This is a genomic window from Methylobacterium sp. Gmos3 (assembly GCF_056430985.1).
On record NZ_JBWJYL010000002.1, the window covers coordinates 55,686 to 110,102 of the forward strand.

At 67.9% G+C, this 54,417-nt stretch carries 57 protein-coding genes, 1 tRNA gene and 1 pseudogene (2 of these 59 running past the window's edge); 31 read left to right on the forward strand and 28 right to left on the reverse strand.

Going from position 1 to position 54,417, the window contains the following annotated elements; all coding sequences use genetic code 11:
- The 3 genes in view from ACS5Q7_RS03680 to ACS5Q7_RS03690 are tightly spaced (each overlapping or abutting the next) and all read right to left on the reverse strand, a layout consistent with a single transcriptional unit that may run on beyond the window.
- Positions 1-489, reverse strand: partial view of an amino acid--[acyl-carrier-protein] ligase gene (locus ACS5Q7_RS03680; RefSeq protein WP_478338076.1) — the 5' portion only. Its footprint begins 480 nt before the window's first position; the window shows 489 of its 969 coding nt (coding positions 1-489); the start codon lies at positions 487-489; its stop codon lies off the left edge, out of view.
- Positions 489-1,652 carry an acyl-CoA dehydrogenase family protein gene (locus tag ACS5Q7_RS03685; protein ID WP_478338077.1) on the reverse strand — a complete coding sequence of 388 codons (1,164 nt, stop codon included), beginning with the start codon at positions 1,650-1,652 and terminating at the stop codon, positions 489-491. Before ACS5Q7_RS03685 ends, ACS5Q7_RS03680 begins: the two co-directional genes overlap by 1 nt.
- The gene (locus ACS5Q7_RS03690) at positions 1,649-1,903 is read right to left on the reverse strand and encodes an acyl carrier protein (RefSeq protein WP_478338078.1); all 255 of its coding nucleotides are present in this window, start codon (positions 1,901-1,903) and stop codon (positions 1,649-1,651) included. The genes ACS5Q7_RS03685 and ACS5Q7_RS03690 overlap by 4 nt, the downstream gene beginning before the upstream one ends.
- Before the next feature lie 472 nt (positions 1,904-2,375).
- On the opposite strand from ACS5Q7_RS03690, the gene ACS5Q7_RS03695 reads away from it, so the two are divergent.
- Genes ACS5Q7_RS03695 through ACS5Q7_RS03705 form a run of 3 tightly spaced genes read left to right on the forward strand, consistent with a single transcriptional unit; the run spans position 2,376 to position 8,030 of the window.
- Positions 2,376-3,029: an ImuA family protein gene (locus ACS5Q7_RS03695; protein WP_478338079.1), complete on the forward strand. Its 654-nt coding sequence runs from the start codon at positions 2,376-2,378 to the stop codon at positions 3,027-3,029.
- Positions 2,995-4,746, forward strand: coding sequence for a DUF6504 family protein (locus tag ACS5Q7_RS03700; protein ID WP_478338080.1), 1,752 nt, complete (start codon positions 2,995-2,997; stop codon positions 4,744-4,746). Before ACS5Q7_RS03695 ends, ACS5Q7_RS03700 begins: the two co-directional genes overlap by 35 nt.
- A complete protein-coding gene (locus ACS5Q7_RS03705; protein ID WP_478338081.1) occupies positions 4,719-8,030 on the forward strand; it encodes an error-prone DNA polymerase in 3,312 nt (1,103 codons plus the stop codon). Before ACS5Q7_RS03700 ends, ACS5Q7_RS03705 begins: the two co-directional genes overlap by 28 nt.
- Before the next feature lie 3 nt (positions 8,031-8,033).
- Here the strand turns inward: ACS5Q7_RS03705 and ACS5Q7_RS03710 are convergent, their stop codons facing one another.
- The gene (locus ACS5Q7_RS03710) at positions 8,034-8,210 is read right to left on the reverse strand and encodes a hypothetical protein (protein ID WP_238248866.1); all 177 of its coding nucleotides are present in this window, start codon (positions 8,208-8,210) and stop codon (positions 8,034-8,036) included.
- A gap of 136 nt (positions 8,211-8,346) precedes the next feature.
- On the opposite strand from ACS5Q7_RS03710, the gene ACS5Q7_RS03715 reads away from it, so the two are divergent.
- Positions 8,347-8,796: a hypothetical protein gene (locus tag ACS5Q7_RS03715; RefSeq protein WP_478338082.1), complete on the forward strand. Its 450-nt coding sequence runs from the start codon at positions 8,347-8,349 to the stop codon at positions 8,794-8,796.
- On the opposite strand, the gene ACS5Q7_RS03720 is transcribed toward ACS5Q7_RS03715, so the two are convergent.
- Together ACS5Q7_RS03720 and ACS5Q7_RS03725 are read right to left on the reverse strand one after the other, a co-directional pair.
- The gene (locus ACS5Q7_RS03720; protein ID WP_478338083.1) at positions 8,797-8,964 is read right to left on the reverse strand and encodes a hypothetical protein; all 168 of its coding nucleotides are present in this window, start codon (positions 8,962-8,964) and stop codon (positions 8,797-8,799) included.
- Positions 8,965-9,113: 149 nt separating this feature from the next.
- Positions 9,114-10,022 carry a histone deacetylase family protein gene (locus ACS5Q7_RS03725; protein ID WP_478338084.1) on the reverse strand — a complete coding sequence of 303 codons (909 nt, stop codon included), beginning with the start codon at positions 10,020-10,022 and terminating at the stop codon, positions 9,114-9,116.
- 142 nt (positions 10,023-10,164) lie between these two features.
- Between ACS5Q7_RS03725 and ACS5Q7_RS03730 the strand changes: the two genes are divergently transcribed.
- Entirely contained in the window at positions 10,165-11,307 is a 1,143-nt protein-coding gene (locus tag ACS5Q7_RS03730; RefSeq protein ID WP_478338085.1) for a ceramide glucosyltransferase, read from the forward strand.
- Between the two features lie 12 nt (positions 11,308-11,319).
- On the opposite strand, the gene ACS5Q7_RS03735 is transcribed toward ACS5Q7_RS03730, so the two are convergent.
- The 4 genes from ACS5Q7_RS03735 to ACS5Q7_RS03750 form a co-directional block, all read right to left on the reverse strand.
- Complete coding sequence (locus tag ACS5Q7_RS03735) at positions 11,320-11,787, reverse strand: hypothetical protein (protein WP_478338086.1); 468 nt, start codon at positions 11,785-11,787, stop codon at positions 11,320-11,322.
- A 181-nt stretch (positions 11,788-11,968) separates the two neighbouring features.
- A complete protein-coding gene (locus tag ACS5Q7_RS03740; RefSeq protein WP_478338087.1) occupies positions 11,969-12,475 on the reverse strand; it encodes a hypothetical protein in 507 nt (168 codons plus the stop codon).
- Positions 12,468-13,904: a chromosome partitioning protein ParA gene (locus ACS5Q7_RS03745; RefSeq protein ID WP_478338088.1), complete on the reverse strand. Its 1,437-nt coding sequence runs from the start codon at positions 13,902-13,904 to the stop codon at positions 12,468-12,470. The genes ACS5Q7_RS03740 and ACS5Q7_RS03745 overlap by 8 nt, the downstream gene beginning before the upstream one ends.
- A 635-nt stretch (positions 13,905-14,539) precedes the next feature.
- Positions 14,540-15,190 (reverse strand): metallophosphoesterase, encoded by a 651-nt coding sequence (locus ACS5Q7_RS03750; RefSeq protein WP_478338089.1) that lies wholly within the window; start codon positions 15,188-15,190, stop codon positions 14,540-14,542.
- A gap of 390 nt (positions 15,191-15,580) precedes the next feature.
- Between ACS5Q7_RS03750 and ACS5Q7_RS03755 the strand changes: the two genes are divergently transcribed.
- Entirely contained in the window at positions 15,581-16,081 is a 501-nt protein-coding gene (locus ACS5Q7_RS03755) for a hypothetical protein (protein WP_478338090.1), read from the forward strand.
- Positions 16,082-16,209: 128 nt separating this feature from the next.
- Complete coding sequence (locus ACS5Q7_RS03760; protein ID WP_478338091.1) at positions 16,210-16,611, forward strand: hypothetical protein; 402 nt, start codon at positions 16,210-16,212, stop codon at positions 16,609-16,611.
- Positions 16,612-16,620: 9 nt separating this feature from the next.
- Here ACS5Q7_RS03760 and ACS5Q7_RS03765 read toward each other — a convergent pair.
- A tRNA-Leu gene (locus tag ACS5Q7_RS03765) sits at positions 16,621-16,705 on the reverse strand.
- A 129-nt stretch (positions 16,706-16,834) separates the two neighbouring features.
- Between ACS5Q7_RS03765 and ACS5Q7_RS03770 the strand changes: the two genes are divergently transcribed.
- Both ACS5Q7_RS03770 and ACS5Q7_RS03775 read left to right on the forward strand, forming a co-directional pair.
- Entirely contained in the window at positions 16,835-17,416 is a 582-nt protein-coding gene (locus ACS5Q7_RS03770; protein ID WP_478338092.1) for a YqaA family protein, read from the forward strand.
- A 2-nt stretch (positions 17,417-17,418) separates the two neighbouring features.
- Positions 17,419-17,907 carry a disulfide bond formation protein B gene (locus ACS5Q7_RS03775; protein ID WP_478338093.1) on the forward strand — a complete coding sequence of 163 codons (489 nt, stop codon included), beginning with the start codon at positions 17,419-17,421 and terminating at the stop codon, positions 17,905-17,907.
- On the opposite strand, the gene ACS5Q7_RS03780 is transcribed toward ACS5Q7_RS03775, so the two are convergent.
- From ACS5Q7_RS03780 to cpdR, 4 genes are all read right to left on the reverse strand, one after another.
- The gene (locus ACS5Q7_RS03780) at positions 17,904-18,356 is read right to left on the reverse strand and encodes a DUF1178 family protein (RefSeq protein WP_478338094.1); all 453 of its coding nucleotides are present in this window, start codon (positions 18,354-18,356) and stop codon (positions 17,904-17,906) included. The genes ACS5Q7_RS03775 and ACS5Q7_RS03780 overlap by 4 nt on opposite strands.
- A gap of 19 nt (positions 18,357-18,375) precedes the next feature.
- Complete coding sequence (locus ACS5Q7_RS03785; RefSeq protein WP_478338095.1) at positions 18,376-19,215, reverse strand: carbon-nitrogen hydrolase family protein; 840 nt, start codon at positions 19,213-19,215, stop codon at positions 18,376-18,378.
- Complete coding sequence (grxC, locus tag ACS5Q7_RS03790; RefSeq protein ID WP_478338096.1) at positions 19,208-19,477, reverse strand: glutaredoxin 3; 270 nt, start codon at positions 19,475-19,477, stop codon at positions 19,208-19,210. The genes ACS5Q7_RS03785 and grxC overlap by 8 nt, the downstream gene beginning before the upstream one ends.
- Positions 19,478-19,570: 93 nt before the next feature.
- Positions 19,571-19,927 (reverse strand): cell cycle two-component system response regulator CpdR, encoded by a 357-nt coding sequence (gene cpdR / locus ACS5Q7_RS03795; RefSeq protein ID WP_003603128.1) that lies wholly within the window; start codon positions 19,925-19,927, stop codon positions 19,571-19,573.
- A 210-nt stretch (positions 19,928-20,137) separates the two neighbouring features.
- Between cpdR and ACS5Q7_RS03800 the strand changes: the two genes are divergently transcribed.
- The gene (locus tag ACS5Q7_RS03800; RefSeq protein WP_478338097.1) at positions 20,138-21,049 is read left to right on the forward strand and encodes an N-formylglutamate amidohydrolase; all 912 of its coding nucleotides are present in this window, start codon (positions 20,138-20,140) and stop codon (positions 21,047-21,049) included.
- 204 nt (positions 21,050-21,253) lie between these two features.
- Here the strand turns inward: ACS5Q7_RS03800 and galU are convergent, their stop codons facing one another.
- Positions 21,254-22,120 carry a UTP--glucose-1-phosphate uridylyltransferase GalU gene (gene galU, locus ACS5Q7_RS03805; RefSeq protein WP_478338098.1) on the reverse strand — a complete coding sequence of 289 codons (867 nt, stop codon included), beginning with the start codon at positions 22,118-22,120 and terminating at the stop codon, positions 21,254-21,256.
- A gap of 167 nt (positions 22,121-22,287) precedes the next feature.
- On the opposite strand from galU, the gene galE reads away from it, so the two are divergent.
- The 3 genes from galE (at position 22,288) to ACS5Q7_RS03820 (ending at position 25,964) form a co-directional block, all read left to right on the forward strand.
- Positions 22,288-23,280, forward strand: coding sequence for a UDP-glucose 4-epimerase GalE (galE, locus tag ACS5Q7_RS03810; protein WP_478338099.1), 993 nt, complete (start codon positions 22,288-22,290; stop codon positions 23,278-23,280).
- 3 nt (positions 23,281-23,283) lie between these two features.
- Complete coding sequence (locus ACS5Q7_RS03815) at positions 23,284-24,471, forward strand: lytic murein transglycosylase (RefSeq protein WP_478338100.1); 1,188 nt, start codon at positions 23,284-23,286, stop codon at positions 24,469-24,471.
- Positions 24,472-24,563: 92 nt separating this feature from the next.
- On the forward strand, positions 24,564-25,964 hold the full coding sequence (locus tag ACS5Q7_RS03820; protein WP_478338101.1) for an SGNH/GDSL hydrolase family protein: 1,401 nt from the start codon (positions 24,564-24,566) through the stop codon (positions 25,962-25,964).
- Between the two features lie 13 nt (positions 25,965-25,977).
- Here ACS5Q7_RS03820 and ACS5Q7_RS03825 read toward each other — a convergent pair whose 3' ends face one another.
- The 4 genes from ACS5Q7_RS03825 to gltB all read right to left on the reverse strand — a co-directional run bounded on the left by ACS5Q7_RS03825 (position 25,978) and on the right by gltB (position 32,819).
- The gene (locus ACS5Q7_RS03825; protein WP_478338102.1) at positions 25,978-27,411 is read right to left on the reverse strand and encodes a glutamate synthase subunit beta; all 1,434 of its coding nucleotides are present in this window, start codon (positions 27,409-27,411) and stop codon (positions 25,978-25,980) included.
- 63 nt (positions 27,412-27,474) lie between these two features.
- Positions 27,475-27,876 carry a PIN domain-containing protein gene (locus tag ACS5Q7_RS03830; RefSeq protein ID WP_478338103.1) on the reverse strand — a complete coding sequence of 134 codons (402 nt, stop codon included), beginning with the start codon at positions 27,874-27,876 and terminating at the stop codon, positions 27,475-27,477.
- Positions 27,877-28,113: an antitoxin gene (locus tag ACS5Q7_RS03835; protein WP_478338104.1), complete on the reverse strand. Its 237-nt coding sequence runs from the start codon at positions 28,111-28,113 to the stop codon at positions 27,877-27,879.
- Positions 28,114-28,124: 11 nt separating this feature from the next.
- Positions 28,125-32,819, reverse strand: coding sequence for a glutamate synthase large subunit (gene gltB / locus ACS5Q7_RS03840; protein WP_478338105.1), 4,695 nt, complete (start codon positions 32,817-32,819; stop codon positions 28,125-28,127).
- Positions 32,820-33,320: 501 nt separating this feature from the next.
- On the opposite strand from gltB, the gene ACS5Q7_RS03845 reads away from it, so the two are divergent.
- The gene (locus ACS5Q7_RS03845) at positions 33,321-34,181 is read left to right on the forward strand and encodes a hypothetical protein (RefSeq protein ID WP_478338106.1); all 861 of its coding nucleotides are present in this window, start codon (positions 33,321-33,323) and stop codon (positions 34,179-34,181) included.
- Between the two features lie 4 nt (positions 34,182-34,185).
- On the opposite strand, the gene fdhD is transcribed toward ACS5Q7_RS03845, so the two are convergent.
- Complete coding sequence (gene fdhD, locus ACS5Q7_RS03850; protein ID WP_478338549.1) at positions 34,186-35,034, reverse strand: formate dehydrogenase accessory sulfurtransferase FdhD; 849 nt, start codon at positions 35,032-35,034, stop codon at positions 34,186-34,188.
- Between the two features lie 163 nt (positions 35,035-35,197).
- On the opposite strand from fdhD, the gene coxB reads away from it, so the two are divergent.
- From coxB to ACS5Q7_RS03900, 10 genes are all read left to right on the forward strand, one after another.
- Positions 35,198-36,037: a cytochrome c oxidase subunit II gene (gene coxB, locus ACS5Q7_RS03855; protein ID WP_478338107.1), complete on the forward strand. Its 840-nt coding sequence runs from the start codon at positions 35,198-35,200 to the stop codon at positions 36,035-36,037.
- 51 nt (positions 36,038-36,088) lie between these two features.
- Complete coding sequence (ctaD, locus tag ACS5Q7_RS03860; RefSeq protein WP_478338108.1) at positions 36,089-37,720, forward strand: cytochrome c oxidase subunit I; 1,632 nt, start codon at positions 36,089-36,091, stop codon at positions 37,718-37,720.
- 200 nt (positions 37,721-37,920) lie between these two features.
- Entirely contained in the window at positions 37,921-38,856 is a 936-nt protein-coding gene (locus tag ACS5Q7_RS03865) for a heme o synthase (protein WP_478338109.1), read from the forward strand.
- Positions 38,857-38,862: 6 nt separating this feature from the next.
- Complete coding sequence (locus tag ACS5Q7_RS03870; protein ID WP_478338110.1) at positions 38,863-39,027, forward strand: hypothetical protein; 165 nt, start codon at positions 38,863-38,865, stop codon at positions 39,025-39,027.
- Positions 39,028-39,038: 11 nt separating this feature from the next.
- Positions 39,039-39,668 carry a cytochrome c oxidase assembly protein gene (locus ACS5Q7_RS03875; RefSeq protein WP_478338111.1) on the forward strand — a complete coding sequence of 210 codons (630 nt, stop codon included), beginning with the start codon at positions 39,039-39,041 and terminating at the stop codon, positions 39,666-39,668.
- 109 nt (positions 39,669-39,777) lie between these two features.
- Positions 39,778-40,635 carry a cytochrome c oxidase subunit 3 gene (locus ACS5Q7_RS03880; RefSeq protein ID WP_478338112.1) on the forward strand — a complete coding sequence of 286 codons (858 nt, stop codon included), beginning with the start codon at positions 39,778-39,780 and terminating at the stop codon, positions 40,633-40,635.
- 118 nt (positions 40,636-40,753) lie between these two features.
- Positions 40,754-41,113, forward strand: a complete 360-nt coding sequence (locus ACS5Q7_RS03885; RefSeq protein WP_478338113.1) for a DUF983 domain-containing protein — start codon at positions 40,754-40,756, stop codon at positions 41,111-41,113.
- A complete protein-coding gene (locus tag ACS5Q7_RS03890; protein ID WP_478338114.1) occupies positions 41,110-41,850 on the forward strand; it encodes an SURF1 family protein in 741 nt (246 codons plus the stop codon). The genes ACS5Q7_RS03885 and ACS5Q7_RS03890 overlap by 4 nt, the downstream gene beginning before the upstream one ends.
- Positions 41,851-42,072: 222 nt before the next feature.
- Positions 42,073-43,191 carry a dimethylsulfone monooxygenase SfnG gene (sfnG, locus tag ACS5Q7_RS03895; RefSeq protein WP_478338115.1) on the forward strand — a complete coding sequence of 373 codons (1,119 nt, stop codon included), beginning with the start codon at positions 42,073-42,075 and terminating at the stop codon, positions 43,189-43,191.
- 14 nt (positions 43,192-43,205) lie between these two features.
- Positions 43,206-44,459 (forward strand): SfnB family sulfur acquisition oxidoreductase, encoded by a 1,254-nt coding sequence (locus tag ACS5Q7_RS03900; RefSeq protein WP_478338116.1) that lies wholly within the window; start codon positions 43,206-43,208, stop codon positions 44,457-44,459.
- A 65-nt stretch (positions 44,460-44,524) separates the two neighbouring features.
- Here the strand turns inward: ACS5Q7_RS03900 and ACS5Q7_RS03905 are convergent, their stop codons facing one another.
- From ACS5Q7_RS03905 to ACS5Q7_RS03915, 3 genes are all read right to left on the reverse strand, one after another.
- Complete coding sequence (locus tag ACS5Q7_RS03905) at positions 44,525-45,412, reverse strand: cation diffusion facilitator family transporter (RefSeq protein WP_478338117.1); 888 nt, start codon at positions 45,410-45,412, stop codon at positions 44,525-44,527.
- Positions 45,413-45,499: 87 nt separating this feature from the next.
- Complete coding sequence (locus ACS5Q7_RS03910) at positions 45,500-45,736, reverse strand: hypothetical protein (RefSeq protein WP_478338118.1); 237 nt, start codon at positions 45,734-45,736, stop codon at positions 45,500-45,502.
- 4 nt (positions 45,737-45,740) lie between these two features.
- Positions 45,741-45,989 carry a hypothetical protein gene (locus ACS5Q7_RS03915; RefSeq protein ID WP_478338119.1) on the reverse strand — a complete coding sequence of 83 codons (249 nt, stop codon included), beginning with the start codon at positions 45,987-45,989 and terminating at the stop codon, positions 45,741-45,743.
- A 164-nt stretch (positions 45,990-46,153) separates the two neighbouring features.
- Here ACS5Q7_RS03915 and ACS5Q7_RS03920 point away from each other — a divergent pair, with 164 nt between their 5' ends.
- The 3 genes from ACS5Q7_RS03920 (at position 46,154) to ACS5Q7_RS03930 (ending at position 47,598) form a co-directional block, all read left to right on the forward strand.
- On the forward strand, positions 46,154-46,858 hold the full coding sequence (locus tag ACS5Q7_RS03920) for a glutathione binding-like protein (protein ID WP_478338120.1): 705 nt from the start codon (positions 46,154-46,156) through the stop codon (positions 46,856-46,858).
- Between the two features lie 9 nt (positions 46,859-46,867).
- Positions 46,868-47,248, forward strand: a complete 381-nt coding sequence (locus tag ACS5Q7_RS03925) for a hypothetical protein (protein ID WP_478338121.1) — start codon at positions 46,868-46,870, stop codon at positions 47,246-47,248.
- 116 nt (positions 47,249-47,364) lie between these two features.
- Positions 47,365-47,598, forward strand: coding sequence for a hypothetical protein (locus ACS5Q7_RS03930; protein ID WP_478338122.1), 234 nt, complete (start codon positions 47,365-47,367; stop codon positions 47,596-47,598).
- Between the two features lie 4 nt (positions 47,599-47,602).
- Here the strand turns inward: ACS5Q7_RS03930 and ACS5Q7_RS03935 are convergent.
- A pseudogene (locus ACS5Q7_RS03935) lies at positions 47,603-47,851 on the reverse strand (winged helix-turn-helix domain-containing protein); the annotation flags it as partial.
- 104 nt (positions 47,852-47,955) lie between these two features.
- Here ACS5Q7_RS03935 and ACS5Q7_RS03940 point away from each other — a divergent pair.
- Positions 47,956-48,516 carry a PepSY domain-containing protein gene (locus ACS5Q7_RS03940; protein WP_478338123.1) on the forward strand — a complete coding sequence of 187 codons (561 nt, stop codon included), beginning with the start codon at positions 47,956-47,958 and terminating at the stop codon, positions 48,514-48,516.
- Between the two features lie 50 nt (positions 48,517-48,566).
- On the opposite strand, the gene ACS5Q7_RS03945 is transcribed toward ACS5Q7_RS03940, so the two are convergent.
- From ACS5Q7_RS03945 to ACS5Q7_RS03955, 3 genes are all read right to left on the reverse strand, one after another.
- Positions 48,567-49,019: a cupredoxin domain-containing protein gene (locus ACS5Q7_RS03945; protein WP_478338124.1), complete on the reverse strand. Its 453-nt coding sequence runs from the start codon at positions 49,017-49,019 to the stop codon at positions 48,567-48,569.
- Between the two features lie 93 nt (positions 49,020-49,112).
- Entirely contained in the window at positions 49,113-49,706 is a 594-nt protein-coding gene (locus tag ACS5Q7_RS03950) for a hypothetical protein (RefSeq protein ID WP_478338125.1), read from the reverse strand.
- A 180-nt stretch (positions 49,707-49,886) separates the two neighbouring features.
- Positions 49,887-50,777, reverse strand: a complete 891-nt coding sequence (locus ACS5Q7_RS03955; protein ID WP_478338126.1) for a LysR family transcriptional regulator — start codon at positions 50,775-50,777, stop codon at positions 49,887-49,889.
- A gap of 110 nt (positions 50,778-50,887) precedes the next feature.
- On the opposite strand from ACS5Q7_RS03955, the gene kdgD reads away from it, so the two are divergent.
- The 3 genes from kdgD to gudD all read left to right on the forward strand — a co-directional run.
- Entirely contained in the window at positions 50,888-51,802 is a 915-nt protein-coding gene (gene kdgD / locus ACS5Q7_RS03960; protein WP_478338127.1) for a 5-dehydro-4-deoxyglucarate dehydratase, read from the forward strand.
- Between the two features lie 102 nt (positions 51,803-51,904).
- Complete coding sequence (locus ACS5Q7_RS03965) at positions 51,905-53,260, forward strand: MFS transporter (RefSeq protein ID WP_478338128.1); 1,356 nt, start codon at positions 51,905-51,907, stop codon at positions 53,258-53,260.
- A 68-nt stretch (positions 53,261-53,328) separates the two neighbouring features.
- Positions 53,329-54,417: the 5' portion of a glucarate dehydratase gene (gudD, locus tag ACS5Q7_RS03970; RefSeq protein WP_478338129.1), read on the forward strand. Its footprint extends 264 nt past the window's final position; the window shows 1,089 of its 1,353 coding nt (coding positions 1-1,089); its start codon is at positions 53,329-53,331; the stop codon falls past the right edge of the window.

Consider the following 54,417-nt stretch of genomic DNA (forward strand, 5'->3'; position numbering starts at 1 on the left):
CAGATCGAACAGCAGGCCGCCTTCCGGCAGCGGGCCACGGGCGGCGGCCGTCGGGTAGAGCGGGTAGCAGGCGGCCGGCGTCAGCACGATGTCGGTCGCGGCCTGCTTGTCGGTCCAGTCCTTGCCGGCCTCGACGCAGGCCAGCAGGCGGGCATGGTCCGCCTCGTTGCCGCAGAAGCTGTGAACGGTGCCCGCGAGATGCGGAAAGCCCTTCAGGTAGCCGCTGCGCTCGAAGGTCGCCCGGCTCATGCCCGGCGGGAAGCGCATCACCTCGGCGCCGTCCTCCGCGCCGAGGCGGGAGACGAGACGGTCCAGTGCCTCGACGACGGATTCGAACGCGCCGCTGCGGCCGTAGAGGCCATCGATACCGGTGCGGACGAGAAGGCCGGCATCGAACAGCCGGTCGAGGAAGGTCGGGGATTCCACGGTGGTGGAATCCTGCGGCACCTCGGTGGAGGTGTCGGCGTCGAGGGCGGGCAGGCTGTCCATCAGGCGCTCAGGAGCTGGCCGCCGCCCTTCTGCACGAGCAGGAGGTTGGCGGTGTTGGAAAGGATGCGGTCGTTGGCGATCATCAGCGGCGCCGACATCACGTCGCGCAGCGGGCGGCCGAGGCTGAACGGCGTGTCGTTGCGGTAGCCGGAGATCCCGACGATCCCGAGGGATCGCTGCACGATGTCGACCGCCATGCTGGAGGCGGTCGTCTTGACGTTGTTGAGGCTCACGGCGAACCCGATGGAGCTGAGCTCGTCCGGTTCGTGCTGGGCGCCCTCGTATTTGCGCAGGCCGGAGAGGACGGTGGCCTTCATCGATTGCAGGGCGCTGGCGGCCTCGGCGAGGCGCATGGCGCTCGGCGGCACGGTGCCGGGGCGGCGGCGGGCCTCGCCCTGGACGAAGCTGCGCGCCCGGTCCACGGCGTAGCTCGCGATGCCGAACCACACCGCGCTCCACAGGAGGTGCGAGGAGGCAAGCATCGATTGCGCCGCGATCTCGGCGAAGGGCTTGGGCAGGACCTGGACGATCGGCACGCCCTTGGCTTCCAGGCGGAAGCCCTCGCTGCAGGTGCCGCGCATCCCGAGCGTGTCCCAGGTCGAGGTCCGGTTCAGGCTCATCTGGTCGCGCATCAGGGCGACGAGGACCTGATCGGAGGTCGGAGCCTCCGGGTTGCGCCGGGCGGTGACGAGGATCACGTCAGCCTGCGCGCCGTAAGAGATGACGCTGGCATCCTTGCCGAGGTTGAACAGGTCGCCCTCGGCCTCGACGGCGCACAGGCTGTTGCGCAGGTCGCCGCCGATGCCGGCCTCGGTGGTCGAGGAGGCGATGAGCAGTTGCTCGTTGGCCACCTTGGCCATCAGGCCGCAATGCCAATCGCTGGTGAGCCCGTGGGTGACGAGGCTCGCGAGCTTGATGTGGTGCATGGCGAACACCATCGCGGAGGCGCTGCACGCCTGCCCGAGGGTGCAGCACACCTCGGCGATCTGCGCGAGGCCGGCGCCTTCGCCGCCATACTGGCTCGGCACCTGAAGCCCGAGCAGGCGCTCGGCCTTCAGGGCGGCCACGGCCTCGGCGGGGAAACGGCCCTCGCGGTCGACCGCATCGGCGTGCAGCGCGGCGACCTCTGCGACGCGCTTCGCCCGGCGAGTGAGGTCGCTCACGCGGCGGCCCCCATGGAGAGCTTGGAGACCGTCTCGCGGATGATGCGGATGGTCGAGAAGGAACGGCGGTTCAGGAGCGTATCGGGGAACTCGACCTCGAAGCGTTCCTCCAGGGCCAGCATCAGCTGAACGGAGCCGAAGGAATCGAGACCTTTCTCGAACAGGTCTTCGTCTTCGCCCAAACTGTCTACGATCCCGGACATGGCTTCGTTCTGCCGAAGGATGTCCCGAATGACTTCATCGGAGACCATTGCGCTGTCCTCTATTGGAGGTTGTACACATACGCCGCGCCGGTGGCTTGTCAAAGATAACGATGATCTATCGTAAATTTGAGCTTTTTGACGCGAACGCGTTAAGCTTTGATTTCGAGATAGACTGCTCTTCCGGGGCACACATTCGCAGACGATCACGAATGAATCGTTCCGAGATGCCGTTCGGATGATAGATTCTCATCCTTAGGGTTGTGGAAGGATGCGTCCCGGCGGGGCGTCCACAGCCATCCACACCAGTCCACAGGCCAAGCCGCTGGCATGGCATGAGATTCAGGAACGGTCACGGAGCCGGTTGAGTTTGTTCCCGTTATGTTCCTATCTCGGAGCATGACTGGACCCGATGACGATGGCACAGGCGCCGACGAGCCCCCCGAACCCGGCAAGCGCGAAAGACCGCTTGGCCCGGCTTCGGGCGGAGCTTTCCGCCGAGCCCTCCCGAGAGACCAGGATCATGCCCCTCGGGCATCCGGTGATCGACGCGCACCTGCCAGGCGGCGGGCTCGTCCTGGGGCCGCCTCACGAGATCGCTCCCGCCGAGCCCGGCGACGCCATCGCCGCCCTGGCCTTCGCCCTGGCCCTCTGTGCCCGCCGCCTCGCGGAGGTGCCGCGCGAGGCGATGATCGCCTCTTCCGGGCACCCCCTGCCCTACGGCCACGGCCTCGCCTCGCTGGGGCTCGATCCGGGGCGCCTCCTGCTGCTGGAAGCGGGGGGCGATGGGGAGGTGTTCCGCGCCCTGGAAGCCGCGCTCCACGCGAACTGCCTGTCCGCGCTCATCGGGCTGGTGGGCGAGGGAATGCCGCTGAAGGCGGGGCGGCGCCTGCAACTCGCCGCCGAGACCGGCGAGCCGCCCCTCCTCCTCGTCCTGCGCCAAGCCGGGACCGGGCTGCCCAACGGGGCAGCGACCCGCTGGCGCGTCGCCCCTGCTCCGGCCGGGGCCGACCGCTTCGGCGGCCTTCACGCCCCGCGCTGGCGGGTGCGCCTCGAACGGTGCCGCAACGGGCGCGGCGGATCCTGGCTGGTGGAGTGGGATAGTGCCGCGAATCGTCTGCATCTGCCTGAGCGACTGGCCGATGACGCGGCTTCAGCGGGCCGGGCTCGCCCCTGAGGAAGGACCGCACGCGGTCGCCGCCGTCGGGCCGGGGGGCCTGCGCCTCGTCGCCCTCGACACGCGGGCGCGTGCCCTCGGCTTGGCGGTCGGGGAGTTGCTGGGCCGGGTCCGCGCGCGGATCGGGGTGCCCCTGCGCGTCCACCCGGCCGACCCGGAGGCCGAGCGGGATGCCCTGCACCGCCTGTGCCGCTGGGCGATGCGCTACGCCCCCAGCGTCGCGCCCTTCGGCCCGGCCGAGGGGTGCCACGGATTCTTCATCGACATCGAGGGCGCGTCCCATCTCCATGGGGGCGAGGCGGCGCTGCTCGACGATCTTGCCGGGCGCCTCGCCCGGGCGCGGATCCCGGCGCGGATCGCGCTGGCCGACACGATGGGCGCGGCCTTCGCCGTGGCCCGAAACGGAACCGCACGGGTTCCCCTCTCCCCGCCTGCGGGGATTGTTGCGGAAGTCGCGACCAGCCCCCTCCGCTCTCCCTCCCCCCTCTGTGGGGGAGGGTACCCTGCGGAGCAGGGGGGGAGAGGGGAACCCCGCTTCAGGACAAGACGCGCCCGTGGTGAGGATCGGTGCTCGATCCTGCACCGTCGCTCCCCTCTCCCGACCCCCTTCGGGGGCCACCCTCCCTCGCAAAGGGGGGAGGGATTTCAGCCTGCGATTGCTTCTCTGCCGCATTCCGCAACGATCCCCACTCTGATCGTCCCTCCCGGCGAGCACGCCGCGCATATCGCCCCCCTCCCCGTCGAGGCGCTGCGCCTCGAAGCCGATATCGCCGCAGGGTTGCGGCGCCTCGGCCTGCGCCGGATCGCCGATGTCGAGTCCCTGCCCCGCGCCGGTCTCGCCCGGCGCTTCGGGCTGGCGCCGTTGCTGCGGCTCGATCAGGCCTATGGCCGCCGAGCCGAGCCCCTGGCGCCCCTCGACGAGGCCCGCACCTTCTCGGCCGCGCGCGGCTTCCTCGATCCGATCGGGCGGCAATCCGACGTGGTCGCCGCCGCCCGCTCGCTGATGGACGAGATCGCCACCCGGCTCGAACGGGCCGGGCTCGGCGCCTGCGCCCTGCGCCTCACCCTGCACCGGGTCGATGGGACCGTGCGCGCCCTCGATCTCGGCCTGTCGCGGCCGGAGCGCAGCCCGGAGCGCATCGCCGCGCTGATCGGGCTGCGGCTCGAACGGCTCGGCGCCGGCCTCGATGCCGGGTTCGGCTTCGAGACCGTGGACCTCGCCGTCACCTCCGCCGAACCCATGGTTGCGAAACAAGCCGCCCTCGGCGGCTCCGGCGCGGGTGAGCGGGTCGCGAACCTCGCCGATACCATCGCCCAGCGCATCGGCCGGCGGCTTCAGCGGCTCGCCCCGCGCGAGAGCCACGTGCCCGAACGAGCGGAAGGCATCGTCTCGTGGGTCACCCCGCCCCTGCCCTATCCGGCCATTCTCCCGGCCCGGCCGCTGGTGCTCTTCGCCCGCAGCGAGGCCGCGCAGGACGTCTTCGCCACGGCGCCGGACGGGCCGCCCCACCGCTTCCGCTGGCGCGCGCGGGAATACCGGGTCGCCCGCGCCGAGGGACCGGAGCGCATCGCCCCCGAATGGTGGCGCGAGCAGGCCGAGCCGCGCGACTATTACCGCATCGAGTGCGAGGCCGGTCGCCGCCTGTGGCTCTACCGGGACGGGCCGCATGGGCCGGAGCGCCCGGCCGCATGGTTCGTCCACGGGATGTTCCCGTGAGCGGCTATGTCGAACTCGGCGCCACCACCAACTTCTCCTTCCTGCGCGGCGCCTCGCACCCGCAGGAATACGTGGTCCAGGCGGCGGCTTACGGCCTCGCGGGGATCGGCATCGCCGACCGCAACACCGTCGCCGGGCTGGTACGGGGGCATTCGGCTGCATTGCAGATGGAGAAGGAGGGCACGCCGATCCCCTTCCTGCCGGGCGTGCGCCTCGTCACGGAAGACGGGTTCGAGGCCCTGACCTATCCGATGGACCGGGAGGCCTGGGGGCGCCTCTGCCGCCTGCTCACCGCCGGCAACCGGCGGGCGCGCAAGGGCGAGTGCCGCTTCTCCTTCACGGAGATGCTGGAGGCCGCCCAAGGCCAAGTCTTCATCGCCCTCCCGACGGGGCGCCGGCCGGAACCGCAGGCCGGCTTCCTCGCCCGCCTCGAAGCCCTGGCCGCCGCCGCGAGCGGCCGGGTCTGGCTCGGCGCCAGCCATCGCCGCCGGGGGGACGAGCGCCTGCGCCTGCGGCTCCTCGACGAGATCGGCCGCCGCACGGGAACGCCGATGGTCGCCGTGGCCGATGCCCTCTACCACCACCCGGACAGGCGCCCGTTGCAGGACGTGCTGACCTGCATCCGCGAGGGCTGCACCCTCGACGCGGCGGGCTATCGCCTGGAAGCCAATGCCGAGCGGCATCTGAAGCCCGAAGCCGAGATGGCGCGGCTGTTCCGCGACCATCCCGAGGCCCTGGCGCGTACCGCCGAGATCGCAGCCCATTGCGATTTCGAGCTGTCGCAACTCCACTACGAATACCCGGACGAGCCCGTGCCCCCCGGCCGTCAGGCTCAGGATTATCTGGAAGAGAAGACGTGGCACCGCGCCCGCTACTGGCGCTACCCGGACGGCATTCCGAACGGCGTCGAGGAGACGTTGAAGACGGAACTCGCCTTCATCGCGAAGATGAAGTTCGCCCATTACTTCCTCACGATCAGCCAGATCGTGGATTTCGCCCGCGACAAGGGCATCCTGTGCCAGGGGCGCGGCTCGGCGGCCAATTCCGCCGTGTGCTTCTGCCTCGGCATCACCGCCGTCGATCCCTCGAAGCACCGGCTGCTCTTCGCCCGCTTCATCTCCGAGAACCGGGGCGAGCCGCCGGACATCGACGTCGATTTCGAGCACGAGCGGCGGGAGGAGGTGATCCAGCACCTCTACGAGCGCTACGGCCGCGAGCGGGCGGCCCTGTGCTCGACGGTGATCCATTACCGGCCGCGCATGGCGATCCGCGAGGTCGCCAAGGTGCTCGGCCTGTCGGAAGACGTGGCCGCCTCCGTCGCGGATACGGTCTGGGGGTCCTGGGGCAAGGATCTGCCCGACGCCCATGTCATGCAGACCGGGCTCGACCCCGCCAACCCGGCTCTCCGGCAGGCCCTGAACCTCGCCCTGCAACTGATCGGCTTCCCCCGGCACCTGTCGCAGCATGTCGGCGGGTTCGTCCTCACGCGCGGGCGCCTCGACGAGACCGTCCCCGTGGGCAACGCCGCGATGCCCGACCGGACCTTCATCGAGTGGGACAAGGACGACATCGACGTCCTCGGCCTGATGAAGGTCGACGTGCTGGCTTTGGGGATGCTCACCTGCCTGAAGCGCGGGCTCGACTTCCTGAAGCGCGACCACGGCATCGACTACCCGACGCTCGCCGACCTGCCGAGGGAGGATCCTGCCACCTACGCCATGCTGTCGAAGGCCGATTCCGTCGGCGTGTTCCAGGTCGAGAGCCGGGCGCAGATGTCGATGCTGCCGAGGCTGAAGCCGAAGGAATTCTACGACCTCGTGGTGCAGGTCGCCATCGTCCGCCCCGGCCCGATCCAGGGGGACATGGTCCACCCCTATCTGAAGCGCCGCTGCGGGCAGGAGCCGGTGGTGTACCCGGCCCCGCACCCGGATCACGGACCGGCGAACGAGTTGGAGGAGGTGCTGAAGAAGACCTACGGCGTGCCGCTCTTCCAGGAGCACGCCATGCAGATCGCCATCACGGCGGCGGGCTTCTCCCCGGCCGAAGCCGATGGCCTGCGGCGGGCCATGGCGACGTTCCGCCATGTCGGCTCGATCGGCGGCTTCGCGGAGAAGTTCGTGGGCGGGATGACCCGGCGCGGCTACCCGCAGGCCTTCGCCGAACGATGCTTCGCGCAGATCCGCGGCTTCTCCACCTACGGCTTCCCCGAGAGCCACGCGGCGAGCTTCGCGCTCCTCGTCTACGCCTCGGCGTGGATGAAATGCGCCCACCCGGATGTGTTCCTGGCCGCGATCCTCAACGCGCAGCCGATGGGCTTCTACCAGCCGGCGCAATTGGTCCGCGACGCCCGCGCCCATGGCGTCGAGGTGCGCCATGTCTGCGTGAACGCCAGCGAATGGGATTGCACCCTGGAACCCGCCGAGACGCCGCGCCTGCACGCCGTCCGCCTCGGTCTGCGGCTGGTGACCGGCCTGCCCGAGGGCGCGATGCGCCGGCTCGTGCGGCTGCGGGCCAACGGCTATGCCAGCATCGAAGGGTTGCAGGCCTCCCTCGCCCTGCCGCGCAACGTGTTGGAACGGCTCGCGGAGGCGGATGCGTTCCGGGCGCTCGGCCTCTCGCGGCGGGATGCGCTCTGGGCGGTGCGGGCGCTGGAAGGGCTGTCGCGCCGGGACGCGGCGGCCCATGCCGGGGACGGGCGCCGTGCCGAATTGCTGGACGCGCCGCTGCCGCTCTTCGCGTGGCACGCCGATGACGGCCTGTTCCGGCACGAGCCGGCGGCGGACCTGCCGGCGATGGCCCCTTCGGAGACCGTCGCCGACGATTACGCCACGACCAGTTTGTCCTTGCGCGGCCATCCGGTGGCGTTCTTCCGGGAGCGCCTGGCGCGGATCGGCGCCATCACCGCCCGCGCCCATCTCGACCCCGCCTTGCCCCAGGGGATGCGGGCCACGGTGGCGGGGATCGTGCTGGTGCGTCAGCGTCCGGGTACGGCGAAGGGCGTGGTCTTCCTCACCATCGAGGACGAGACCGGCATCGCCAACATCATCGTCTGGAAGAAGGTGTTCGAGGCGAACCGCCGGATCGCCATGCAGGCACGGTTCCTGGCGGTTCGGGGTCGGGTCCAGAGGGCCGGAGAGGTGGTCCACCTCGTCGCCGAGGGGTTTCGCGATCTCACCGAGTCCCTGCGGGACCTGCGGGAAGCCGGGCTGCGGCTACCGGCGGAGACCACCGATTTCGGGGCGCCGACAGACCGGCAACCCTATCGCAGCCGCGACTTCCACTAAACATCAACGATGGGACGACTCATCCAGGCGGATGGTCGGGAGCATCTCGAGGGCCTTGGCGGTGATCCGCTCGAGATGCTCACCCTGAAGACCCTTCTCGGCACCGAGCTTCTTGATGCGTTCGCGGTGCTGCGCGAGGGTGAGCCCATAATACGTCTGTTCGGTGGTCTGCTCAGCCATTCATCACTCCTGTGGCGGGAGGGCTGATTTGGCAAAAGAGCCCCATCGTTTCAAGGGCCTGGATCCATCCAAGGGGCCTCGACAGCGCCTCTCCGGCACGCCAGAACGACACCAGACCGAAGGGACGAACACCCCCATGCCGCGCCTGCCGATCCTCCTTGCCGCCTGCCTCGCCCTGGCCCCCCTCGCGGCCCATGCCGACGAGTGCGACGATCTCACGAGACAGATTGCAACCGCCATCGGCGGCAAGGTCGGGCGGCGCTCCGGCCCGAGCATCGACATCCGCCTGCCGGGACCGAACAAGTTCGACGTGACCTGCCGGGCCGAGCCCATCGTGCAGGCGACCTCGGCCGAGCCGCAGCCCTCGGCGACGTTCTTCCGCGAACTCTCGACAGCTTCCGAGATCCTGATCGGCGAATCCGCCTCGACGGTGGAGCCGATCATCGCGAAGGCCTACCGCACCGCCCTTTCCGAGGGGCGCAAGTCCTTCATCCAGCAGAACGGATGGTCCGCGAGCTGCTATGCCGACCCGGCGAGCAGCACCATGCGCACCCTGTGCTCGGTCGGCCGCATCCCGCCGGGCTGATCACCGCGCGGGGAGAATCGCGCCCGTCACGATGGGCTCGACCAGGGCTGCGTCGCGCGACGGAGCCGGTTTCTGGCGGTCGAGCTTGTCCGCCGAAATCAGCGCGGCGGCGATCAGCGCGGCGACCGCCAACGTCGCTTTGACCGCTTCCCAGACCCGCGCGAACATGGCCGAACCTCGACGGCGCCCCGGTTGAACGCACCCGGGCCATCTCACGGCACCGGGCGTCGCAACCGGGATCCTCGGTCCCGGACCTTCTCAAACCCTTACGACAGGACGATTTCACCGCATTGCACAAGGGCCGTGGCCGGGAAGCCTCAGGCTTCCGCCGCCTCGGCCGCCAGCGCCTCGAAGACCAGGGCGTGACGCGCGGCCAGAGCCTCGACATCGGTTGAATAGCCGCCGCCGATCACCCCCACGATGGGGATGCCCCGCAGCCGTGCCGCTCGCACAACGAACCGATCGCGGGCCCGCAGGCCATCGGTCGACAGGCTCAACCGGCCGAGCCTGTCGTCCCGGTGCGGGTCCACCCCGGCATTGTAGAACACGATGTCCGGCCGGAACGCATCGAGGAGGGGCGGCAGGCGCGCCTCGATCACCGCGAGGTATTCGCCGTCATCGAGCCCATCGGGCAGGCCGATATCGAGATCGCCGGGTATCTTCTGCGACGGGTAGTTCCGCTCGCAATGGACCGAGAGGGTGAACAGGTCGGGCTCGCGCGCCAGGCAATCGGCGGTGCCATCGCCTTGGTGCACGTCGAGATCGACCACCATCGCCCGGCCGATCAGACCTTCCTCGCGGAGCGTGAGCGCTGCCACCGCCACGTCGTTGAGCACGCAGAAGCCCGCGCCCTGCGCCCGCCGCGCGTGATGGCTGCCGCCGGCCGCGCTTCCCGCGAAGCCGAGCTTCAGCGCGAGCCGACCGGCGAGCACGGTGCCCCCGACGCTCGCCCGCGAGCGGCGGACCAGCGCCTCGCTGACCGGCAATCCGATCTCCCGCTCGATGGCCCTCGGCACGTCGCAGGCAAGGATGGCCGCGACATAGGCCGGGTCATGCGCCCGTTCGAGCATCTTCGCACTCGCCGGCTCCGGCGTCACGAAGCCATCGGGCACGAGCCCTCGCGCCCTGATGGCCTCGGCGAGCAAGCCGTACTTGCGCATGGGAAAGCGGTGGCCTTCGGGGAGCGGCGCCTCGTAGGCCGGATGGAAGCAGATGGGGGGTCGCATGCCTCTCGCAACGTGTCGAAGGGGGACGCCGGAGAGAGCCGCACCGCGTCACACAACTGATATGCTGCGGCTGTTAGCCGGACGCCACGGGCGCAGGTGCGCTCCCACGACGCGCCCGGTCCGGCGCCGACGGCTCTCTTGCATGATCAGCGCGCTGGACGGCGTATCCCTGGCGCTCGCGGCCTGCATCGCGATGACTCTGGTGAACCTCACCAGCTTCGCCTTGGCCGGGTCCCGCCTTCGGCGGCCCATGCGCTCCTCGACCTTCCCGGAAGGGGCTCCGGTTTCCCTGATCCGCCCGGTCTGCGGGCTCGAGCGGTTCAGCGAGGAGACCCTGGAGAGCGGCTTCCGCCTCGCCTATCGCGATTATGAACTGATCTTCTGCGTGGCCGAGGCCGGCGATCCGGTGCTGCCCCTCGTGAGGCGCCTCATCGTCCGGCATCCCCACATCAAGGCGCGGGTCATCGTCGGGGAAGAGCGGGTCAGCGACAATCCGAAGCTCAACAATTGCGTGCGCGGCTGGGATGCCGCCACCCACGACTGGATCGTGCTCGCCGATTCCAACGTGCTGATGCCCCCCGATTACCTGCAGACCTTGCAGGCCGCGTGGCGCCCCGACACGGGCCTCGTCTGCGCGACGCCCATCGGCGCCCGGCCGGAGGGGTTCTGGGCGCTCGTGGAATGCGCGTTCCTGAACACCTTGCAGGCGCGCTGGCAATATGCCGGCGAGGCGGTCGGCCTCGGCTTCGCCCAGGGCAAGAGCATGCTCTGGCACCGCCCCTTCCTCGATGCCGTGGGCGGCATCCGGGCGCTCGCCGCCGAGATCGCCGAGGACGCCGCCGCCACCAAGATCGTGCGGGCGGCCGGGCGTCGGGTGAACCTCGTCGCCGCGCCGTTCTCACAACCGCTGGGCCGGCGCAGCTTCGCCGAGATCTGGTCTCGGCAGATCCGCTGGGCCCGCCTGCGCCGCGTGACGTTTCCGCTGTTCTTCGCGCCCGAGATCGCGAGCGGGATGCTCGTGCCCTGCCTGCTGGCCGCCCTCTACATCCGTTCGGAGGAGGTGACATTCGGCCTCGGCGTGATGGTCGCCCTGACCTATGGCGGGGAATACCTGCTCGCCCTCCGCGCCGGCTGGCTGCGTTCGCCGGCGCTCATCGCGGCGTTCATCGCCCGCGATCTGCTCATCCCCTTCGTCTGGACCCTCGCCTGGATGCGCAGCGGCGTCGTCTGGCGCGGCAACGCCATGGCCATCGAGACGAAACCGTCCCGGATCCGTGCCGCCTGAGGCCGGCTTCGATCAGGGGAAGTTGAGGTTGGAGCGCACCGCGTCGGAGATGCGGGTCAGCCAATCCTCGGCTTCGCGGGCGCGGTCCTCGGCGGCCTGAAGCCTCTCCTCCAGGCTTTTGACCACGTTGCTCGCCCGGTGCTGCACATCCTGCAACATCCGCTCGGCCGCGAGCGCCCGGGCATTGGCGGCGGCGATCTCGTCCTGCATGTTCGCGAAGATCTTTTGAGCCTGCATCTCCTGCTGATGCCGGCTCGCCTCGATCTCCTGAATGTATTCGGCGGCGTCCTGGATGCGCTCGCAGACGGCGACCCATTCCTCGTGGCCGAACCGCTTAAGCGACTTAGCCAGGTCCGAACCGGGCCCGCGCTCGATAGGGCTGAGGGCCTTCATGTCCTTGCGCATCGACGATGCCATGAGAAGCGGCGTCGAATCCGCGTTTCTCTCCAGCGTCTCGATCACCCGGTTGCTCTCGACCATCGTCCCGCCCCGCCTTCGATCGCAAAGCCGCTCACTTCAGGATCGGTCCGGGAGGCGGGCCGCCCTGTTCGCTCGACGCTACCACGGCGGCCCCACGATCGATCGACCGTGCGGACGCCCGCTGGCTTCTCTCACGGCGCCCCATCGGCGCCGCTCCCGCACGACCTCCGGCGGGTCGACCTCAGTGCGACTCGCCCTCGCCGGGATGAAGCGGGCGGCGGAAGCTCGTGATGATCGTATCGTGCAGCCGCGACAGCCAGGTTTCCGCATCGTTGGCGCGGACTTCGGCGGCGCGGGCGCGCTCCTCGGACTTGATCAGCCGGCGCTCCAGCGCCGCGACCTGAAGTTCCAGGGCCTTCACCTGCTCGACCGAGCGGCTGCTGACCTGATGCAATTGCTGCTCGAGTTCGACCGCGCGCTCCTCGGAGAAGCGGATCGCCTCGCTCGCTTCCTTGATGAGATCGATGGCCGACTTGAAGTCACGGACCGGACCGCCCTCACTCGACGGAGGCTGCGACGGAAAGAACGAGACGTTCCCCGGCAGCGGGATCGGCTCGAAATTCTGGACGGCCTCGGCCGCAGCGGCGGCCGCGGCAGCGTGAGCCTTGAGGGCGGCGTAGGCCGCCGCGTCGGCGTCGTCCTCGATGGGCATGCGGACCTGTTCCATCATGGTGACCAACTCATGCATTCATGTCGTTATTGGACTTCGTGTCACGTCCCTCGCGCTCCGGCGGCGTGAAAGGAGTAACGTTGCTTTCCTCGGCGCGCTCGGCCTTCGGCTCGGGCGTCGAAATCCCAAGCAGCGTGGCCGGATCGACCCCGTGGAGATTGCGCACGGCGCGCTTCAAGGTCTCGTGCTGCTTCTGCAATGAGGCGCGGGTTTCGCGGGCGATGTCGAGGGCGCCCTGCGCCAGCGCCCGCTCGGACCGCTCGTTCTGAAGTTCCTCGACCAGCCGGCGGTTGGCGGCCTGAAGCTCGGCCTTCTCGCCTTCGTGCCGGCGGCCCAACTGCTCCATCCGGTCGGCCAGGGCGCTCACCCGCGTCTGGGACTGCTCCATCGCGACTTCCTTGGCCGCCAGTGCCTTGCTGAGCATGTCGGCGCGGCTGTCCGCTTCGGCGCGGAGGCGCTGGATCTCGGAAACGCGTTCGGTCTGCCGCTGAAGCTCGGCCTGCAACCCTTCGAGGCGCCGGTCGATGGTCGTCCGCTCGATCTGGAGTTCCTTGAGCGTCCGGTCGGAGGTACGGGAGGTCTCCTCGCGCTCGCGCAGCTGGCTGCGGGCCTGGGCGAGAAGCTGTTCCAGCGTCGAGGCGCGGCCCAGCGATGCGTCGAGCTTCATGGCGAGGTTCGCCCGGTCGGCGCGAATCGCCGCCATCTCGGACTCGAACTGGCTCTCGCCACGCTCCCGCGTCGCGGTTTCGGTGGCGAGTTGCGCCTCCAAGTCCCGGTTGCGCTGGCGCAGCACCTCGATCTGCTGGGTGAACTCGACCACCCGCGCCTCGGCTTCCGACAGCCGGACCGCCTGCTCACCGGCGAGCGCCTGAAGGCGGCGGGCGTCCTGCTCGCTGAGGCTCAACCGCTCGCTGAGGTCGTTCAGCTCGCGCTCGGCCCGGGTCATCGCCTGGTCGGCCGCCTGAGCCTCGATGCGCAGCGACTTGTTCTCGCCGGTGAGCGCGCGGACCTGCTCCGTTTCCGCGAAGATCTGGCGCTCCAAGTTCTCGACGGCGACCGTCCGGTCGCGCATCCGCAGACGCAATTCCTCGTTCTCGGCGTCGCGCTCGCGCAGCTGCGCCTCAAGGCGCTGCAACTCCGTCGAGGCCGCGGCAAGCTCGTTGGACGAAGTGGCGGCACGGCCGTTCACCTCGTTCAGCTCACGGTGGAGGTTGCGCATGTGCTCCTGCTCGCGGGCGAGCAGGACTTCGAGTTCGGCGATCTTGATCTTGGCCTGCGGAAGCTCGTCCGCCACACCGGCCAGGGGCTCGAGGATCTGGGCGAAATCCGACTGGAGGGACTTCAGATCGTCCAGCCGCTCCATCATCTGGCTGATGCGGACGCGAACCATCTCGCTGCGCTGGCCGATGGCATCGAACGCGCTGTAGGGATGCGCCTGTGGCGGCACCGGCTCCTCCTGTTGCCTGCGAGGAGCTTCGCGCGGGGGCTGGCGCAACTCTTCATACTCTTCGGTCTTGCGCTCACGCGGCGGCGAAGCCGGCTGTTGCTGACGCGGCGGCGAAGCCGGCTGTTGCTGACGCGGCGGCTGGGCCGGACGCTGCTGCTGGGGCGACGGGGATGGCTGGCGCTTCGCGGCCGGCGGGATCGCGTCTACTTCCAGTTCCGGCAGCCACGCAGAGTCCGGCTTCCGCGACGAATCCGACGATCCCGATCCCTGCCCCAGCAGGCGCTTGATCGGCATCCAAGCCATTGCCTGATCTCCTCCGCGCTGAGCCACGAACCGGCCACCCCTCGTTTCGCGCGATCGAGAGACCCTATTGATGAACCGGCATCAAGACCAGTGAGTCCACGCTCGCTGTGAACACCCATGAAGGCGTTTCGAGAGGTCGCGGCGGCCGGCGGAGGGGCTCTCGCGTCTTATAATGCCAGTATCGCTGGTCGCATCTCAAGTCTTAGTGTGGCGATATTCGGCCATCGATGCCGCCCCATAAGGATAAGGAAGTCGTTTATCGAGATGAAGCGGCTTGTTGCATATTTGCAACCTTCGCCGCCGCCGTCGTGCAGCTGCCCGAACCGGCCCAGCTAACGGATCTGGATGATGTCGATGGGGTCGGGCTGCGACTCGTCGAAGACGCCGCACGTGAACACGCCCGTCCGGCAGCCGTCGGTATCGAGGTTGCAGCGATGCGGCAAAATCTCCGGCAGGCCATCGGCTTGCGGAAAGTGGCCATGGACGAGGTAGGGCGCGCCGAAACCGGGCGATGGCGCGAGGGGAGCCCGGGCGCAAAGAAGCATCGTATCGTCTTGATAGGCCATCTCGCCGACGGTGGGATCGATGGAGGCGTGCACGAAAACCCGGTGCTCGTCTTCGACGTAACGGAGCAGCTTCTGCCGGAGGAATTCGATGTAGCGCGGCGGAATTTCGCTCGCCTTCGCGACCCCGAAACTGCGGAGTGTCTCGCCGCCACCGTTATACTCGAAATTCCACACGGAACGGTTGTCGCCCCTCGCGGCCGCGAGGAGCATCATGTCATGGTGTCCGCGCAATGCTGTGAGCCCGGGCGTGTCGATTAGCATATCCAGAACTTTGCTGGAATCTGGGCCGATATTGACGTAATCGCCCAATAGAACGATCCGGCGCGGATCATCGCCGGAATGGGCCGCGACGCGCTCGAGGATGAGACGTAGGCCATCGTAGCAACCGTGGATATCGCCGATGGCGTAGGTGTTCATCCCATCCTTGCCTGCGGTGCCGGAATTGGCCGCCCTCGCCGCCCGGCTGCGTGGGCCCTCCGTCTACACCTGACGATTGATCACATTTTTCGTTTTGGCTGGAAAGATTGCAAACCGGCAATGTCCACATCGACGCGGCCCGGGCACCGGATCGATTGCCCCGTACAACCCTAGCGCGCTGGCCCGCCGCCGTGCCGAGCATACGGAAACAAAAGCTCTCGTGGCATGACGAGAATTAACTGTCATTCTGATTGTACGAGGCCGAAGCCCTCGAAATCAGGGAAAACTTCGATCGGAGAGCCATCGGGGACTTGAGCGGTGGCCAAATTCAGACAAAATTAACGACATGGCTCACCGTCGAGCTCTGCCTATCTGCGGTCGTCGTCAGTCATGTTTCCGAACATCAATCCCGTGAAGAAACTGCGATTCGAGCGTGAAGACTTTCAGGCGCCGGCCGTGTCCGGCACTGCTACTTCACCCTCGGCCGGTAGCATTGCCACGATCTTGAGGGCATTCGGTTCTTCCATTGACGACGATTTACCGAGACCGCCGATGCGTGAGTCCGATACCGATTGGTCCGCTCTGATCGACCGCATCCGCTCCACGGCGATCCGCGTCCGCGAGGTCGAGGCGCAATCCCGTGAACGGGAAACGCATGTCGAGGAGCTGCTGGAACGCGCCCGTGCCGACATGAGGATGGCGGAGGAGCGGGTTCGGGCGGCGGAGGCACAAGTATCCGAGGCCCAGATCGCCGCCATGGAGCGGATCCGTGCCGCCGAAGCGCGGGCCGAGCAAGCCGAGGAACGCGCCCGCATCTCCGAGTCGTGGCTGAAGCAGATCCACGATACGATCTTCAACGAGTTCTCCGCCAACGGCGAGGTTGTCAGCTGATGTCGCGCGGCCTTCAGGATCGCCCGGCCGTCCCGGGTGACGTTTCCCTCGACGAGGATGCCACGCCGCGCCCGAGCTTGCGTCAGCTCCTCGCTCCGATACGGAGTGACGGTGAAAGGTTCGGCATCGTGCAGCTCTTTCCGGAGCCCTCCCGGCAGGCCGATCCCGACGCCGAGGAGCCGAATTGGCCCGGTGCGATCGAGTTGATTCGCGATATCGGATCGCGAACGCGTCAGGCCCGTCGCTTTGCCCAGGACGTGGTGCAGCATTCCCAAGCCGTCCTCGACGGCACGATGCAGCGTTTGGAGGACGCGGAGCGTCGGCTGCGCCTCGCGGAATCGGCGGCACGGGACGCGCATCTGCGCGCCGAGCGGGCCGAGCTTGCGGCGCAGATGGCCGATGCCCGCGCCCGCCGGGCGGAGGAGGAAACGGAATTGAACAGGGCCAAGCTGGCTGAAGCGCAGATGTGGCTCAAGCGGCTCTACAGCAGCGTGCAGATCGAGTTTCGGGATCTGGCCGAGGACGAGTGAGCCTGCTTGTGGTGCGGGTAGAGGGAATCGAACCCCCACGCCTTGCGGCTGGCGATTTTGAGTCGCCCGCGTCTACCAGTTCCGCCATACCCGCGCGGAGGCGCTCTTCGCACAGGTCGGGCGCTGCGGCCAAGTCATTTCTCTCGGTCTTCGCCTCTCTGGCGTTACGCTGTAGCCTGTGCTTGAAGGAGCGCCGCTTCCCTCGCACCCTTCGGACGACTTGATGCTGCGGCGGCTCTACGCCTGGATCCTCGCCCTGAGCGACCGGCCTTCGGCGCCCTACGTCCTCGGGGCCGTGGCCTTCGCGGAAAGCTCGTTTTTCCCCGTTCCGCCGGACGCGATGCTGGTGCCGATGGCCGTGAGCCGTCCGGACCGGGTGTACTTCTACGCCGCCGTCGCAACGCTATGCTCGGTGCTCGGTGGCCTGGTCGGCTACGCGATCGGCGCCCTGCTGTTCGACACTTTGGGCGAATGGCTGATCAAGCTCTACGGGCTGCAGAACTCGGCCGATGCCTTCCAGCGCTCGTACGCCGAGTACGGCCATTGGGTGATCCTGCTGAAGGGGCTCACGCCGATCCCCTATAAGCTCGTGACCATCACCTCGGGTCTCGCCCATTACAGCCTGTTCTGGTTCACGGTGCTGTCGATCATCACCCGGGGCGCGCGGTTCTTCATCCTCGCCGCCCTGCTCGGCCGCTATGGCGTGCAGATCCGCGGCGTGCTCGACAGGCATCTCAATGCCGTGGCCGCTATCTCCGTCGCGGTGATCGTCCTCGGCTTCGTCCTGTTCAAGGTGATCCTGTAGCGATGGATACGACAGCTGCCCTTCGCCTCAAGACAGCCGGCCTGTGGCTCGCCCTCGGCGCGGCGGTCACGGTCGGCGCCGCCCTCGTGCTGCAATACGGCTACGGCTATGTGCCGTGTAAGCTCTGCCTGACCGAGCGACTGCCCTATTACGCGGCGGTGCCGCTCGGCCTCGTCGCCTTGTTCGCGCCGGAGCGGCTTGCCCGCCTCGCCCTCGGACTCGCCGCGCTCGGCCTGCTCTACGGCGCGGGTGTCGGCGTTTATCACGCGGGCGCCGAATGGGGCTTCTGGCCGGGGCCGACCGATTGCGGCGGCGGGACGGGTGCCAACCCCACCGCCGTCAGCGACTTCATGAATTCGCTTCAGACCGTGCGGGTGGTCGATTGCTCCGTCGCGGCCCTGCGCGTCCTCGGTGTCTCGCTCGCCGGCTGGAGCGCGCTCATCTCTTTCGCCCTCGCCTCGCTGGCGGGGACGGTGGCGGCGCGGCGCTAGTTCCGGTCTTCCGGCAGCATCGGGAGGGGCGCGACGCCGATGCCTTCCTCGATCAAGGCATGGGCCTCGTCCAGGCTTGCCTGCCCGTGGATGGAGCGACCCTCGGCCTCGCCGTAATGGATCTTCCGCGCCTCTTCGGCGAAACGCTCTCCGACATGCTCGGAATGGGCCGCCACGTGCGCGTGCAGCGCCTTGATCATGTCGCGGAGCTTCTGCTCCGGCTCCGAGATCATCCGCACCGGAGCATCTGCCACAGGCGCGGCCACGGCGGCGGTGGCGCGGTCCGTCCGCGCCACCATGGGCGCCATCATCGCTTTCGAGACGGACGCGCTGCCGCAGTGCGGGCAGGAGACGAGGCCGCGCGAAATTTGCCCCTCGTAGGAATCCGACGAGGGAAACCAGCATTCGAAGCCGTGAGCGGCTTCGCAGACCAAATTGTACCGGATCATTCGCGTGTGGTTCGGTTGCTCAGGACGGTGTTCCGACCCGCTCGACGGTGAATGGCCGGGCATGCCGCAGGGATGGAATGCGTGCCCTCGCATCGGCGACGAGGGACAGGTCGATCTCGGCCAGGATGACCCCCCGCTCGGTTCCCCCTTCGGCGAGCACCCGACCCCACGGATCGACGATGATCGAATGGCCATACGTCTCGCGGCCATCCTCGTGAACACCGCCTTGTGCGGCCGACACCATGAAGGAGCCGGTCTCGATGGCCCGTGCCCGCTGCAGGACGTTCCAGTGCGCCTCGCCCGTCTGCCGGGTGAAGCAGGCGGGGCCGGTGAGGACGGTCGCGCCTGCCTCTGCCAACGAGCGGTAGAGCGCGGGGAAGCGGATATCGTAGCAGATCGTGAGGCCGAATGCCGCGAGCGGTGTCTCGGCCAGAACGGCACAACCGCCACCGGTATAGGTCGACGATTCGCGCCAGCTTTCGCCGCTCGGCAAATCCACGTCGAACAGGTGCAGCTTGTCGTAGGAGGCGGCGATCCCTCCCTCCGGGTCGACGAGGAAGGCGCGGTTGGCGATCTTCTCGCCATTGCGCACGGCGATGGAGCCGACATGAACCCAGGCGCCGACCTCCCGTGCCGTCTGGCGGAGGGCGGACAGCGTCGGGTCCGAGGCTTCGTCGGTCACGACGGAGAACAACCGCTCGCGGCTGCGCTCGACGAGCGAGGTCATCTCAGGCGTTTGGACGTAGCGCGCGCCCTGCCCCGCCGCCTCGCGCAGGCCGGCGACGGCCGCGTCGCGGTTTGCAGCCGGATCACGCCCCGACCGCATCTGCACACAGGCGGCGATGAAGCGCTCAGGCATCGGCTGGGGCCTTCAGCAGGGGATCGAGCTTGCCGGAGCGATCGAGGGCGTACAGATCGTCGCAGCCGCCCACATGGGTCGCGCCGATGAAGATCTGCGGCACGCTCGTGCGCCCGCCTGCCCGCTCGACCATCGTCGCACGGGCGCCGGCAGCGCGCTCCACGTCGATTTCCTGGAACGTGACACCCTTCTGCGACAACAGGCTCTTGGCCGCGGCGCAATAGGGGCACCAGGAAGTGGTGTAGATGGTGACCGGCTGCATCGTCGCTGCGTCCCGCGCGGAAGTCCCCCCATATAGGGGCTTCGCGCGGAACTTGCCTATGGCCGTGCGGTCACGGCCGGAAGCCGCGAGGGCTCAGGCCGCCAGCAGCTTCTCGACCTCGTTGACGAGATCGCGCAGGTGGAAGGGCTTCGACAGGACCTTGGCGTCCTTCGGGGCCTTCGAATCCGGGTTCAGCGCCACGGCGGCGAAGCCGGTGATGAACATCACTTTGATGTCCGGATCGAGCTCGGTCGCCCGGCGGGCCAGTTCGATCCCGTCCATCTCCGGCATCACGATGTCGGTCAGCAGAAGCTCGAACGGCTCCTCCCGCAGGCGGTTGTACGCGGAAAGGCCGTTGTCGAACGAGAGCACATCGTAGCCTGCGTTCTGCAGCGCCTTGGCGAGGAACCGGCGCATGTCATTGTCGTCTTCCGCCAGCAGAATTTTCATCGGACGGTTCCGAGACCTCGAATCGAAGCGTTGATCCCATAAAGGGACGGCTTGGTAAACAACATGTAACCGTAGCAGGTACGGCAACTTGATTAGCCACTGGCCGTTGTGTCGCCGCAACGGAGCGCGCAGCCAGTGGACAGAGGCGAATCTGCGCCTCAGACTGCGCGAGACGGATACGGGATCGCAGCCGGAGCGTCCACGCCGACGATGACAATCTCCGACACGGAAACGTCAGGGCCGACCGGGCCCGCCGCCCTGTTCGACCCGCCCTTCGCGGTGGACGAACCCACGAGCCATTCCATTCCCTTCGTGTTCAACACCGGGCACTCGGGCGCGGTCTACCCGCCGAGTTTCCTCGCGGCCTCGCGCCTGGACGGGTTGAGCCTGCGACGCTCGGAGGATGCGCATGTCGACCGGCTGTTCGCGCCTGTGGTGCGGCTCGGCGCGCCGCTGCTTCGCGCGAACTTCCCCCGCGCCTATCTGGATGTGAACCGCGAGCCCTATGAGCTCGACCCGCGGATGTTCGAGGGGCGGCTGCCGCCCTACGCCAACACCCGCTCCATGCGGGTCGCCGGCGGTCTCGGCACCGTGCCCCGCATCGTCGCGGACGGGCAGGAGATCTATCCCGGCCGCATCGCCGCGCACGAAGCGGTGGCGCGGATCGAAACCCTCTACAAGCCGTATCATCGCATCCTGCGCGGATTGATCCAGCGCACGGCCAAGGCCCATGGCCACTGCATCCTGATCGATTGCCATTCCATGCCGTCCACGAGCCTCGGCCGCGACGAGGCGAAGGCCGACGTGGTGCTCGGCGATCGGTACGGGACCGCATGCGGCCCCGCGTTGATCGCCGCCTTCGAGGCGCAATTTCAGGCGCATGGGTTCCGCGTGGTGCGCAACAAGCCCTATGCCGGCGGCTTCATCACCGAGCATTACGGCGAGCCGAATCTGGGGCGCCACGCGCTGCAGATCGAGGTCAATCGGTCGCTTTATATGAACGAGTCGAGCCTCGCCCTCACGAGGGACTTCGCTGGACTGGTGAGCGCGCTCGAAGCGATCATCGCCGCCGTCGCAACCGGAGCCGGCGACGTCACCCTCCCCCGCATGGCCGCCGAATAGGCGAAGCCGGACAGAAAAAAGGCCACTCCCGAAGGAGCGGCCCGAAGTCTAGGGAGGAAACGCCCAAGAAGGGCAGCAGGACCGCGACGCCATCGCGTTCCTGCGATGCACAAACTACAGTGCGGCGCACAAAAGACAAGGGCCAATCGTTCCGCTTAGCCCGCTTACGGCGCATGGCACCCCCGCTGAAACGGGGGTCTGTCCTCAATGGTCGGAGAGAAGCTTCGCGATCTCGGCCTTGAGCGGCCCGGCGAGGTCGGGACGGTCGAGGGCGTAGGCGACGTTGGCGGTGAGGAAGCCGAGCTTCGAGCCGGTGTCGTAGGTGCGGCCCTCGTAGCGCATCCCATAGAAGGATTGCTCGTCCATCAGGTCGATCATGGCGTCGGTGAGTTGGATCTCGCCGCCCGCGCCCTTCTTGCCATGCTCCAGGATGCCGAAGATCTCGGGCTGGAGGATGTAGCGGCCCGAGATGATGAAGTTCGAGGGCGCGGTGCCCTGCTTCGGCTTCTCGACCATGCCGGTGATCTCGAAGGTCTGGCCGTAGGTCTCGCCGACACTGACGATGCCGTATTGATGGGTCTCCTCGGGGGCGACCTCCTCGACGGCGATGACGTTGCCGCCGTGCCGCTCGTAGGCGGCGAGCATCTGGGCCATGCAGCCCCGGCTCAGCATGTCGGGCAGGAGCACGGCGAAGGGCTCGTCTCCGACGATCTCGCGGGCGCACCACACGGCGTGGCCGAGGCCAAGCGGCGCCTGCTGGCGGGTGAAGCTCGTCTGGCCCGCCTTGGGCAGGTCCTTCTGCAGCTCATCGTAGGCGGCCTGCTTGCCACGCTCCACGAGGGTGCGATCGAGCTCAAAGGCGATGTCGAAATGGTCCTCGATCACGGCCTTGCCCCGGCCGGTGACGAAGATGAAATGCTCGATGCCCGCCTCGCGCGCTTCGTCCACCACATGCTGGACGACCGGCCGGTCCACGACGGTCAGCATCTCCTTTGGTACGGCCTTGGTCGCCGGCAGGAAACGCGTGCCCAAACCCGCGACGGGGAGGACGGCCTTGCGGATCGGTTTCATCGTGCGTTGGCCTTGAAGCGATAGAGTTGATGAGATTCCCGGACGATGAGACAGACCGCAACGGCCATCGCAAGGCCCGTTTCATGATACTGCCCGGCAGTCCGCCGTAAATATATCGTCGGACGCTACCTGTAGCGTTAACTCCCGGGTTCAACGGAGACGACAAGATGGCGGTGCTGGTGACAGGCGGGGCCGGCTATATCGGCAGCCACATGGTGCTGGCGCTGCTCGATGCGGGGCATGAGGAAGTGGTCGTCCTCGACGATCTCTCCACGGGCTTCGATTGGGCAGTCCCCGAAGGCGTCACGCTCGTCGTGGGCGACGTGGCCGATCAGGATCTGGTCGCACGGACCATCCGCGAGCACGGAATCGATGCGCTGGCGCATTTCGCCGCGAAGATTGTTGTGCCGGAATCGGTCTCCGATCCGCTCGGCTATTACCTCGCGAACACGGTGAAGACCCGCGCGCTGATCGAGGCCGCCGTGCAGGCGGGCGTGCGCCACGTCATCTTCTCCTCGACGGCGGCCGTCTACGGCGAGCCGGAAGTCGTGCCGGTGACGGAAACGGTGACGCTCAACCCGATCAACCCCTATGGCCGCTCCAAGCTGATGAGCGAGTGGATGATCGCGGACGCCGCCGCGGCGCTCGGCTTCTCCTACGTGGTGCTGCGCTACTTCAATGTCGCCGGGGCGGATCCGAAGGGCCGGTCTGGCCAATCGACTCCGAACGCGACTCACCTCATCAAGGTCGCCACGCAGGCTGCGCTCGGGCAGCGGGAGCGGCTCGACGTCTACGGGACAGACTATCCGACACCGGACGGCTCGTGCCTGCGCGACTATATCCAGGTCAGCGATCTCGCGGAGGCGCACCGCCTCGCCCTCGACCATCTGCGCGGCGGCGGCGAAAGCCTCGTGCTGAATTGCGGCTACGGACGGGGCTACTCGGTCCTCGAGGTGGTCGAGGTGGTCAAGACGGTGTCGGGCAAGGATTTCACTGTGAAGATCTGCCCGCGCCGGGCCGGCGATCCCGCCCGGATCATCGCCGGAGCCGACAAGATCCGCGACCGACTCGGCTGGGTGCCCCGCTACGACGATCTCCACACCATCGTCACCCAGGCCATGGCCTGGGAGGATCACCTCACCAAGCGCAACCGGGTCTGAGCCATGCGCCGGCTCGCGGCGGTTTTCTCCGCCCTCGCGCTTCTCGCAAGCTCCGCCGCGTCCGCGAAGCCCGAGGGGGGCGCATCTTTCGCGAGCTTCCTCGCGGACCTGCGTCGGGATGCCGTCTCGCGCGGCATCTCGGACGCGACCTTCGAGGCCGCGTTCCGAGACGTGACGGCGCCGGACCCGGCGATCCTGGCACGCACCAAGAAGCAAGGCGAGTTCAGCCGTCCGGTGTGGGACTATCTCGTCGGCGCGGTGACGCCGGGGCGCATCGCGCGCGGACGTGCGCGCGGGCTGGCGCTGGCCGAGACCCTCAAGACGATCGAGGCGCGCTACAGCGTGCCCGACAGCATGGTGCTGGCGATATGGGGCGTCGAATCGGATTTCGGCGCCAGCGCCGGCTCCGTTTCCACCGTGAAGGCCTTGGCGACCCTCGCCGCCGCCGGGCATCGCGGCGTCCTCTTCCGTAACGAGTTGTTGGACGCGCTTCAGGTGCTCCAACGGGGCGACATCACCCCGACGGCGATGACCGGCTCGTGGGCGGGGGCGATGGGGCAAGTGCAGTTCCTGCCCTCGACCTATCTCGGCCATGCGGTCGATTTCGACGGCGATGGGCGCCGGGACATCTGGCAGGACGACGCCGATGCGCTCGCCTCCATCGCGGCGTACCTCAAGGATCTCGGCTGGAACCCCAGCGTGTCCTGGGGTTACGCGGTGAGCCTGCCCGACGATTTCGATCTCAGCCGCTATGCCGGCGATCTTTCCGATTTCGCCGCGCGGGGCGTTGCCCGCACCGATGGCGGCGCCCTCCCCCGCGCCGGCAAGGCGAGCCTGTTCCTGCCGGGTGGGCGCGGCGGCCCGGTCTTCCTGCTCACCGACAATTTCGAGGTGATCCGGGGCTACAACACCTCCGATTCCTACGCGCTGGCCGTCGGCCATCTGGCGGATCGTCTTGCCGGTGGCCCGGCCCTCATCGCTCCATGGCCGACCAAGGCGCCTCGGCTCGACAGCGCCGGACTCAAGGCCCTTCAACAGGCCCTCGCCGGCAAGGGAGTCTACCAGGGCGAGGCCGATGGCCGCGCCGGGCCGAAGCTGCGCGAGGCGGTGCGGCGCTATCAGATCGATGCCGGACTGCCGGCGGACGGCTACGCCTCGCCAGCCCTGCTCGCGCATCTCAAGGGGCGATGAACCATCGCAGGCCCGCGCGCTTAGACGGCACAGGTTCGTTCCGCTATCGTGATGCACTCCTCCGGGTGCGCGCGGCGGAAGGCGTGAGTTGTATGACGAGACCCTTCTCTCCTCTCTCCCTGGCGGCCCTGCTCGCCCTCATGGTGCTGGCGCCGGGCGAGGCATCGGCCCAATGGGGCGATGGCTACGCCGACCCGCGCGGCGGTTATTACCAGGCGCCGCCCCGCCGCCGGGCGCGCGATGCCTATTACCGCGACGACGGTGCCTATGGCCGGCCGCAGCGCTACGCCCCGCAGCCGGAGCCGCAACGCCAGTTCTACTGGCCATGGGAAGACCGGCCGCAGCAGGCCGCGCCGCCGCCCGAGCGCGCGTATCGCCCGCCGCCGCCCCGCCAGCGCAACTACGGCACCGCTGACAGCCAGCGTGTGCCGACCGTCCACCGTCGCCCGCAGCGTGTCCGGCCGCCCGAGCCGCCGAAGGCCGCCGCCGCCAAGTCCGACCCGAGCGTGCAGATCGCCGTGTTCGGCGATTCCCTCGCCGACCATCTCGCCAAGGGCCTGGACGACGCCTTCGAGGACAATGCCGACGTCGCGGTGATCGACCGCGCGAAGGGCGACAGCGGCCTCGTCCGCAAGGACGTGGTGGACTGGCCGAAAGTGGCCGAGGATTACCTGACGGCCAACCCGAAGGTGCGCTACGGCCTCGTCATGATCGGCGCCAACGACAGGCAGCCGATCCGCGACGGCGATGCGACGGTCGATCCGCTCACCGACCGCTGGAAGGAGCTTTACCGGGCACGGGTCGAGGCGATGGTGAAGCCGTTCACCGACCGGAAGATCCCGCTGATCTGGGTCGGCCTGCCGCCGATGCAGAGCCAGGGCCTGACCCGCGATCTCGCCTCCATCAACGACGTGGTGCGCGAGGCGGTGACGAAGGCCGGCGCGACCTATGTCGACATCTGGCCGGGCTTCGTGGACGACCGCGACCGCTACACGGCTTCCGGCCCGGACCCGGAAGGGCAGATCGCGAAGCTGCGGACCTCGGACGGCGTCCACTTCACCAAGGCGGGCAGCCGCAAGCTCGCGCATTTCGCCGATGTCGAGCTCAAGCGGCTGATGGGCACGGCAGCACCGTCGCTGTCCGAGCAACCCGCCACGGCCGCCGTTTCACCGGGCGTTCCTGCCGGCGTGCCGGGTGCGAGTCTCGATGGAGGAGAGGCGCAGCCGGCCGATACGGCGGCCATCGATCGGCAGATCACCGCGATGCTGCCGAGCCTGCCGGAGCCGAACGGCATTCCCGCCCTGCCGGTGAAGCCGGCGGCCGGGCCGATCATACCGCTGTCGCGCAACGAGATGTCGCCCGGTGGCGTGCTGATGACCGGACGCCCCCTCGACGGCGATTCCACCGGGACGGTGGAGCGCACGCTTCAGCGCGGCAATGCCCCCGCGCCGCAGCCGGGGCGGGCCGACGATTTCCGCTGGCCGCCCGGCTGAACCCTGCCGCGCCTCAGCGCGGCAGGACGCTCGCGCCCATGAGCGCTTCATCGATGGCGCGGGCGGCCTGACGGCCCTCGCGGATCGCCCACACGACCAGGGACTGCCCGCGACGCATGTCGCCCGCCGCCCAGATCTTCGCATCGGAGGTGCGGTAATCCTCCTCGTTGGCCGTGACGTTGCCGCGCTTGTCGACGGTGATGCCGGATTGCTCCAGCAGACCCTTCTGCACCGAGCCGGCGAAGCCGATCGCCATGAAGACGAGATCGGCCGGCAGCACGAATTCCGTGCCCGGGATCGGCTGCCGCTTGGCATCGACGCGGGCGCAGACCACGCCGGTCAGCACGCCCTTCTTGTTGCCCTCGAGCCGCAAGGTCGCCGCCTGGAACTCGCGCTCGGCGCCTTCCGCCTGGCTCGACGAAGTGCGCATCTTGGTCGGCCAGTAAGGCCACACGGTCAGCTTGTCTTCACGCTCCGGCGGGCGCGGGCGGATGTCGAGCTGCGTCACCGACAGGGCGCCCTGGCGGAAGGCAGTGCCGACACAATCGGAGGCGGTATCACCGCCGCCGATCACCACGACGTTCTTGCCGTTGGCCAGGATCGGCGCCTCACCGTTGCCGCGCATCGGTTCCTGGCCGACCCGGCGGTTCGACTGGACGAGGTAGGGCATCGCGTAATGGACGCCCTCCAGCTCTTGGCCCGGCAGGTTCGGGTTGCGCGGATCCTCGGCACCGCCGCAGAAGATCACCGCGTCGAACTTGGCCTTCAGCTCCTCGACGGATTTCGTGACGCCGATATTCTCGTTGTAGTGGAAGACGACGCCTTCGGCTTCCATCTGCTTCACGCGCCGGTCGATGTGGCGCTTCTCCATCTTGAAGTCCGGGATGCCGTAGCGGAGCAGGCCACCGGCCTTCGGCTCGCGCTCGAAGACGTGGACATCGTGCCCGACCCGGGCGAGCTGCTGCGCCGCCGCCATGCCGGCCGGGCCGGAACCGATCACCGCCACGCGCTTGCCGGTGCGGACTTCCGGCACCTCGGGCTGGATCCAGCCCATGTTCCAGGCGCGGTCTGCGATGGCCTGCTCGATGGTCTTGATCGCGACCGGCTGGTTTTCGAGGTTCAGCGTGCAGGCTTCCTCGCACGGCGCTGGGCAGATGCGGCCGGTGAACTCGGGGAAGTTGTTCGTGGAATGGAGGTTGCGCGAAGCCTCCTGCCAATCCGACTGGAAGACGAGATCGTTCCAGTCCGGGATCTGGTTGTGGACCGGGCAGCCGGTTGGGCCATGGCAGAACGGGATGCCGCAATCCATGCAGCGGGCCGCCTGCTTGGTCAGGTCATGCTCGTCCAGCGGGAGCGTGAACTCGCGGAAATGCCGAACGCGGTCGGCGGCGAGCTGGTACTTCTGCTCCTGCCGATCGAATTCGAGGAAGCCCGTGATCTTGCCCATCGATCAGTCCAATCGCGCCGTTGTCTCAGTTCGTGAAAGCCGGTCCGTCCGCGGAGGCGATCGTCAGGGCCGAAGCCAGTTCTCGATCGTCAGGCCGGGGATTCGCCCGAACTCCCTCGTATTGTCCGTCACTAGGATGCTCTCGTCGGCGACCGCGTGGCTTCCGATGAGTAGGTCGTTGCCTCCGATCGGCGTGCCCTCCCTCTCGAGGTGAGTCCGCAGATCGGCGTAAATCCTATCGCAGGGCGGATGCCACGGGGCGACGGGAATGGCCGCCAGCACCGCCTCCACCTGCCGGGTCAGCCGGTCCGATTCCTTGCGCGCCGCGCCGTACCGCAGTTCCGCCGCCGCGACGATGGAAGTGTAGACCGCCTCCTCGCCCACCTTCGCGACCGTCTCGGCGACGACACCCCTCGGATGCCGGACCAGCGCCGAGAGGATGTTGGTGTCGAGCAGATAGCGCATTCACAACCGGACCTCGTCCGGCGGCGGGTCCGCGATCTCCGGCCAGTCCATATCGAGGTCGTCGAGCCCCGCCAGGACCGCCAACAGCGAAGGGGTTGCCACCGGTTCGAGCACGAGCCGGCCGCCATCGGTGCGGAGGATGGCCTCCTCCGCCCGAAGGGCAAAGCCAGCGGGGATCTCGACCCGCTGGCCGTCCAGCGTCCGCACGAGGCGGACGCGCGCGACCTGCTCCCCCATCGCCCGCCTCCCTACTCCGCCGCCACCGGCATCCGCGCCATCTCCATCTCGCGCAGCGCGCGGCGATACTCCACCGGCATCACCTTGACGAACTTGGTGCGGTACTCCGCCCAGTTGTCGAGAATCGCCTTGGCCTTCGGGCTGCCCGTGTACTTCATATGGTTGGTGATGAGCTGGCTCAGCCGCTCCTCGTCGTGGCCGGACATGTCCGCGAGGATGTCCACCCGGCCCTTAGTCTCCAGGTCGCCGTCCTGGTGGAAGCGACGCATCAGGTCGTCCTCCTCCTCGACAGGCTCCAGATCGACCATCGACAGGTTGCAGCGCTTGGAGAACGAACCGTCCTCGTCGAGCACGTAGGCGAGGCCGCCCGACATGCCCGCCGCGAAGTTGCGCCCGGTCTCGCCGATGGACACGACCACGCCGCCGGTCATGTACTCGCAGCCATGGTCGCCCATGCCCTCGACCACGGCGATGGCGCCGGAGTTGCGCACCGCGAACCGCTCGCCGGCCGAACCACGGATGTAGCACTCGCCCGCGATGGCCCCGTAAAGCACGGTGTTGCCGACCATGATCGTCCGCTCGGACGGAGACTTGAGAGCGTCGCTCGGCCGGATGATCAACTTGCCGCCCGACAGGCCCTTGCCGACATAGTCGTTGCCGTGGCCGGTCAGTTCGAGGGTCACGCCCGCCGCCGCCCAGGCGCCGAAGCTCTGGCCGGCGGTGCCCGAAAGCTGCACCTTGATCGTGTCGTCGGGCAGGCCGTCATGGCCGTGCGCCTTGGCGACCTCGCCCGAGAGCATGGCGCCCGCGGCACGATCCGAATTGCGGATCGTGTCGGTGAGGACCACCGGCTCCCCGTTGGCGATGGCACTCCGCGCGCCCTCGATCAGTCGACGGTCGAGAACCGTGTCGATCGGGTGATGCTGCCGCTCGACGTGGCGGATCGCCATCTCGGGCCCGACATCCGGCCGGTGGAACAGCTTGGTGAAGTCGAGGCCCTTCGCCTTCCAGTGGGAGATGGCCGCAACCTTGTCGAGCAGATCCGAGCGGCCCACCACCTCTTCGAGCTTCGTGAAGCCGAGGGCGGCCAGGATCTCCCGGACCTCCTCCGCCACGAAGAAGAAGTAGTTCACAACGTGCTCGGGCGTGCCCTTGAAGCGCTTGCGCAGGACGGGATCCTGCGTCGCCACGCCCACCGGACAGGTGTTCAGGTGGCACTTGCGCATCATGATGCAGCCGGCCGCGATAAGAGGCGCGGTCGAGAAGCCCATCTGGTCCGCGCCGAGGAGCGCCGCGACGATCACGTCCCGCCCGGTGCGCAGGCCGCCATCTGCCTGAAGGGCGACGCGCCCGCGCAGGCCGTTGAGGACCAGCGTCTGCTGGGTCTCGGCAAGGCCGGTCTCCCACGGGCCACCCGCGTGCTTGAGCGAGGTGAGCGGCGCGGCGCCCGTCCCCCCGTCGAAGCCTGAGATGGTAATGTGGTCCGCCCGCGCCTTCGCGACGCCCGCCGCGACGGTGCCGACGCCGACCTCGGAGACGAGCTTCACCGAAACGTCGGCCGAGGGGTTCACGTTCTTCAGGTCGAAGATCAGCTGGGCCAGATCCTCGATCGAGTAGATGTCGTGATGCGGCGGCGGCGAGATCAGGCCGACGCCCGGCGTGGCGTAGCGGACCTTGGCGATCTTCGCATCGACCTTGTGGCCGGGCAGCTGGCCGCCCTCGCCGGGCTTGGCGCCCTGGGCCACCTTGATCTGCATCATGTCGGAGTTGACGAGGTACTCCGTCGTCACGCCGAACCGGCCCGATGCCACCTGCTTGATGGCCGAGCGCCGCGAGCGCCCGTCCGGCAGGGGCTTGAACCGCTCGACCTCCTCGCCGCCCTCACCGGAGTTCGAGCGACCGCCGAAGGAGTTGAGGGCGATGGCCAGCGTCTCGTGCGCCTCCTTGGAGATGGAGCCGTACGACATGGCGCCGGTGGCGAACCGCTTCACGATCTCGGCGGCCGGCTCGACGGCCTCGAGCGGCACCGGCGCCCGGCCGATCTCCTCGGCCGACTTGATGCGGAACAGCCCGCGCAGGGTCTTGAGCTGGTTCTCCTGCTGGTTCACCAGCTTGGCGTATTCCCAGTAGCGCTCGGGCACGTTCATGCGCACCGCGTGCTGAAGGGTCGCCACCGTGTCCGGCGTCCAGGTGTGGACCTCGCCGCGCAGGCGATAGGCGTACTCTCCGCCGACATCCAGTGCGTTCCGGTAAACGGGGGCATCGCCGAAGGCGTCGCGGTGACGGCGCACCGTCTCCTCCGCGACCTCGGCCATGCCGACGCCCTCGATGGTCGTCGCCGTGCCGAAGAAGTCCCGGGCCACGAAGGCCGAGTTCAGGCCCACCGCGTCGAAGATCTGCGCGCCGCAATAGGACTGGTAGGTCGAGATGCCCATCTTGGACATGACCTTCAGAAGGCCCTTATCGATGGCCTTGATGTAGCGGTAGATGATCTCGTCGTCGGTGAGGTCCGGCGGGAACTCGTCCTTCATTTCGAGAAGGGTCTCGAAGGCGAGGTACGGGTTGATCGCCTCGGCGCCATAGCCGGCGAGGCAGGCGAAGTGATGCACCTCGCGCGGCTCGCCCGATTCGACCACGAGGCCGACCGAGGTGCGCAGCCCCTTGCGGATCAGGTAATTGTGCACGGCCGCCGTGGCGAGCAGCGCCGGAATCGGGATCCGATCCGGCCCGACCGCCCGGTCGGTAAGCACGATGATGTTGTAGCCGCCGCGCACCGCCGCCTCGGCGCGGTCGCAGAGACGGTCCAGCGCCCCCTCCATGGCCGCCGCGCCGTTCTCGGCAGGGTAGGTCATGTCGAGGGTCTTGGTGTCGAACCGGTCCTCGAAATGGCCGATGGAGCGGATCTTCTCCAGATCGCCGTTGGTGAGAATCGGCTGGCGGACTTCCAGCCGCTTGCGGCGGGAGGCGCCCTCCATGTCGAGCAGGTTCGGCCGCGGCCCGATGAACGAGACGAGGCTCATCACGGCCTCCTCGCGGATCGGATCGATCGGCGGGTTCGTCACCTGCGCGAAGTTTTGCTTGAAGTAGGTGTAGAGCAGCTTCGACTTCTCGGAGAGCGCCGAAAGCGGCGTATCCGTGCCCATCGAGCCGACCGCCTCCTGGCCGGTGACGGCCATGGGCTGCATCAGCAGCTTGAGGTCTTCCTGCGTGTAGCCGAAGGCCTGCTGGCGATCGAGCAGGTTGACGTCGCCGCGCGACTCGCGCGGCTGCACCGGGCGCAGGTCTTCCAGCACGATCTGGGTGTTCTTCACCCAATCGGCATAGGGATGCGCCTGGGCGAGTTCGCCCTTGATCTCCTCGTCGGAGACGATGCGGCCCTTCTGCAGGTCGATGAGCAGCATCCGTCCCGGCTGAAGGCGCCAGGACTGGACGATCTTCTCGTCCGGGATCGGCAGCGTGCCGGCCTCCGAGGCGAGCACGACGAGCCCATCGTCGGTGACGATGTAGCGCGCCGGGCGCAGGCCGTTGCGGTCGAGGGTGGCGCCGATCTGGCGACCGTCGGTGAAGGCCACGGCGGCCGGGCCGTCCCACGGCTCCATCAGGGCGGCGTGGTACTCGTAGAAGGCGCGCCGCTCCTCGTCCATGAGCGGGTTGCCCGCCCAGGCCTCGGGGATGAGCATCATCATGGCGTGGGCCAGCGGGTAGCCGCCCATCACCAGGAATTCGAGCGCATTGTCGAAGCAGGCGGTGTCGGACTGGCCCTCGTAGGAGATCGGCCAGAGCTTCGAGATGTCGTTGCCGAACAGCTCCGAATCGACGCTCGCCTGACGGGCGGCCATCCAGTTCACGTTGCCGCGCAACGTGTTGATTTCACCGTTATGCGCCACGAAGCGATACGGGTGAGACAGGCGCCAGGTCGGGAAGGTGTTGGTGGCGAAGCGCTGGTGCACGAGCGCCAGCGCCGAGACAAACCGCTCGTCCTTCAGGTCGAGGAAGTAGTTTCCGAGCTGGTTCACCAGCACCATGCCCTTGTAGACGATGGTGCGGGTCGAGACCGAGACCGGATAGAACTCCTTCATCCGGGAGTCGTCGTGCTTGTAGATCGTGTTCGAGATCGCCTTGCGGGCGACGTAGATGCGCCGCTCGAACGCATCCTGGTTCGTCACCGAAGCCGGGCAGCCGATGAAGACCTGACGGTGGCACGGCTCGGTGGCGAGCACCGCCTTGCCGAGATCGGATGAGTCGACCGGCACGTCGCGCCAGCCGAGCAGGGGCAGACCCTCGGCCGCGAGCGTCTGTGCGACGATGCCCTCGATCACCCGGCGCGGCTGCTCGGCCTTCGGCAGGAAAAGCTGCGCGATGGCGTATTGCCCGGCGGGCGGAAGCTCGAAGCCGAGGCGCGAGCACTCCTCCGCGAAGAAGGCATGCGGAATCTGCGTGAGGATGCCGCAACCGTCGCCCATCTTCGGATCGGCCCCGACGGCGCCCCGGTGGTCGAGGTTCTCGAGGATCTTCAGACCCTGCTGCACGATGGAATGGCTGCGCCGGTCATGCATGTCGGCGATGAAGCCGACGCCACAGGCGTCGCGTTCGTGGGCAGGGTCGTACGCGCCCTGGGCTTTCGGAAAAGCAGGGTCGCGCACGATGAGCGGCATCGCAGCGCCGCGGGGAGCGTTCGGCTCGTGGGCGTGTCCGCGCTCAGCCATGCTTCCTCTCGTCCCTTCCCTCGTCGCGAGCCGTGCCCGATTCCTCGGGTTTGCCAGCAGGTTTCGTGCCTCGATACCACCTTCGACCGGCCGGGGCGCAAAAGACGCAGCGGGGCCGCCTCGTGTGGCGGTGCCCGGAGGCCCGCCCGCACGAAGGCGGCGCGGTCTCTTCTGCCGGCGATTGCGCCCGCGCGCGACACGCGATCGAGGCGAATGGGACAGCGGTGCTGTCCTATATCGAGAAGTTGGCAGATTGAAATGGTTTCAGCAAGGGCTTCAGCGTCTTGCCCGCGCTGCAACCCCAAGAGGTTGCCAGCGCGATCCATCCGGAATGCGGCCATTCGCATTATCGCCAGAATCGGCGTCTCTACGGAAGGGGCCGAGCACAAGCGGCATGCGGGGCAACGACCTCGCCGGCATGGCCGAGCCCCGGAGGATCCGGACACGGCCATGCCGGAACCGAATTACCCGGCCGGGTCTCCAGGAACGGGAAAGAGTGTGATGAGCATGAGCGCCAACCTCGTGAGCGCCAGGCTGAACAAGCGTGCCTTGCGCGCGGCCCTTCTGTCGGCCGCGCTCGTTGCGGCCACGGCCGGTGCGGCGAACGCGCAGGGCTTCGCGCGCACCTTCTTCGAGGATGACGTTTTGCCGCCGCGCGTGATCGCGTGGCGCTTGGCCGACCGGGGCTTCACCGGGTTGTCGCGCCCGCGCTTCGACGGCCGCTTCTATTTGGTGGATGCAGTCGGCCCGGCGGGCATGCCGGTGCGACTCGTGGTCGATCCGACGAGCGGCGCCATCGTGGGCCGCGAGCGGATGCCGGGGCCCGATGTCTACGCCCGCCTCGAACGCCCGCCCGTCCGCTCGATGCCCGGATACGGCTGGACCGAGGACGACGTCGCCCGCCCGCCCCAGCCCGCACCTTACGAACCCAGTTCGGCCGCCCGTCAGCCGCGTCGCCCCACCCTCGAGGCCGCCCGTCCGGCGGAGAGCTACCCGCTCGGCCTCAACCCCGATGGCAGCCACCGGGCCGACCCACCGCGCAAGGTCGCGCGGACCAGTCCGGTCAAGGCGCCGGAAAAGCCGTCGCTGGCCAAGGTGAGCCCCGTCGCCCCCGCGCCGAAGGTCACGCCCGAGGCTGCGTCACCCGCGCCCGAGGCGACCAATCCGGCGGCGAACGCCAATCCGCCGGCCGAGCCCAAGCCCGAGGCAACACCCAAGCCCGTCGCCGCGGCGGCGGCTCCGAAGCAGGATTGGAAGGACCCGCCCGCCGAGGGCAAGCGCAACGTTCGGGTGATCGGCGGCGCGACCATCGTGCCGGGCACGGCCGGAAAGGACGGCGAAGCCGCCCTGCCAGGGCAGTAGCCGGCTATCGCACCAGTCTCTCGCCGCCGGTGAAGACGGTGAGGGAATCGGATCGGGCAATCGCGCAGAGGGTCAGCCCGTGCTCCTTCGCCCGCTCCAGGGCGAGGGAGGTCGGCGCGGAAATCGCCACGACCATGCCCGTTCCAAGCCGGGCCGCCTTCTCCACCATCTCGAACGAGCACCGGCTGGTGATGACGAGGAACCCCTCGGCCGGATTGGTGCCGGCCCGCATCATCGCGCCAATGAGCTTGTCGAGGGCGTTGTGGCGCCCGACATCCTCGCGGACCGCCAGCACCGTTCCATCGAGATCGGCCCAGGCCGCAGCATGGACGGCCCGCGTCTTCGCGCCGAGTTCCTGCGCGGCGTCGAGCGCGCCCAGCGCCCTTGCGATCGCCGCGACAGGCACCCTCAGGGTAGGGATCGGCTGCGACCGGGCGCGTGGTAGGCCCGCCAGATCCTCGATTCCGCAGACCCCGCAGCCCGTCCGCCCGCTGATCGCGCGTTTGCGCGCGAGGTGCTCACGCAACCGGCCGGGAGCGAGCTCGACGAGGAGACGAAGGCCATCTTCGACGGCTTCGACACGCACATCCCGGATTTCGGACAGATCCTCCACGATCCCTTCGGTCAGGCTGAAGCCGTAGGCGAAATCCACGAGATCGCCGGGGGTGGTCATCATCACGGCATGCGGCACGCTGCCGTAGACCAGATTGACCGGGGCCTCGACCGCCAGCGATCTCGTCCCAGGCCGGGGCTCGTCGTCCGCGTAGTCGACCACGACCATCGGCGCATCGATCGAGAGCGGCGCCGCCTGTTGCCGATCCGCGACACCTCCAGCCTCTGGAAAGCCGTCCATGCGACGCTTGGGTGGTTGCACCACGGTCGTCCTTGTGATCTGAAGCCACTCGCGGAAGCTCGCTCGGTGACTGATCGAGCTATCCGTCAGGTCGGCGATGGTCCCCGCACAGTCAAGACGGGGCGGTTGACCTGCAGCAAGTGGACGGGGAGCCATGAGAGGGATGCGGACGGTGCGGACGATCACCAGGTCACTCTGGACCTTGCCGTTCCTCGGCGCATTACTTGCCGGCGCCGCTCCGGCCTCGGCCGCCGGGTTCGGTCAACCTGTGCCGTGGGAGATGAGCCGGCAGATTCCCGTCACGGAGAATGCCCGCGACATCCTGAATTTCGAGATCGGCCTGCACTGGCTATCCTTCGCGATCTCACTGTTCGTGCTGGGCCTGATCCTCTGGTGCGTGTTCCGCTTCGGCGAGAAGCGCAACCCGACCCCCTCGCGCTTCACCCACAACACCGCCATCGAGGTCGCCTGGACCATCGTGCCGGTGCTGATCCTCGTCGCCGTCGCGATCCCGTCCTTCCGCCTGCTGCGCACGCAGCTTTCGGACCCGAAGGCGGACATGATCGTGAAGGTCATCGGCCACGCCTGGTACTGGTCTTACGAGTATCCGCAGACCGAGCAGGGCGGCGGCTTCGCCTTCGACGCCAACCTCGATGAGGACAAGCAGCCCCGCCTGCTGCAGACCGACAACGAGATGGTCGTGCCGGTGGGCAAGATCGTGAAGATCCAGGTCACCGCCTCGGATGTGCTGCATTCCTGGGCGATGCCGTCCTTCGGCTTCAAGATCGACGCCGTGCCCGGCCGCCTGAACCAGATGTGGTTCAAGGCCGAGAAGGAAGGCACCTTCCACGGCCAGTGCTCCGAGCTGTGCGGCCAGCGCCACGCCTACATGCCCATCGTCGTGCGCGTCGTCAGCGAGCAGGCCTACGCGGATTGGCTGAAGGAGGCCAAGACCAAGTACGCCGCCATCGACAACAGCAAGAGCTTCGCCGAGGCGCGCTGAGCCGCGCCCGCCCTCCGCAACGCACCCGTCCATCCGTAAGGCACGTCTCAGATGGCAACACACGCCACCCATGCCGGGGCTCACGACGCCCACGACCACCACATGCCGGGGTTCTTCGCCCGCTGGTTCCTCTCGACGAACCACAAGGACATCGGCACGCTGTACCTGCTGTTCGCGTTCTGCGCGGGCATCATCGGCGCCTTCCTCTCCTTCGGCATCCGGATGGAGATGGAGCAGCCCGGCCTCCAGTATTTCTCGAACCCCGCGACCTATAACGTCTTCGTCACGGGCCACGGCCTCATCATGGTGTTCTTCATGGTGATGCCCGCCCTGATCGGCGGCTTCGGGAACTGGTTCGTGCCGCTGATGATCGGCGCGCCGGACATGGCGTTCCCGCGCATGAACAACATTTCGTTCTGGCTCACCGTCGCGGGCTTCTGCTCGCTGCTGTGCTCGCTGTTCGTCGAGGGCGCCCCGGGCGCCAGCGGCGCCGGCACGGGCTGGACCGTCTACCCGCCGCTCTCGACCGCCGGCCATCCCGGCCCGGCCGTCGACTTCGCGATCTTCGCCCTGCACCTGTCCGGCGCGGGCTCGATCCTCGGCGCCATCAACTTCATCACCACCATCCTGAACATGCGCGCCCCCGGCATGACGCTGCACAAGATGCCGCTCTTCGCCTGGGCCGAGCTGGTGACCGCGTTCCTCCTGCTGCTCTCGCTGCCGGTGCTCGCGGGCGCCATCACGATGCTGCTGACCGACCGCAACTTCGGCACGACGTTCTTCGACCCGGCCGGCGGCGGTGACCCGATCCTGTACCAGCACCTGTTCTGGTTCTTCGGTCACCCCGAAGTGTACATCATGATCCTGCCGGCCTTCGGCATCGTGTCGCACATCATCGCCACGTTCTCGCGCAAGCCGGTCTTCGGCTACCTCGCGATGGCCTACGCGATGGTCGCCATCGGCGTCGTCGGCTTCGTGGTGTGGGCGCACCACATGTACACGGTCGGCCTGTCGCTCCAGACGCAATCCTACTTCGTCTTCGCGACCATGGTGATCGCGGTGCCGACGGGCGTGAAGATCTTCTCCTGGATCGCGACCATGTGGGGCGGCTCGATCCGCTTCACCGCCGCGATGCACTGGGCGGTGGGCTTCATCTTCCTCTTCACCGTCGGCGGCGTGACCGGCGTGGTGCTCGCCAACTCGGCGGTCGATAAGTACCTGCACGACACCTACTACGTCGTCGCGCACTTCCACTACGTGCTGTCGCTCGGCGCCGTGTTCATCATCTTCGCCGGTGTCTACTACTGGTTCCCGAAGATGACCGGCCGCATCATCCCGGAATGGGCCGGCAAGCTGCACTTCTGGCTGGCCTTCATCGGCGCGAACGTCCTGTTCTTCCCGATGCACTTCCTCGGCCTCGCGGGCATGCCGCGTCGCTACGCCGACTATCCGGAAGCCTTCGCCGGCTGGCACAAGGTGTCGACCTACGGCGGCCACATCTTCGGCCTCGGCATGTTCGTCTTCATCATCGGCGTCGTCCTGGCGTTCCGGTCGAAGGAGCGGGCTGCGGACAATCCGTGGGGCGAGGGTGCCACCACCCTGGAATGGACCCTGTCCTCCCCGCCGCCCTTCCACCAGTTCGAGACGCTGCCCCGTATCATCGACGAGCCGGGCGCTCACTAACCAGACGAAGCCGGGGGCCGTTCGCGGCCCCCGCCCTTTCCCGGAGGCCGCCGCGAGCGACCTCCCGGCAAGGGCGCCCCGGGGCCGATAGCCGGGGGACGAGGGTCGAACGACCCCGACACCTTGAACGGACTTGCACCTGAGAGTTGACCCCGTGGCGTGAGCCGTCGCGAGGTTGCGGCCGAGCAGCAGCGAACCTGATGACGAGCGCCACCAATACCCTGAGCCCCGCGGTCGCGACCGTCGGCGGCGACGTTCCGGACTATTTCGCCCTGCTGAAGCCGCGGGTGATGGTCCTCGTGATCTTCACGGCCCTTGTCGGGATGAGCGTTTCGCACGGCCACGTCTCTCCGGCCATCGGCGCGATCTCGCTCTTCGCGATCGCGGTCGGCGCGGGTGCCTCGGGCTGCCTCAACATGTGGTGGGACGCCGACATCGACGCCGTGATGACCCGGACGTCGGGACGCCCCATCCCCGCCGGGCGGATCACCTCGAGCGAGGCGCTGGGCTTCGGGCTGTTCCTGTCGGTTGCCTCGGTGCTGGTGCTCGGGCTCGCCGCGAACTGGCTTTCGGCGGCGCTGCTCGCCTTCACCATCGTGTTCTATGCTGTGATCTATTCGATGTGGCTGAAGCGGGCGACCGCGCAGAACATCGTGATCGGCGGGGCGGCCGGCGCCCTTCCCCCGGTGATCGGGCAGGCGGTCGTCACCGGCCAGGTCGGCATCGAGTCGCTGGTCCTGTTCGCGATCATCTTCATCTGGACGCCGCCGCATTTCTGGGCGCTGGCGCTGATCAAGGCCGGCGAATACGCCCGCGCCGGCATTCCCATGATGCCGAACGTCGCCGGGCCGGATTCCACCCGCCGCCAGATCGTCTGGTACTCGCTGTTCCTCGCCCCGCTCGGCCTCGTGCCGGTCGCCCTTGGTTTCGGCGGCCTGCTCTATGCCGTTGTCGGCACCGTGGGCGGGATCGGCATGGTGGCGCTCAGCGTCCGCGTGCTCAAGAACAAGATCGGCGAGGCCGAGAAGAAGGCGGCGATGGGCCTGTTCGGCTTCTCGATTCTCTATCTCTTCGCGCTGTTCTCGGCCCTCCTGGCGGAGCAGAGCCTCGGCCTGTTCCACGCGGTCGTGGCCTGAGCCATGATGCCCGATCCCAAGATCGAGTACCGGCCGCTCACCCCCGAGGAGGAGGCCCGCCGTCGCAAGCGTTCGGTGGCGATCGCCTTGGCGCTCGGTGCCATGGTGCTGTTGTTCTTCGTGCTCACCATCGCGAAGCTCGGCCCGCAGGTCCTCAACCGGCCGCTCTAGAGGGAGATGCGATGACTGCCTTGTCCCCTCGCCCCTCCCCTCGTCCTCCGACCTCCCGTGGCGCTGCCCGCACGGCGGTCATCTGCGCGGGCGTGGCCTTCGGAATGGTCGGCCTCGCCTACGCGTCGGTGCCTCTCTACAACGCCTTCTGCAAGGCGACGGGCTACGACGGCACACCGCGTCAGGGGCCGGCCCTCTCGGCGGCCGCCGCGCGCAGCGACGACAGCATGGTCGTCCATTTCGATACCAACGTCGCCCCCGGCCTGCCGTGGAAGTTCGCCCCGGAGGCGAACCAGGTCGAGGCGAAGCTCGGCGAGACCAAGACCGTGTTCTTCCGCGTGAAGAACACCGGCGACAAGCCCTCGACCGGTGTGGCGACGTTCAACGTCCAGCCCGGCCTGATGGGCGGCTACTTCGTGAAGATTGCCTGTTTCTGCTTCAACGAGCAGGTCCTGCAGCCGGGCGAGACCATCGACGTGCCGGTGGTCTTCTATGTCGACCCGGCGGTGCGGGACGATTCGAACACCGCGCATCTTTCCGAGATGACGCTGTCGTACACGTATTTCGCCTCCAAGAACGGCCAGCCGGTGACGGCTGCCGTGGCCAACACGGCACCTTCGGGGACGAAACGCGATTTCTGATCGCGGGTGCGTGACATTACGGGGCCGCAGCGATTAAAGCTGCGGGTAAGCTGGGCAAGAGCGGTGGTGCCGGAAGGGCTTACGCCGCCGGGTAAGGAGCGACGGGACGATGGCTGAGGCGCACGCCAAGAATCACGACTTCCATATCCTCGCGCCAAGTCCGTGGCCGCTGATCGGCGCCTTCTCCGGCTTCCTCATGGCCTTCGGCGCCGTGTTCTGGATGAAGAGCCTCCAGATCGGCACCTTGACGCCGGGACCCTACGTGTTCGGCCTCGGCGCGGTCGGCGTCCTCTACACGATGTTCTCGTGGTGGAAGGACGTGGCGCACGAAGCCAATTCCGGCGACCACACCCGCGTCGTCCAATTGCATCACCGCTACGGCATGATGATGTTCATCGCCTCGGAGGTGATGTTCTTCGTCGCGTGGTTCTGGGCGTTCTTCGAGGCCGCCCTCTACACCGCCGACCCGATCCAGGTCTCTCGGGTGGAGTTCACCGGCGGCGTCTGGCCGCCGAAGGGCATCGAGGCGTTCGATCCGTGGCACCTGCCGCTGCTGAACACCCTGATCCTGCTGACCTCGGGCACCACCATCACCTGGGCGCACCATGCGCTGCTGGAAGGTGACCGCAAGGGCTTGAAGTATGGCCTGTGGCTGACGATCGTCCTCGGCGTCATCTTCACCGCCTGTCAGGCCTTCGAGTACAGCCACGCCGAGTTCGGCTTCGCGGGCAGCATCTACTCGTCGACGTTCTTCATGGCGACGGGCTTCCACGGCGCCCACGTCATCATCGGCACCATCTTCCTCGCCGTCTGCCTGATGCGGGCCTATGCCGGTCAGTTCACGCCCAAGCAGCATCTCGGCTTCGAGTTCGCCGCTTGGTACTGGCACTTCGTCGATGTCGTGTGGCTGTTCCTGTTCGCCGCCATCTACGTGTGGGGCTCGGGCATCGGGCACGCCGCGCATTGATGGCGATGCCGCCCATCGGCGCGATGATGTGAAGACATGACGGGGCGGCTTCGGCCGCCCCTTCTTCGTTCGGCGCCGATCCGCTATCGGAGGTGCCACTCCAACGTATCGGACCACCATGCCCACGCCTCCGCCCATCCCGACAGGCTTGCGCGGCGCCTGCCCGCGCTGCGGCGAAGGCCACCTGTTCCAGGGCTTCCTCGCCCTGCGACCGCGCTGCGAGGCCTGCCACCTCGACTATTCGGGCTTCGATTCGGCGGATGGACCGGCCTTCTTCGTCATGTCGATTGTGGGTCTCGTGGTGGTCGGAACGGCCCTGTGGCTGGAGATCACCTACGAACCGCCGATCTGGGTTCACGCCGCCGTCGCGGTCACGCTGTCGGTGGGCCTGAGTCTGCTGCTGGTGCGCCCGCTGAAGGGTCTGCTGATCGCCCTGCAATACAAGAACAAGGCCGAGGAGGGCCGCTTCGAGCTGTGAGCGGCATCCGTCCCGGTGCGTGGCGCGACCTCATCGCGCCAGGGCTCGCCGCGCTCATCGCGCTGGCGATCCTGATCGGCCTCGGGACATGGCAGGTCGAGCGCAAGACCTGGAAGGAAAACCTGATCGCTCGGATCGTGGCGGAGTCGAAGGCCGCGCCGGTCGACCCGCCCGCCGCATCCGCTTGGGATCCGACCGATGAATTTCGCCACGTGCGGGTGAAGGGTCGCTTCCTCAACGACAAGGAGACGCTGGTCCATGGTCTCGCCGCTGGTGAGACGCCGGGACGGGCGTTGCAGGGCTATTACGTGATCACGCCCTTCGTGCGCGACAACGGTGGGACCGTTCTCGTCAATCGCGGCTTCGTGCCGACCGAATTGAAGGCGCAGTCCGACCGGACCAACGGCCTGATCGAGGGCGAGACGAGCGTCACCGGCATCCTGCGGGGGAGCGAGCCGCGCGGCCTCTTCGTCCCGGCGCCGGATCCCGCGAAGGGCGAGTGGTTCAACCGCGACGTGCCGGGCATCGCCGCCGCACGGGGGCTCGGCGATGTCGTGCCTTACCTCATCGAGGCCGATGCCGTGCCGGGCCAGACGACGTGGCCGCGCGGCGGCCAGTTGCGTGTGGATCTGCCGAACAACCACCTGCAATATGCATTCACGTGGTTCGGCATCGCGGCCTGCCTCGTCGGCGTGTTCGGTGTCTTCGCGTGGCGGCGGCTGCACGAGCCGGCCTGATTCCCCGCCGGATTCGTATTCATTCCGACAAGGAAACGAACCGACCACGGCTGCGCGGGAACGGTGGCACGCCGTTCCGGTTCCCCGCCTAAAAACAGCCGAACGTTCCTTTGACGCGCTGGTTTTAGCTCGCGATACTCCCTCTGTCGAATAAATCGAAGTACTTCTGCGCCTTTCGGGCGGCGTATCGCTGTACTTCGCGCTACAGAAGGACATCGCCCCATGACCGCTCGTCGCCAGCACAACGATGCCGAGCCTGTGCGCTTCGCCTACTGGGTGCCGAACGTATCGGGTGGCCTCGTCATCAGCCGCATTCCCCAGCGCACGAGCTGGGATGCGGATTACAACCGGAAGCTCGCGCAGATCGCGGAAGAGGCGGGGTTCGACTACGCGCTGACGCAGATCCGCTTCACTGCCGGCTACGGCGCGGAGTACCAGCACGAATCGGTCGCCTTCAGCCACGCGCTGCTGGCGGCGACCACGAAGCTGAAGGTGATCGCCGCGATCCTTCCGGGTCCGTGGAATCCGACACTCGCAGCCAAGCAGATCGCCACGATCTCGCAGCTCACGAGCGGGCGCATCGCGGTGAACATCGTCTCGGGTTGGTTCTCGGGCGAGTTCCGGGCCATCGGCGAGCCCTGGCTCGACCATGACGAGCGATACCGCCGCTCCGAGGAGTTCATCCGCTCCCTGCGCGGGATCTGGACGCAGGACAACTTCACCTTCCGGGGCGATTTCTACCGCTACACGAACTACACGCTGAAGCCGAAGCCGGCCGAGCCCCTGCCCGAGATCTTCCAGGGTGGGTCGTCGCGGGCGGCGCGGGACATGGCCGCGCGCGTCTCCGATTGGTACTTCACCAACGGCAACACGCCGGAGGCGATCCGCGCCCAGGTCGATGACATCCGCGCCAAGGCGGCCGAGAGCGGCAATACTCCGAAGATCGGCGTGAACGCCTTCGTCATCGCCCGCGACACCGAGGAGGAGGCCCGCGCCGTCCTCGATGAGATCATCGCCCATGCCGATCCCGAGGCGGTGAAAGCCTTCGGCCATGAGGTGAAGAACGCCGGCAAGGCGAGCCCCGAGGGCGAGGGCAACTGGGCGAAATCCACCTTCGACGATCTCGTGCAGTACAATGACGGCTTCCGCTCGAACCTGATCGGCACGCCGGACCAGATCGCCGAGCGCATCATCGCCCTGAAGGACGCGGGCGCCGACCTCGTGCTCCTGGCCTTCCTGCACTTCCAGGAGGAGGTCGCCTATTTCGGCCGCGAGATCCTGCCCAGGGTCCGGGCCCTCGAAGCGGCCCGCCGAGCGGCGCCGGCCGCTGTTGCGGCCTGAGCGCGGAGGCTGCCTTGACCATCGCCCTCGACCACCAGACCCTCGGAACCAGCGCGGCCGGCGTACCGGGCCCCGCCAGGCCCTCGTCACCCGCCCATGTGATCCGCGACGACGCCGAGGCGATCACCGTCGCCACCGCGCTGGCCGCAGACATCCGCGCGGGGGCTTCAGAGCGCGACCGCGACTCGGTGCGACCCCTGCGCGAGGTCGACGCCTTCTCGCAAAGCGGCCTCTGGTCCATCAACGTGCCGAAGGCCCATGGCGGGCCGGAGGTGTCCTACCGGACGCTGGCGCGGGTCATCGCCATCGTCTCGGCGGCGGATCCGTCGGTGGGCCAGATCGCCCAGAACCATCTCGGCATCGTCGCGGCCATCCGAACCGTGTCGGATGAGGCGCAAAAGGCGCTGCTGTTCGGCGAGGTGCTGCGCGGCGTCCGCTTCGGCAACGCCTTCTCCGAGCGGAGCACCAAGCGTGCCGCCGAGTTCGAGACGCGCTTCGTCGAGGATGGCGACCACGTCGTCGTGCGCGGGCAGAAGTTCTATGCGACGGGCGCGTTGCTCGCGCATCTCGTGCCCATCGTCGCGGTCGATGGCGAGGGGCGCGCGTGGTACGCCATCGCCGAGCGGGATGCGCCGGGCCTCACCGTGATCGACGATTGGTCCGCCTTCGGCCAGCGCGGCACCGCGAGCGGCACGGTCCTCATCGAGGATGTGCGGGTGCCCAAGACCCATCTCGTCCCCGCCTGGAAAGGCTACGAGGGGCCGCGCACGGACGGAGCGGTGTTCCAGATCATCCAGGCGGCCATCGATGCCGGAATCGGCCGCGCCGCCCTGGATGACACCATCGCCTTCGTGCGGGAGAAGGCCCGGCCGTGGATCGACAGCGGGCAGGATCGCGCCTCGGACGATCCCTACACGATCCAGGCCGTTGGCGATCTCACCATCCGCCAGCATGCCGCCGAGGCGCTGCTTGACCGTGCGGGTGAGGCGCTGGATGTCGCCATCGCCGCGCCCGACGCGGAAACGGTGGCCGCCGCGCAGCTCGCGGTGGCCGAGGCGAAGGTTCTCACCACGGAGATCGCGCTGGCCGCATCGAACAAGCTGTTCGAACTGGCGGGCACCCGCTCGACCCTGGCCGCCGAGAATCTCGACCGGCACTGGCGCAACGCCCGCACCCACACGCTGCACGATCCGGTGCGCTGGAAATACGCCATCGTCGGCAACCACGCCCTCAACGGCGTGAACCCACCCTTCCACGCCTGGAGCTGATTGCCTCCCAGCTCCGGGCGAGAAGGGGAGCGTTCCAGAGAACCGGCTGGAACGCTCCTTTCCGTTCAGAGAACCGGCAGGCCGCGCGCCTTGGCCTCGTCGCCCGGCTCGACGTGGATCGTCACGACGGTGCCGGGGATCGAGGTTTCGAGGGCATCCTCGAGCCGGTCGCAGATGATATGCGACGCCGCGACCGTCATGTCGCCCGGCACCACGAGGTGGAAATCCACGAAGGTCGCGCTGCCCGCCGAGCGGGTGCGCACGTCGTGCGCCTCAAGCGCGCCCTCGCCATGCTGCGAGATGAGCGAGCGCACCTGCCCCACGATCTCGGGCGGGGCGGCCTTGTCCATCAGGCCGTCCACCGATTCCCGCACCATGCGGAAGCCGGACCACAGGATGTTGAGGGCGACGAGGCCGGCGATGGCCGGATCGAGCACCGGCATTCCCGTGAACCACACCGCCGCGACGCCGCCGAGCACGCCGATCGAGGTCAGCACGTCGGCGAAGATGTGCCGCGCATCGGCGATCAGGGCGGGCGAGCGCCACTGGCGGCCCCAGCGCAGCAGCGCCCAGGCCCAGGCGGCGTTGATGACACCCGCGACGGCGTTGATCGCCAAGCCGGCGGCGGGGGCGTCGAGGGGCTTCGGATCGAGGAAGCCGTTATAGGCTTCGCGCAGGATCAGGATGGCCGCCACGATGATGAGCGCGCCCTCGATCACCGCGGAGAAGAACTCGGCCTTGTGGTGGCCGTAGGGATGATCCTCGTCGGCTGGCTGCGCCGCGATGCGCAGGGCGATGAACGCGCCCGCCGCCGCGACCACGTTGATGATGCTCTCCAGCGCATCGGAATACAGCGCGAGGCTCCCGGTGAGCCACGCGGCGTAGAATTTCAGCGCCGTGACGGCGACGCCGATCCCCGCGCTGAGCAGGGCGGCTTGCTGCGAGCGTTCCATGGTCGAACCGAAGTGGTGGGCGCGGGCTGCTTAACCGGACTCGCACCCGGAAGACCATGGCAAAGCTTCGAGTGTTGGGAATACCTCTTAGCCTTGGCTAACGCCCAAATTCGCGCCGGCGATCGGCCCCCTGCGTGCCGCATCGCGGCTGCGGCTGCGCTCGGCCTGGGTACGCGCGCGTTCGGCCTTTCGTTCGAGGCTGCGCCGCTGCCAGCCGAAGCGAGCCTTCGCGGCCATGGCGTCGAGGCGCGTCGCTTCGCGGGACCAGTAGTCCACAAGCTGTCCGTCGAGGGTCACGCGAAGGCGTGCACTCTTGCTGTCCATGGCTTCATTCCTTCGGAGCCGGGGGTTCGCCTGTCTCTTCGACCGACAGGGCGTCGGGATCGCCGCGAAAGCTGCCGAGCCCGGCATCGCGCACCGGCACGGTGGGGCTGCCATAGGGCTCGCTCGGGTAGGCCCCCTCGAATTTCACCCTGGCATCGTCGGAATCGTCCGCCTTCAGGACGATCTGCTCCGTGCCCGGCAAGGGCCAGCGCGGGTCTGCGGGATCACGCGGACGCACGGCATACCAGGGCATGAGTTCTCTCCTGCGGTCGCCAACCTGTTCGGTCGAGAGCCGGCGATCGTGGGATAAGTCCGATGGCGGGATTCGGTTCGGCCGGCTTGATCCCGGCGTCCTTTCGACCCACCTCCCTCACGCCTGCACCGGGCCGGGATGACGGCCTGCAACGAGGACGTGCGATGATTGATCTGTATTATTGGCCGACCCCGAACGGCCACAAGATCACGATGTTCCTGGAAGAGGCCGGGCTGCCCTACACGATCAAGCCGGTGAACATCGGCAAGGGTGAGCAGTTCGAACCCGACTTCCTCAAGATCGCACCGAACAACCGCATGCCGGCGATCGTGGACCACGAGCCGAAGGGCGGCGGCACGATGAGCCTGTTCGAATCCGGCGCGATCCTCCTCTATCTCGCTGAGAAGACCGGACGCTTCATTCCGCAGGAGCTGTGCGGTCGCTACGAGGTGCTGCAGTGGCTTTTCTGGCAGATGGGCGGCCTCGGCCCGATGCTCGGGCAGAACCACCATTTCAGCCAATACGCGCCGGAGAAGATCGAGTACGCAATCAAGCGCTACGTCAACGAGACCAACCGGCTCTACGGCGTCCTCGACCGTCGCCTCGCCGACCGTGAGTTTATCGCGGGGCCGGATTACACCATCGCCGACATGGCTTGTTATCCGTGGATCGTCCCGTGGGAGAAGCAGGGCCAGAACATCGACGATCACCCGCACCTGAAGCGCTGGTTCCACGCCATCGCGGAGCGGCCCGGGACCAAGGCCGCCTATGCCCATGCCCCGAAGATCAACCCCGATTTCGGGAAGACCATGAGCGAGGACGCCAAGAAGATCATGTTCGGGCAGACGTCCGCGAACACGAACCGCTAGGCGATGGGCATGGGCCGCGCCGCCGCGCTCGCGCTCTGCATCGCGGCCCTCCCCCTCGGGGCGCACGCCGCCCCGGCGGACAACCTCGCCGCCCTGTGGCGGATCCTGGGCGCTTGCGCCAAGCTCGACGGCGTTCCGCCCGGGGCGCTGGGCTCCGAGGTGACGGTGCTGTTCAGCCTGAAGCGGGACGGTTCGCTGCTCGGCCAGCCGCGCATCACCCATTCCCGCCTCATCGGAAGCAGCGACGAACAGCGCACCTTCATCGCGGCGGCGCTCGGTGCGATCTCGCACTGCCTGCCCATTCCGATCACTGATGGACTCGGCGGGGCCATCGCCGGCCGGCCGCTGAACCTGCGCCTGACGAGCAGCAAGCCGGAACGGGCGCTGTGAGACGTGTCCTCACGACATCCTCATAGGAGTTGCCCCATCGCCCCCTCGATCCCTCACGCCAGTAGGCTCACATGAGGCGCGCGGTCCCGAGAGGATCGCGTGAACCCCACCATCCGATGTCACCCGCCCTTATCGTCAGTGCCTCCCCCGCCGCTCTTGGCGGGCAGGAAGAGAATTGCTTCGTCGTCGGCCAGGATTCGCGAGGGCGCTGGGTCGCCGTCGAAATCCACGGGCGCGGTGGTGGACTGTTCCGCGACCGGCAGGCCGCGTTTCACTACGCCAGCGCCGAAACAGGCCGCCGCCCCGATGCGGTGCGTGTGTCGGGCGAGCGGCTCGAACTACGGACCTGACCTATCAGGCGTCCGGCGCGCGAAGCCGGTTGCCGACGCCCGTTTCCGTCAGCAGGAGGCGGGGGCGCTCGGGATCGGCTTCGAGCTTCTGGCGAAGCTGGCGCATGTAGACCCTGAAGTATTGCGGGCCCGACGACGTCGACACCGCCCGCATCGATTGCGCGTGCGTGAGCACCTTGCCGGCATGGCTCACCAGCACCCGCAGGAAGTCGTATTCCCGAGGCGTCAGCTTCACCTCGGCGTCGTTCACGCGGGGCCGCGGCCCATCCGCATACGGATCGTATCAGGATCGATGAAACAGGCTCGTGCCTGAGGCGTTCATGACGGCAACTCACTCGAAAACGAGGAATACCCGCCATGACGAAGACGTTTGCCGCTACTGCCGGCCTGTTTCTGCTCGGCACCAGCCTCGCGTTCGCCCAGACCGGCACCACCACCGGCTCGACGGGCGACATGAAGGACATGAAGGAGTGGCAGGTCGCGAAGATCGCCAAGGTCGCCCTGCCGCAGGCGATCAGCACCGCAGAGATGCAGGGTGAAGAGAAGGGCGGCCGCGCCATCGACGCCGACTTCGAGAAGGCCGACAGCAAGAACCCGGTACATTACGCCGTGAAGGTCGTCTATCCGAGCGGCAAGCTCGTGGAATACGGCATCAATGCCGATACCGGCGCGGTCTACAAGACCGAGAACCAGCCGATCGAGCGCTACTTCACCTTCCTGACCACGAAGAACTTCAACGAGGCGAAGACGACGCTGAAGGACGCTCTCGCCATCGCGGAGCAGAAGGCCGGCGGCGGCAAGGCCTACGAGGCCGAGGTATCGAAGGACGGCAAGGCCGTGCAGTACGAGATCAAGGTCGCGGGCGCCGACAAGGAGCAGACCGTGAAGGTCGGGCCGGACGGCAAGGTCGTCGACTGATCATCCCATACGCGGCCCCGGACCAGCGCCGGGGCCGCCCCGTATGACGCTCAGCCGTTCGTCGCCTTGCGGGTATAGGTGCCGTTGAACGGCTGGCTCTGGTTGTTGGTGGCGGTGCAGGCGTACTTCACCTGGCCCGGCTCCTCGGTCCGCAGCTTGAGTGTTCCCTTGCCGTTGCGCTTCACGAGATAGCCCTTCTCGCTCGCCACGTGGACGAGATCGCCGTCCGCATGTTGCACAAGGCCGTTCGAGAATTGCCCGGGAATGGTCAGCGTGACATCGGCATTGGCTTGGCTGCTGATGTCGAGCGCGACATTGGTGTTGGCCGGCACGAGCAGTTCCGCCGGATCGCAGACCGGCTTCCCATCCTTCATCGTGATCGTCAGCGCTATGGGCGGTGTCGCGTCGCTCGCCGGTGGCGGCAGGGGCTTGCCCTGCGCAAAGGCCGCTGCGGGCATGATGAGGAAGGCCAGCCCGAGGGCCATCGCCGGTCGCAGTCGCATCGTGTCGAGGCTCCGTCCGCATCAGTGCGGTCCCCCGGACAAGGGAAGTCCGCCCTGCCGGTTCCTCGGCGCGGCAACGCGCCCGATGCGACCTCAGCTGCGACGCATGCGGGTCGCGGTCGGCAGGATCGTCTCATGCCAGCGCCCGTCGTCACGCGGCGTGAACGGCTGATCGTTGGGAATGCGGTACACCGTGTTCACGGAACCCACGTCGTAGGCGGGCACGAAGGTCGCGCGCACGACGGTGGCATGATGACGACGCTTCAGCGCCGCCAGCCGCATCGCGTGCCGCCGGGCGAGGGCTGCCCTCAGCCGGGCGCGCGACGCGAGCCGCAGGCGCTCGCGCCGATGGAGCTTGGCGAAGCGCTTCCTGAGTTGCACGAATCGGCGTGGCGATCCAGCCTTGTGCACGGCAACCTTCACCGTCTCGATCCGGTCTTCCGCGACCGGCTTGTCGCCCGGCCTGACGAAACTGATCGGCGCGACGCGGTTGGCGGCCGTGATGCAGCCTGAGCAGATCGAGGCTGAAAGCCGGCCCCACATCTTGTGTTCGCGTTCGATGATGGCGGCGACCTTCGCGTTCGCGTTGACGCCTTCCGCGTTGGACGCCTCGCGGCCGAGCCCGGCCGCCTGCGCCATCTCGAGAGGGGGCGCCACCACCGCAACGGTCACGATGGCGGCGGTCACTGAGCGAATCACGCGGTGCAAGGCTCGCTCCCGGCAAGGCTACGGTTCGTTAACTTTTGTCCGTCCGCCGCGACCCGCGCAAGTCCTTTCGAATACGTAAGACTGCATTGAACGGGCATACAGGCCACATTCCTCGCCGTCATGTCTGCATTAGCAGCAGAACCGAATCGCAGTGTGCTATTAAAACGCCTTCACGATGACCTCCCGCACGGTGGCGAGGCATGGATTGGCGTCGTCTCGGCGCGCGGCAAGGTGCAGTTCCGGCTGCGCGGTCGCGGGAAGGCGAATCGCCCGCAGGCAGACATTCGCCACGCGGATACTGCGGGCGCCATCGGGCACCAGCGCGATTCCGAGCCCGGCACCGACCAGCGCCAGCATGGCGTGGACCTGGTTCACCCGCTGCACCACGCGCGGCTGCACGGAGCCGCCTTCGAACAATGCGTCGAGCAGATCGATGAAATAGCGGCCACCGCGCGGCGACCACGTGACGAAGGGCTCGCCATCGAGATCGGCCAGTGTCGGGGCACGGCCGAGCGCGAGCCGATGGCCCTGCGGCACGGCCAGGATCAGGCGCTCCCGCGTCAGCGGCATCGCCTCGATGGCGCTCTCGGCCAGGGCCGGTGACGGACGCAGGAGCGCCAGATCGATCCGGTTGGCCTCCAGGGCCTGGACCTGCTCGCCGGACACCATCTCCTCCAGGGCGAGGTCGATCTCCGGCAGGCTGTCGCGGACATGCGTCACGAGGCGCGGCAGGATGCGATAGGCCGAGGCGGCGGTGAAGCCGAGGCGGATCATCCCGCTCTCGCCACGGGCGGCGCGGCGCGTGACGCGCTCGGCGTTCTCCGCCGCCGCGATCACCCGGTAGGCCTCGGCCACGAAGGTGCGGCCGGCGGGGGTCAGGCGCACGGCCCGCGTGGTGCGCTCCAGAAGCGCGACGCCGAGCGTCTGCTCCAGCATCTGGATCTGCCGGGAGAGCGGCGATTGCGTCAGGTTCAGCCGCGCGGCGGCCCGGCCGAAGTGCAACTCCTCGGCCACCGCGACGAAGCTACGGGCGTGTCCCAGATCGAACATTGATGCAGGATTGAGGATAATCAATCCAAAATCAACGTTGGACGCGAGAATCAACGAGGCATACCCCTGATTGCAGACGCCCGAACGGCGCGAATCATGGGAGACGGACGATGGCGCGGATGACCCCTGCGGAGATGGCCAAGCAGCTGGGCTCCGGCCTGCTGTCGTTTCCGGTAACGCACTTCAAGGACGATTTCACTTTCGACGAAGCGGCTTACCGCGACAACCTCTCGCGCCTTGCCGATTACAAGGTTTCCGGCCTGTTCGCCGCCGGCGGCACGGGAGAGTTCTTCTCCCTCACCCCCGCCGAGATCGACCGGGTGCTGCGCGCCTGCATCGAGGAGACGCGCGGCCGTACGCCGGTCATCGCCCCCGCCGGCCAGGGCACCGCCCTCGCGGTCGAGATGGCCAAGGCCGCCGAGGCCGCCGGCGCCGACGGCATCCTCCTCCTGCCGCCCTACCTCGTCGGCTCCGAGCAGGCCGGCCTCGCCGCGCATATCGAGGCGGTGTGCAAGGCGACCAGCCTCGGCATCTTCGTCTACAACCGCTCCAACGCCCAGCTGAACGAGACGACCCTCGCCGGCCTGTGCGAGCGCAACCCGAACCTCGTCGGCTTCAAGGACGGCGTGGGTGACGTCGAGCTGATGACCCGCGTCTATGCCGGCCTCGGCGATCGCCTGACCTATATCGGCGGCCTGCCCACCGCCGAAACCTTCGCCCTGCCCTACCTGGAAATGGGCGTGACGACCTATTCCTCGGCGATCTTCAACTTCCTGCCGGAATGGGCGCTGTCGTTCTACGACTCGGTCCGCCGCCGGGACCGCGACGCGGTCTATGCCGAGCTGAAGAGCTTCGTCCTTCCCTACATCGCGATCCGCAACCGCAAGCGCGGCTATGCGGTGTCGATCGTGAAGGCCGGCATGACCGCCGTGGGCCGCCACGCCGGCCCTGTGCGCTCGCCGCTCACCGATCTCGATGCCGGCGAACTGGCCGAGCTGAAGGCCCTGATCGGCGACCGCCGCTGACCATCCGGGGGCGGTGACGCCGCCCCCATCCAAGACGACACGCCGGCCAACGGCGGAGAACGATGCGTCCGAAAACGGGCGCGGCCACCCGGGAGAACGCCCATGGACGTGACGACCACCACCGCTGCGGCGGACGCGGCTGCCCCCTCGGGGGTCAAGCGCGGCCGCGTGCGCCTCCTGATCGCGCTGATGCTCTTCATGGCGACCGCGATCAACTACGCCGACCGGGCGACGATCTCGATCGCCGGGCCGGACATGGCCAAGGAACTCGGCCTCTCGCCCATCCAGATGGGCTACGTCTTTTCCGCCTTCGCATGGTCCTACGTGCTGGCGCAAATCCCCGGCGGCTGGCTGCTCGACCGTTTCGGCGTGAAGTGGGTCTACGCGGCGTCCATCGCCATGTGGTCGGGCTTCACCCTGATCCAGGGCGCGGTCGGGTTCTTCACCGGCTTCACCGCCGTCATCCTGCTTTTCGCGCTGCGCCTGCTCGTGGGCCTCAGCGAGGCGCCCGCCTTCCCGGCCAACGCCCGCATCGTCGCCGCGTGGTTCCCGGCGCGGGAGCGTGGCATGGCCTCGGCCTTCTTCAACTCGGCGCAGTACTTCGCCACGGTGCTGTTCACGCCGCTCATGGCGTGGATCGTCCACACCTATTCCTGGCACCACGTCTTCACCGTGATGGGCCTGCTCGGCGTCGTCTTCGCCCTGCTGTGGCTGAAGTTCGTCTACGGGCCGGAGAACCACCCGATGGTGGGCCGCGCCGAGCGCGACTACATCCGCCAGGGCGGCGCCCTGATGGTGATGGACGGCGCCCGCTCCGGCGGCGCGGGCCAGGCGGGACGCACGCTGAAGGAACTGCTCTCGAACCGGATGCTCCTCGGCATCTATTTCGGCCAGTACTTCATCACGGTGCTCACCTACTTCTTCCTGACGTGGTTCCCGGTCTACCTCGTGAAGGAGCGTGGCCTCTCGATCCTGCAGGCCGGATTCGCGGCGGTGCTGCCGGCCCTGTGCGGCTTCATCGGCGGCATCCTCGGCGGCTTCATCTCGGACGTGCTGCTGCGCCGGGGTTACTCGCTCACCGCCGCCCGCAAGATCCCGATCGTCGCCGGCATGCTGGTCTCGATGGCGATCGTCGGCTGCAACTACGTCCAGGCCGATGCCCTCGTGGTCGGGCTGATGGCGCTGGCCTTCTTCGGCAAGGGCGTCGGCGCGCTGGGTTGGGCCGTGGTGGCCGATACCTCGCCCAAGGAAAGCGGCGGCCTCTCCGGCGGCCTGTTCAACACCTTCGGCAACACCGCCGGCATCACGACGCCGATCATCATCGGCTACATCGTCCAGTCGACCGGCTCGTTCAACGGCGCCCTGGTCTTCGTCGGCGCCAACGCCCTCGCCGCGGTCTTTTGCTACCTCGTCGTCGTCGGCCAGATCCGCCGCGTCGAGCTGAAGGCCCAGCCCTGAACGCCCCGGGCCCGCTCCCTGGAGCGGGCCTCCCTCTCCCATAAAAAACGCATCCAGGGAGGCAGACCATGCCGTTCGAACAGACCCAGCACGCCGCCCGCAACACCCCCGTTATCACCGACATGAAGGTCGTGCCGGTCGCCGGCCGCGACAGCATGCTGCTGAACCTCTCGGGCGCGCACGGCCCGTTCTTCACCCGCAACCTCGTCGTGCTCACCGACTCGACCGGCGCGACCGGCCTCGGCGAAGTTCCCGGCGGCGAAGGCATCCGGGGGGTGCTGGAAGAGGCGCGGAGCCTCATCGTCGGCAAGACGCTCGGCGCCTGGAATGCCGTCCTCAACACGATGCGCAGCCACTTCGCGGACCGGGATGCCGGCGGTCGCGGCCTCCAGACCTTCGACCTGCGCATCACGATCCACGCCGTCACGGCGGTGGAATCCGCCTTCCTCGACCTGCTCGGACAATACCTGAACGTGCCGGTGGCCGCCCTCCTCGGCGAAGGCCAGCAGCGCGATGAGGTCGAGATGCTGGGCTACCTGTTCTATGTCGGCGACCGCCGCCGCACCGACCTGCCCTACCGCGAGCCGGAGGCCCGCGACGGCTGGTTCCGCCTGCGCGACGAGGAGGCCCTGACGCCGGAAACCGTCGCCCGCCTCGCCGAGGCCGCGCACGAGGCCTACGGCTTCAACGACTTCAAGCTGAAGGGCGGCGTGCTGGCGGGCGAGGCCGAGATGGAGGCCGTCACCGCGATCAAGCGGCGCTTCCCGCAGGCCCGCGTGACCCTCGATCCGAACGGCGCGTGGTCGCTCAACGAGGCCATCGCCCTTTGCAAGGGCAAGGGCGACATCCTCGCCTATGCCGAGGACCCCTGCGGCGCTGAAGGCGGCTTCTCCGGCCGCGAGGTGATGGCCGAGTTCCGCCGGGCCACCTGCCTGCCGACCGCCACCAACATGATCGCGACCGATTGGCGCCAGATGCGCCATGCGATCCAGCTCGGCTCGGTCGACATCCCCCTCGCCGATCCCCATTTCTGGACCATGGCCGGCGCCGTGCGCGTGGCGCAGCTCTGTCGCGACCATGACCTCACCTGGGGTTCGCACTCGAACAACCACTTTGACGTGTCGCTCGCCATGTTCACACACGCCGCCGCCGCCGCG

Coding starts and splice junctions, on each gene's coding strand:
- ACS5Q7_RS03690 (WP_478338078.1), bottom strand. CDS start 1,903: ATGGTCTCCGATGAAGTCATTCGGGACATCCTTCGGCAGAACGAAGCC.
- ACS5Q7_RS03715 (WP_478338082.1), top strand. CDS start 8,347: ATGCCGCGCCTGCCGATCCTCCTTGCCGCCTGCCTCGCCCTGGCCCCC.
- ACS5Q7_RS03885 (WP_478338113.1), top strand. CDS start 40,754: ATGCCCACGCCTCCGCCCATCCCGACAGGCTTGCGCGGCGCCTGCCCG.
- ACS5Q7_RS03930 (WP_478338122.1), top strand. CDS start 47,365: ATGTCACCCGCCCTTATCGTCAGTGCCTCCCCCGCCGCTCTTGGCGGG.
- ACS5Q7_RS03865 (WP_478338109.1), top strand. CDS start 37,921: ATGACGAGCGCCACCAATACCCTGAGCCCCGCGGTCGCGACCGTCGGC.
- galE (WP_478338099.1), top strand. CDS start 22,288: ATGGCGGTGCTGGTGACAGGCGGGGCCGGCTATATCGGCAGCCACATG.
- ACS5Q7_RS03710 (WP_238248866.1), bottom strand. CDS start 8,210: ATGGCTGAGCAGACCACCGAACAGACGTATTATGGGCTCACCCTCGCG.
- ACS5Q7_RS03695 (WP_478338079.1), top strand. CDS start 2,376: ATGCCCCTCGGGCATCCGGTGATCGACGCGCACCTGCCAGGCGGCGGG.
- galU (WP_478338098.1), bottom strand. CDS start 22,120: ATGAAACCGATCCGCAAGGCCGTCCTCCCCGTCGCGGGTTTGGGCACG.
- ACS5Q7_RS03815 (WP_478338100.1), top strand. CDS start 23,284: ATGCGCCGGCTCGCGGCGGTTTTCTCCGCCCTCGCGCTTCTCGCAAGC.
- ACS5Q7_RS03825 (WP_478338102.1), bottom strand. CDS start 27,411: ATGGGCAAGATCACGGGCTTCCTCGAATTCGATCGGCAGGAGCAGAAG.
- grxC (WP_478338096.1), bottom strand. CDS start 19,477: ATGCAGCCGGTCACCATCTACACCACTTCCTGGTGCCCCTATTGCGCC.
- ACS5Q7_RS03870 (WP_478338110.1), top strand. CDS start 38,863: ATGCCCGATCCCAAGATCGAGTACCGGCCGCTCACCCCCGAGGAGGAG.
- ACS5Q7_RS03785 (WP_478338095.1), bottom strand. CDS start 19,215: ATGCCTGAGCGCTTCATCGCCGCCTGTGTGCAGATGCGGTCGGGGCGT.
- ACS5Q7_RS03905 (WP_478338117.1), bottom strand. CDS start 45,412: ATGGAACGCTCGCAGCAAGCCGCCCTGCTCAGCGCGGGGATCGGCGTC.
- ACS5Q7_RS03740 (WP_478338087.1), bottom strand. CDS start 12,475: ATGCATGAGTTGGTCACCATGATGGAACAGGTCCGCATGCCCATCGAG.
- ACS5Q7_RS03965 (WP_478338128.1), top strand. CDS start 51,905: ATGGACGTGACGACCACCACCGCTGCGGCGGACGCGGCTGCCCCCTCG.
- ACS5Q7_RS03700 (WP_478338080.1), top strand. CDS start 2,995: ATGACGCGGCTTCAGCGGGCCGGGCTCGCCCCTGAGGAAGGACCGCAC.
- ACS5Q7_RS03940 (WP_478338123.1), top strand. CDS start 47,956: ATGACGAAGACGTTTGCCGCTACTGCCGGCCTGTTTCTGCTCGGCACC.
- ACS5Q7_RS03915 (WP_478338119.1), bottom strand. CDS start 45,989: ATGCCCTGGTATGCCGTGCGTCCGCGTGATCCCGCAGACCCGCGCTGG.
- ACS5Q7_RS03735 (WP_478338086.1), bottom strand. CDS start 11,787: ATGGTCGAGAGCAACCGGGTGATCGAGACGCTGGAGAGAAACGCGGAT.
- ACS5Q7_RS03835 (WP_478338104.1), bottom strand. CDS start 28,113: ATGGGGGAGCAGGTCGCGCGCGTCCGCCTCGTGCGGACGCTGGACGGC.
- ACS5Q7_RS03730 (WP_478338085.1), top strand. CDS start 10,165: ATGATCAGCGCGCTGGACGGCGTATCCCTGGCGCTCGCGGCCTGCATC.
- ACS5Q7_RS03955 (WP_478338126.1), bottom strand. CDS start 50,777: ATGTTCGATCTGGGACACGCCCGTAGCTTCGTCGCGGTGGCCGAGGAG.
- gltB (WP_478338105.1), bottom strand. CDS start 32,819: ATGGCTGAGCGCGGACACGCCCACGAGCCGAACGCTCCCCGCGGCGCT.
- kdgD (WP_478338127.1), top strand. CDS start 50,888: ATGGCGCGGATGACCCCTGCGGAGATGGCCAAGCAGCTGGGCTCCGGC.
- ACS5Q7_RS03925 (WP_478338121.1), top strand. CDS start 46,868: ATGGGCCGCGCCGCCGCGCTCGCGCTCTGCATCGCGGCCCTCCCCCTC.
- ACS5Q7_RS03910 (WP_478338118.1), bottom strand. CDS start 45,736: ATGGACAGCAAGAGTGCACGCCTTCGCGTGACCCTCGACGGACAGCTT.
- ACS5Q7_RS03755 (WP_478338090.1), top strand. CDS start 15,581: ATGTTTCCGAACATCAATCCCGTGAAGAAACTGCGATTCGAGCGTGAA.
- ACS5Q7_RS03705 (WP_478338081.1), top strand. CDS start 4,719: ATGGTTCGTCCACGGGATGTTCCCGTGAGCGGCTATGTCGAACTCGGC.
- ACS5Q7_RS03845 (WP_478338106.1), top strand. CDS start 33,321: ATGAGCATGAGCGCCAACCTCGTGAGCGCCAGGCTGAACAAGCGTGCC.
- ACS5Q7_RS03920 (WP_478338120.1), top strand. CDS start 46,154: ATGATTGATCTGTATTATTGGCCGACCCCGAACGGCCACAAGATCACG.
- ACS5Q7_RS03770 (WP_478338092.1), top strand. CDS start 16,835: ATGCTGCGGCGGCTCTACGCCTGGATCCTCGCCCTGAGCGACCGGCCT.
- sfnG (WP_478338115.1), top strand. CDS start 42,073: ATGACCGCTCGTCGCCAGCACAACGATGCCGAGCCTGTGCGCTTCGCC.
- ACS5Q7_RS03780 (WP_478338094.1), bottom strand. CDS start 18,356: ATGATCCGGTACAATTTGGTCTGCGAAGCCGCTCACGGCTTCGAATGC.
- ACS5Q7_RS03720 (WP_478338083.1), bottom strand. CDS start 8,964: ATGTTCGCGCGGGTCTGGGAAGCGGTCAAAGCGACGTTGGCGGTCGCC.
- cpdR (WP_003603128.1), bottom strand. CDS start 19,927: ATGAAAATTCTGCTGGCGGAAGACGACAATGACATGCGCCGGTTCCTC.
- ctaD (WP_478338108.1), top strand. CDS start 36,089: ATGGCAACACACGCCACCCATGCCGGGGCTCACGACGCCCACGACCAC.
- ACS5Q7_RS03800 (WP_478338097.1), top strand. CDS start 20,138: ATGACAATCTCCGACACGGAAACGTCAGGGCCGACCGGGCCCGCCGCC.
- coxB (WP_478338107.1), top strand. CDS start 35,198: ATGCGGACGGTGCGGACGATCACCAGGTCACTCTGGACCTTGCCGTTC.
- ACS5Q7_RS03750 (WP_478338089.1), bottom strand. CDS start 15,190: ATGAACACCTACGCCATCGGCGATATCCACGGTTGCTACGATGGCCTA.
- ACS5Q7_RS03875 (WP_478338111.1), top strand. CDS start 39,039: ATGACTGCCTTGTCCCCTCGCCCCTCCCCTCGTCCTCCGACCTCCCGT.
- fdhD (WP_478338549.1), bottom strand. CDS start 35,034: ATGGACGGCTTTCCAGAGGCTGGAGGTGTCGCGGATCGGCAACAGGCG.
- ACS5Q7_RS03775 (WP_478338093.1), top strand. CDS start 17,419: ATGGATACGACAGCTGCCCTTCGCCTCAAGACAGCCGGCCTGTGGCTC.
- ACS5Q7_RS03725 (WP_478338084.1), bottom strand. CDS start 10,022: ATGCGACCCCCCATCTGCTTCCATCCGGCCTACGAGGCGCCGCTCCCC.
- ACS5Q7_RS03880 (WP_478338112.1), top strand. CDS start 39,778: ATGGCTGAGGCGCACGCCAAGAATCACGACTTCCATATCCTCGCGCCA.
- ACS5Q7_RS03945 (WP_478338124.1), bottom strand. CDS start 49,019: ATGCGACTGCGACCGGCGATGGCCCTCGGGCTGGCCTTCCTCATCATG.
- ACS5Q7_RS03830 (WP_478338103.1), bottom strand. CDS start 27,876: ATGCGCTATCTGCTCGACACCAACATCCTCTCGGCGCTGGTCCGGCAT.
- ACS5Q7_RS03820 (WP_478338101.1), top strand. CDS start 24,564: ATGACGAGACCCTTCTCTCCTCTCTCCCTGGCGGCCCTGCTCGCCCTC.